The organism is Streptomyces tauricus, assembly GCF_014650955.1.
Classification (GTDB): domain Bacteria; phylum Actinomycetota; class Actinomycetes; order Streptomycetales; family Streptomycetaceae; genus Streptomyces; species Streptomyces tauricus.
The window spans coordinates 1-57671 of record NZ_BMVY01000042.1 but is presented as its reverse complement, the minus strand read 5'-3'; the positions used below and the strand labels follow the sequence as shown (position 1 = coordinate 57671).

General features: G+C 72.7%; 46 protein-coding genes and 1 tRNA gene (1 of these 47 running past the window's edge). 31 read left to right on the top strand and 16 right to left on the bottom strand.

Annotation, left to right across the window (positions count from 1 at the left end):
- From IE278_RS36890 to IE278_RS36830, 13 genes are all read left to right on the top strand, one after another.
- Positions 1-323, top strand: partial view of an ROK family transcriptional regulator gene (locus IE278_RS36890; protein ID WP_189779262.1) — the 3' end only. 892 nt of this gene lie to the left of the window's left edge; only the last 323 of its 1215 coding nucleotides appear in the window; its start codon lies beyond the left edge, outside the window; the stop codon is at positions 321-323.
- Between the two features lie 101 nt (positions 324-424).
- Complete coding sequence (locus IE278_RS36885; RefSeq protein WP_189779260.1) at positions 425-1753, top strand: ABC transporter substrate-binding protein; 1329 nt, start codon at positions 425-427, stop codon at positions 1751-1753.
- Positions 1754-1804: 51 nt separating this feature from the next.
- Positions 1805-2770, top strand: a complete 966-nt coding sequence (locus tag IE278_RS36880) for a carbohydrate ABC transporter permease (protein ID WP_189779291.1) — start codon at positions 1805-1807, stop codon at positions 2768-2770.
- A 2-nt stretch (positions 2771-2772) separates the two neighbouring features.
- Positions 2773-3702, top strand: a complete 930-nt coding sequence (locus IE278_RS36875) for a carbohydrate ABC transporter permease (RefSeq protein ID WP_189779258.1) — start codon at positions 2773-2775, stop codon at positions 3700-3702.
- Position 3703: 1 nt separating this feature from the next.
- The gene (locus IE278_RS36870) at positions 3704-4969 is read left to right on the top strand and encodes a 6-phospho-beta-glucosidase (RefSeq protein WP_189779256.1); all 1266 of its coding nucleotides are present in this window, start codon (positions 3704-3706) and stop codon (positions 4967-4969) included.
- Positions 4970-5124: 155 nt separating this feature from the next.
- The gene (locus IE278_RS36865; RefSeq protein ID WP_189779289.1) at positions 5125-6099 is read left to right on the top strand and encodes an N-acetylglucosamine kinase; all 975 of its coding nucleotides are present in this window, start codon (positions 5125-5127) and stop codon (positions 6097-6099) included.
- Between the two features lie 201 nt (positions 6100-6300).
- Entirely contained in the window at positions 6301-7758 is a 1458-nt protein-coding gene (locus IE278_RS36860) for a GlnX family signal transduction membrane protein (RefSeq protein WP_189779254.1), read from the top strand.
- 14 nt (positions 7759-7772) lie between these two features.
- On the top strand, positions 7773-8789 hold the full coding sequence (locus IE278_RS36855; protein WP_189779252.1) for a glutamate ABC transporter substrate-binding protein: 1017 nt from the start codon (positions 7773-7775) through the stop codon (positions 8787-8789).
- 116 nt (positions 8790-8905) lie between these two features.
- Positions 8906-10228: a coiled-coil domain-containing protein gene (locus tag IE278_RS36850; protein ID WP_189779250.1), complete on the top strand. Its 1323-nt coding sequence runs from the start codon at positions 8906-8908 to the stop codon at positions 10226-10228.
- Entirely contained in the window at positions 10225-12900 is a 2676-nt protein-coding gene (locus IE278_RS36845; RefSeq protein ID WP_189779248.1) for a serine/threonine-protein kinase, read from the top strand. Before IE278_RS36850 ends, IE278_RS36845 begins: the two co-directional genes overlap by 4 nt.
- A 3-nt stretch (positions 12901-12903) precedes the next feature.
- Complete coding sequence (locus IE278_RS36840) at positions 12904-14625, top strand: PP2C family protein-serine/threonine phosphatase (protein WP_189779246.1); 1722 nt, start codon at positions 12904-12906, stop codon at positions 14623-14625.
- Positions 14626-14778: 153 nt separating this feature from the next.
- Positions 14779-16125, top strand: a complete 1347-nt coding sequence (locus tag IE278_RS36835; RefSeq protein ID WP_189779245.1) for a vWA domain-containing protein — start codon at positions 14779-14781, stop codon at positions 16123-16125.
- 103 nt (positions 16126-16228) lie between these two features.
- The gene (locus IE278_RS36830; protein ID WP_189779243.1) at positions 16229-17722 is read left to right on the top strand and encodes an FHA domain-containing protein; all 1494 of its coding nucleotides are present in this window, start codon (positions 16229-16231) and stop codon (positions 17720-17722) included.
- Between the two features lie 91 nt (positions 17723-17813).
- Here the strand turns inward: IE278_RS36830 and IE278_RS36825 are convergent, their stop codons facing one another.
- Positions 17814-18815: a methyltransferase domain-containing protein gene (locus tag IE278_RS36825; protein ID WP_189779241.1), complete on the bottom strand. Its 1002-nt coding sequence runs from the start codon at positions 18813-18815 to the stop codon at positions 17814-17816.
- Between the two features lie 179 nt (positions 18816-18994).
- On the opposite strand from IE278_RS36825, the gene IE278_RS36820 reads away from it, so the two are divergent.
- The 4 genes from IE278_RS36820 (at position 18995) to IE278_RS36805 (ending at position 27220) form a co-directional block, all read left to right on the top strand.
- On the top strand, positions 18995-19408 hold the full coding sequence (locus IE278_RS36820; protein ID WP_189779239.1) for a globin: 414 nt from the start codon (positions 18995-18997) through the stop codon (positions 19406-19408).
- 226 nt (positions 19409-19634) lie between these two features.
- A complete protein-coding gene (locus tag IE278_RS36815) occupies positions 19635-23237 on the top strand; it encodes an FtsX-like permease family protein (protein ID WP_246571276.1) in 3603 nt (1200 codons plus the stop codon).
- On the top strand, positions 23230-26133 hold the full coding sequence (locus tag IE278_RS36810; protein ID WP_373312192.1) for an FtsX-like permease family protein: 2904 nt from the start codon (positions 23230-23232) through the stop codon (positions 26131-26133). The genes IE278_RS36815 and IE278_RS36810 overlap by 8 nt, the downstream gene beginning before the upstream one ends.
- 85 nt (positions 26134-26218) lie before the next feature.
- Positions 26219-27220, top strand: a complete 1002-nt coding sequence (locus tag IE278_RS36805) for an ABC transporter ATP-binding protein (protein WP_189779235.1) — start codon at positions 26219-26221, stop codon at positions 27218-27220.
- Positions 27221-27248: 28 nt separating this feature from the next.
- Here IE278_RS36805 and IE278_RS36800 read toward each other — a convergent pair whose 3' ends face one another.
- From IE278_RS36800 to ettA, 3 genes are read right to left on the bottom strand one after another with little or no spacing between them, the layout of a single operon-like run.
- Positions 27249-27992 carry a DUF8010 domain-containing protein gene (locus IE278_RS36800; protein ID WP_189779233.1) on the bottom strand — a complete coding sequence of 248 codons (744 nt, stop codon included), beginning with the start codon at positions 27990-27992 and terminating at the stop codon, positions 27249-27251.
- Entirely contained in the window at positions 27989-28414 is a 426-nt protein-coding gene (locus IE278_RS36795; RefSeq protein WP_189779231.1) for an acyl-CoA thioesterase, read from the bottom strand. The genes IE278_RS36800 and IE278_RS36795 overlap by 4 nt, the downstream gene beginning before the upstream one ends.
- 5 nt (positions 28415-28419) lie before the next feature.
- A complete protein-coding gene (gene ettA / locus IE278_RS36790; protein ID WP_189779229.1) occupies positions 28420-30084 on the bottom strand; it encodes an energy-dependent translational throttle protein EttA in 1665 nt (554 codons plus the stop codon).
- A gap of 149 nt (positions 30085-30233) precedes the next feature.
- Between ettA and IE278_RS36785 the strand changes: the two genes are divergently transcribed.
- On the top strand, positions 30234-30383 hold the full coding sequence (locus IE278_RS36785) for a hypothetical protein (RefSeq protein WP_189779295.1): 150 nt from the start codon (positions 30234-30236) through the stop codon (positions 30381-30383).
- A 270-nt stretch (positions 30384-30653) separates the two neighbouring features.
- On the opposite strand, the gene IE278_RS36780 is transcribed toward IE278_RS36785, so the two are convergent.
- The 4 genes from IE278_RS36780 to IE278_RS36765 form a co-directional block, all read right to left on the bottom strand.
- On the bottom strand, positions 30654-32069 hold the full coding sequence (locus IE278_RS36780) for a Cys-Gln thioester bond-forming surface protein (RefSeq protein WP_246571273.1): 1416 nt from the start codon (positions 32067-32069) through the stop codon (positions 30654-30656).
- Positions 32070-32406: 337 nt separating this feature from the next.
- On the bottom strand, positions 32407-32961 hold the full coding sequence (locus tag IE278_RS36775; protein WP_189779225.1) for a single-stranded DNA-binding protein: 555 nt from the start codon (positions 32959-32961) through the stop codon (positions 32407-32409).
- 250 nt (positions 32962-33211) lie between these two features.
- The gene (locus tag IE278_RS36770; protein ID WP_189779285.1) at positions 33212-35221 is read right to left on the bottom strand and encodes a YfjP family GTPase; all 2010 of its coding nucleotides are present in this window, start codon (positions 35219-35221) and stop codon (positions 33212-33214) included.
- Positions 35222-35226: 5 nt separating this feature from the next.
- Positions 35227-36834 (bottom strand): dynamin family protein, encoded by a 1608-nt coding sequence (locus IE278_RS36765; RefSeq protein WP_189779223.1) that lies wholly within the window; start codon positions 36832-36834, stop codon positions 35227-35229.
- 311 nt (positions 36835-37145) lie between these two features.
- Here IE278_RS36765 and IE278_RS36760 point away from each other — a divergent pair.
- The 4 genes from IE278_RS36760 to IE278_RS36745 all read left to right on the top strand — a co-directional run bounded on the left by IE278_RS36760 (position 37146) and on the right by IE278_RS36745 (position 40065).
- Positions 37146-37218 (top strand) — tRNA-Arg (locus IE278_RS36760).
- Between the two features lie 256 nt (positions 37219-37474).
- Positions 37475-37903, top strand: coding sequence for a VOC family protein (locus IE278_RS36755; RefSeq protein ID WP_189779221.1), 429 nt, complete (start codon positions 37475-37477; stop codon positions 37901-37903).
- A gap of 83 nt (positions 37904-37986) precedes the next feature.
- Positions 37987-39603 (top strand): serine/threonine-protein kinase, encoded by a 1617-nt coding sequence (locus tag IE278_RS36750; RefSeq protein ID WP_189779218.1) that lies wholly within the window; start codon positions 37987-37989, stop codon positions 39601-39603.
- 195 nt (positions 39604-39798) lie between these two features.
- On the top strand, positions 39799-40065 hold the full coding sequence (locus tag IE278_RS36745; RefSeq protein ID WP_189779216.1) for a chaplin: 267 nt from the start codon (positions 39799-39801) through the stop codon (positions 40063-40065).
- A 93-nt stretch (positions 40066-40158) separates the two neighbouring features.
- Here the strand turns inward: IE278_RS36745 and IE278_RS36740 are convergent, their stop codons facing one another.
- The 7 genes from IE278_RS36740 to IE278_RS36710 form a co-directional block, all read right to left on the bottom strand.
- Positions 40159-41025, bottom strand: a complete 867-nt coding sequence (locus tag IE278_RS36740; protein WP_189779214.1) for a tyrosinase family protein — start codon at positions 41023-41025, stop codon at positions 40159-40161.
- Positions 41009-41545, bottom strand: coding sequence for a tyrosinase family oxidase copper chaperone (locus IE278_RS36735; RefSeq protein ID WP_189779212.1), 537 nt, complete (start codon positions 41543-41545; stop codon positions 41009-41011). The genes IE278_RS36740 and IE278_RS36735 overlap by 17 nt, the downstream gene beginning before the upstream one ends.
- Before the next feature lie 48 nt (positions 41546-41593).
- Entirely contained in the window at positions 41594-42100 is a 507-nt protein-coding gene (locus IE278_RS36730) for a hypothetical protein (RefSeq protein WP_189779210.1), read from the bottom strand.
- Positions 42101-42299: 199 nt separating this feature from the next.
- Positions 42300-42797, bottom strand: a complete 498-nt coding sequence (locus IE278_RS36725) for a DUF5949 family protein (protein WP_189779208.1) — start codon at positions 42795-42797, stop codon at positions 42300-42302.
- A 255-nt stretch (positions 42798-43052) separates the two neighbouring features.
- Positions 43053-43349: a hypothetical protein gene (locus IE278_RS36720; RefSeq protein ID WP_189779206.1), complete on the bottom strand. Its 297-nt coding sequence runs from the start codon at positions 43347-43349 to the stop codon at positions 43053-43055.
- Between the two features lie 285 nt (positions 43350-43634).
- Positions 43635-44426, bottom strand: coding sequence for a hypothetical protein (locus IE278_RS36715; RefSeq protein WP_189779204.1), 792 nt, complete (start codon positions 44424-44426; stop codon positions 43635-43637).
- Positions 44427-44674: 248 nt separating this feature from the next.
- Positions 44675-44914: a chaplin gene (locus tag IE278_RS36710; RefSeq protein WP_107016158.1), complete on the bottom strand. Its 240-nt coding sequence runs from the start codon at positions 44912-44914 to the stop codon at positions 44675-44677.
- A gap of 388 nt (positions 44915-45302) precedes the next feature.
- On the opposite strand from IE278_RS36710, the gene IE278_RS36705 reads away from it, so the two are divergent.
- From IE278_RS36705 to IE278_RS36665, 9 genes are all read left to right on the top strand, one after another.
- The gene (locus IE278_RS36705) at positions 45303-46424 is read left to right on the top strand and encodes a DUF3344 domain-containing protein (protein WP_189779202.1); all 1122 of its coding nucleotides are present in this window, start codon (positions 45303-45305) and stop codon (positions 46422-46424) included.
- A 135-nt stretch (positions 46425-46559) separates the two neighbouring features.
- The gene (locus IE278_RS36700) at positions 46560-47759 is read left to right on the top strand and encodes a glycosyltransferase (protein WP_189779200.1); all 1200 of its coding nucleotides are present in this window, start codon (positions 46560-46562) and stop codon (positions 47757-47759) included.
- On the top strand, positions 47756-49276 hold the full coding sequence (locus tag IE278_RS36695; protein WP_189779198.1) for an exopolysaccharide biosynthesis polyprenyl glycosylphosphotransferase: 1521 nt from the start codon (positions 47756-47758) through the stop codon (positions 49274-49276). The genes IE278_RS36700 and IE278_RS36695 overlap by 4 nt, the downstream gene beginning before the upstream one ends.
- Positions 49277-49280: 4 nt before the next feature.
- Complete coding sequence (locus IE278_RS36690; RefSeq protein WP_373312189.1) at positions 49281-50633, top strand: O-antigen ligase family protein; 1353 nt, start codon at positions 49281-49283, stop codon at positions 50631-50633.
- A gap of 251 nt (positions 50634-50884) precedes the next feature.
- Positions 50885-52669: a murein biosynthesis integral membrane protein MurJ gene (murJ, locus tag IE278_RS36685; RefSeq protein ID WP_373312194.1), complete on the top strand. Its 1785-nt coding sequence runs from the start codon at positions 50885-50887 to the stop codon at positions 52667-52669.
- Positions 52670-52757: 88 nt separating this feature from the next.
- A complete protein-coding gene (locus IE278_RS36680) occupies positions 52758-53480 on the top strand; it encodes a polysaccharide deacetylase family protein (RefSeq protein ID WP_189779273.1) in 723 nt (240 codons plus the stop codon).
- Positions 53477-54658 carry a glycosyltransferase gene (locus tag IE278_RS36675; RefSeq protein ID WP_189779189.1) on the top strand — a complete coding sequence of 394 codons (1182 nt, stop codon included), beginning with the start codon at positions 53477-53479 and terminating at the stop codon, positions 54656-54658. Before IE278_RS36680 ends, IE278_RS36675 begins: the two co-directional genes overlap by 4 nt.
- Entirely contained in the window at positions 54655-55311 is a 657-nt protein-coding gene (locus IE278_RS36670) for a YveK family protein (RefSeq protein ID WP_189779187.1), read from the top strand. The genes IE278_RS36675 and IE278_RS36670 overlap by 4 nt, the downstream gene beginning before the upstream one ends.
- Positions 55308-56483 (top strand): GNAT family N-acetyltransferase, encoded by a 1176-nt coding sequence (locus IE278_RS36665; RefSeq protein ID WP_246571268.1) that lies wholly within the window; start codon positions 55308-55310, stop codon positions 56481-56483. The genes IE278_RS36670 and IE278_RS36665 overlap by 4 nt, the downstream gene beginning before the upstream one ends.
- 46 nt (positions 56484-56529) lie before the next feature.
- On the opposite strand, the gene IE278_RS36660 is transcribed toward IE278_RS36665, so the two are convergent.
- On the bottom strand, positions 56530-57671 hold a 1142-nt coding region (locus IE278_RS36660; RefSeq protein WP_189779185.1), incomplete at its 5' end, for a glycoside hydrolase family 26 protein.

The following is a 57671-nucleotide window of genomic DNA, read 5'->3' as shown; positions in this document are numbered from 1 at the left end:
CCGCCGCTCTCGTCGAGCAGGCCGCGGACATCAACGCGGGCGCCCACCGGGAGCTCCTGAAGACGTACGCGACCGGTCTCGCCACCGGTCTCGCCTCGCTCGTCTCCGTCCTCGATCCCGAACTCGTCGTCCTCAGCGGCGCCTCGCTCAGCAGGGGCGGCGAACCCCTGCGCGCGCTGGTGCAGGCCGAGCTGGAGGAGCTGGCCGCGTCCCGGCCGCGCCTCGTCGTCGGCGACGTCCATGAACAGCCCGTGCTGCGCGGCGCGTTGGAGAGCGCGCTCGCCGCCACCCGCGACGAGGTCTTCGACACCTCGGCGCACTGAGACAGCCCCCGACCGGCCCGATGAAGGGCCACTGAACACCCTCTTCCCGGCTCTGCCCTCTTTCCCCGTCCAGCCCGCCCTGCCCATAGGGAGACCCCGTCATGCCCGGAATGCCCCGTAAAGCGGTGTTCGCCGCCGCGTCGATAGCCCTCCTCGCCACCGGCTGTACCGGCCAGTCCGGCTCCGGTGCCACGGACGATCCGAACGCGAAGACCACGATCACGTTCTGGCACGGCTGGAGCGCGCCCGCCGAGGTGAAGGCGGTCCAGGAGAACATCGACCGCTTCGAGAAGGCGCACCCCAACATCAAGGTGAAGGTCGTCGGCAACATCAACGACGACAAGCTCAACCAGGCGCTGCGCGCGGGCGGTTCGAACGGGCCCGACGTCGTCTCCTCGTTCACCACGTCCAACGTCGGCAAGTTCTGCTCGTCCGGCGCCTTCGCCGACCTCAAGCCGTTCATCGAGAAGTCGAAGCTCGACCTGGACGCGATCATCCCGAAGCCGATGCTGGAGTACACCCAGTTCGAGGGCACGCGCTGCGCGCTTCCGCTGCTCGGCGACGCGTACGGCCTCTACTACAACAAGGACGCCTTCGAGGCGGCCGGCATCAAGGCGCCCCCGAAGACGTGGACCGAGTTCGCGAAGGACGCGAAGAAGCTGACCAAGGCCAAGGGCGACTCGTACGAGCAGCTCGGGTTCATGCCGAACTACCACGGCTACGAGACCGTGGTGGACCACTACATGTCGCAGTGGGACCACTCCTACTTCGACAAGAGCGGCAAGTCGAACATCGCCGAGGACCCGGCCTTCGCCGAGATGTTCACGTACCAGAAGAAGCTCGTCGACGATCTCGGCGGGTTCCGGAAGCTGGAGCGGTACCGCAACACGTTCGGCGACGAGTGGGGCGCCAAGCACCCCTTCCACACCGGGCAGGTCGCCATGCAGCTCGACGGCGAGTGGCGGCTGGGGATGGCCAAGGACGCGGGGGTGAAGTTCGAGATCGGCACCGCGCCCATGCCCGTCGCCGACGACGAGGTCGACGAGTACGGCAAGGGCTTCCTCTCCGGCACGATCATGGGCATCGCGCCGCAGAGCAAGAAGCAGAACGCGGCCTGGGAGTTGATGAAGTACATGACGACCGACACCGAGGCCGTCGTGGCGTTCGCCAACTCCATCCACAACGTGCCGTCCACGTTCGACGCGCTCAAGTCGCCCGACCTGAAGGTCGAGGACGGCTTCAAGACCTTCGTGGACATCGCCCAGCACCCGCAGTCGAACACCCCGCCGGCCTCGGTCAACGGCTCGACGTACCAGACGACCCTCCAGGACTTCGGCTTCCAGTACGAGTCCGGCAAGGCGAAGGATCTCAAGGCCGGTCTGAAGAAGACCGCCGACCAGATCGACCGTGACATCGAGCAGGCGAAGTAGCGCCCCATGTCCCCGCAACCCATGTCCCCGCAACCCATGGCCGCGCACCCCATGTCCACACGCCCGATATCCACGCGGCCCACACCCACACTGCGGGTGAAACGCAGGAAACAGGCTCTGCGCACGGCCGCCTTCATGTCGCCGTGGCTGATCGGCTTCAGCGTCTTCTTCGCGTACCCGCTGATCTCGACCGTGTACTTCTCGTTCATGAAGTACGACGGCTTCGGCGTCCCGGAGTTCCGGGGGCTGGACAACTGGAGCTATGTCTTCAACGACTACCCCATGTTCTGGCCGGCGCTGCGCAACACCCTGTGGCTGGTGCTCGTCATGGTCACCTTCCGGGTCGTCTTCGGCCTGGGCATCGGCCTGCTGATCACGAAGATCAAGACCGGTACGGGCGTCTTCCGCACGCTGTTCTATCTGCCCTACCTCGCGCCACCGGTCGCCGCCACGCTGGCCTTCGTGTTCCTGCTCAACCCGGGTACGGGGCCGGTGAACTCGGTCCTCGGCGACCTCGGTCTGCCGACGCCCGGCTGGTTCACGGACGCCGCCTGGTCCAAGCCCGCGCTCACCATGCTCGCCCTGTGGGGCGTCGGCGACCTGATGGTCATCTTCATGGCCGCGCTGCTCGACGTACCGAAGGAGCAGTACGAGGCAGCCGAGCTGGACGGGGCGTCGGCCTGGCAGCGGTTCCGGTTCGTGACGCTGCCGAACATCTCGCCGATCGTGATGTTCGCGGTCGTCACCGGGGTCATCCAGACCATGCAGTACTACACACAGCCGCTGGTCGCGGGGAAGGTCGCCTCCGGGATCATCGGCGGCTCTGGGCAGCAGTTCGAGCCGGGGTACCCCGACAAGTCGACGCTCACCCTGCCGCAGCTCGTCTACAACCTCGGCTTCCAGCGGTTCGACTACGGCTCCGCGTGTGTGGTCGCGCTCGTGCTGTTCGCGCTGTCCATGGCGTTCACCGCGTTCCTGATGCGGCGCCGCGGCGGTCTCATCCAGGCAGGTGACTGACCATGACCCAGACGACCGACACACGGTCGAGAACACGGCCACCCGCCGGGCAGCGGGAGTCGGGGGCGCCGGGAGCGCCCGTCACGCCCGCCGAGCGCACCGCCCGCCGCAAGGCGCTCCTGGAGTGGATCGCCGTGCACGCGCTCGGCGTCGCCGCCGCGCTGTTCTTCGTGCTGCCCTTCGTGTTCGTCGTGCTGACCTCGCTGATGAGCGACGACCAGACGCTCACCAGGGACCTGGTCCCGGACACCTGGGAGTGGGGCAACTACGCCAAGGTCTTCGACACCCCCGGCTTCCTCACCTGGTGGCGGAACACCCTCCTGTACGCGGGCGTGGGCACCGCGCTGACGGTCGCGTCCTCGATCCCGGTGGCGTACGCGCTCGCCAAGTTCCGCTTCCGTGGCCGGAACCTGTCGCTGATGCTGGTCATCTCGATGATGATGCTGCCGCCGCAGGTCATCATCATCCCGATGTACCTGTTCTGGGCGAAGCAGCTGGATCTGTCGGGCACGCTGTGGCCGCTGATCATCCCGATGGCGTTCGGCGACGCGTTCTCCATCTTCCTGCTGCGGCAGTTCCTGATGACGATCCCGAACGAGTATCTGGACGCGGCGAAGGTCGACGGGTGCGGGGACCTGAAGACCCTGCTGAAGGTGGTGCTGCCGATGGCGAAGCCCGGTATCGCGGCCGTCGCGCTCTTCCAGTTCTTCTACGCCTGGAACGACTACTTCGGGCCGCAGATCTACGCGTCCGAGAACCCCGGCGCCTGGACCCTGAGCTACGGCCTGGAGTCCTTCAAGGGCGCGCACCACACCGACTGGAATCTGACGATGGCCGCGACCGTCCTGGTCATGGCCCCCGTGATCCTCGTGTTCTTCTTCGCTCAGAAGGCATTCGTCGAGGGCGTCACACTGACCGGAGTGAAGGGCTGACATGAAACTCGCAGTAGTGGGCGGGGGCTCCACCTACACCCCCGAACTCATCGACGGGTTCGCGAGGCTGCGGGACACGCTGCCCGTGGAGGAGCTGGTCCTGATCGACCCCGCCTCGGACCGTCTGGAACTGGTCGGCGGGCTGGCGCGGCGCATCTTCGCCAAGCAGGGGCACCCGGGCCGGATCACCACGACCGGTGATCTCGACGCGGGCGTGGACGGCGCGGACGCGGTGCTGCTCCAGCTCCGCGTGGGCGGTCAGGCCGCCCGCAACGAGGACGAGACCTGGCCGCTGGAGTGCGGCTGCGTCGGCCAGGAGACCACCGGCGCGGGCGGCCTCGCCAAGGCGCTGCGCACGGTCCCGGTCGTGCTCGACATCGCCGAACGCGTCCGGCGGGCCAACCCGGACGCCTGGATCATCGACTTCACCAACCCCGTCGGCATCGTGACCCGCGCCCTCCTCCAGGCCGGTCACAAAGCGGTCGGACTGTGCAACGTGGCGATCGGATTCCAGCGGAAGTTCGCCGGGCTGCTCGGGGTCGAGGCCACCGATGTGCACCTGGACCATGTGGGGCTCAACCACCTCACCTGGGAAACCCATGTGCGACTCGGCGGCCCCGAGGGGGAGAACGTCCTGCCGAAGCTGCTCGCGGAGCACGGCGACGCCATCGCCGGCGACCTGCGCCTGCCGACCGGCGTCCTGGACCGCCTGGGTGTCGTCCCGTCCTACTACCTGCGCTACTTCTACGCGCACGACGAGGTCGTACGGGAGCTGGGTACGAAGCCGTCGCGGGCCGCGGAAGTGGCTCAGATGGAGCGGGAGTTGCTGGCGATGTACGGCGACCCGGCGCTCGACGAGAAGCCGGCGCTGCTGGGCAAGCGGGGCGGGGCGTACTACTCGGAGGCGGCCGTCGACCTCGCCGCGTCCCTGTTGGGCGGGGGTGGCAGCGCGTACCAGGTGGTGAACACCTACAACCGGGGGACGCTGCCGTTCCTGCCCGACGACGCCGTGATCGAGGTGCAGGCGGCGGTCGGGCACACCGGGGCCGTCCCGCTGCCCGTGGCGCCGGTGGACCCGCTGTTCGCGGGGCTGATGGCGAACGTGACCGCGTACGAGGACCTGGCGCTGGAGGCCGCGCTGCGCGGGGGGCGCGAGCGGGTGTTCCGTGCGCTGCTCGCACACCCCCTGGTCGGCCAGTACGCACTCGCCGACGGCCTCACCGACCGGCTGATCGCGCACAACCGGGAGCACCTCGCGTGGGCATGACCGCGTCCGACCCCACCGCCCACACGGGGCCCGAACACACCGACTCCGGCGCCCACATGGGCGCCGGAGACACCGACCGCGCCGCCCCCATGGGGGCCGAACACACCGCCCCCATCGCCCACACAGGGCCGGAACACACCGGCCCCGCCGTCCCCATGGGGCCCGAACACACCCTCCTCGCCGTCGACGCCGGGAACAGCAAGACCGACGTCGCGGTCGTGGCCGGCGACGGGAGCGTGCTCGCCACGGCGCGCGGCGGCGGGTTCCGGCCCCCCGTCGTCGGCGTCCGGCAGGCGGTGGACACGCTCGCCGACGCCGTCGGCCGGGCCTTCGCCGCGGCGGGCGTCACCGCCGTCGGCCATGTCTCCGCGTGCCTCGCCAACGCCGATCTGCCCGTGGAGGAGGAGCAGTTGGCCGCCGCGCTGCACGCGCGCGCGTGGGCGACGACCGTGGAGGTCCGCAACGACACCTTCGCGATACTGCGGGCGGGCGTCGAGGAGCCGCGGGGCGTCGCCGTGGTGTGCGGCGCGGGCATCAACTGCGTGGGCATGCGGCCCGACGGCCGCGTCGCCCGCTTCCCCGCGCTGGGGCGGATCTCCGGCGACTGGGGCGGCGGCTGGGGCCTGTCCGAGGAGGCGCTGTGGCACGCGGCGCGCGCCGAGGACGGCCGGGGCGCCCCGACCGACCTGGCCCGCGCCCTGCCCGCGCACTTCGGCCTGTCCACGATGTACGCGCTGATCGAGGCCCTGCATCTCGGGCACATCGAGGACGTACGGCGTCACGAGCTGGCGCCGGTCCTGTTCGCCACGGCGGCGGACGGCGACCCGGTCGCCCGCGCGCTCGTCGACCGGCTGGCGGACGAGGTGGTGAGCATGGCGGTCGTCGCCCTGACCCGCCTCGACCTGCTGGGCGAGGAGGCGCCGGTCCTGCTCGGCGGCGGTGTGCTGGCCGCCCGCCACCCTCAACTCGACGACCGCGTACGGGAGCTGCTGGCCGAGCGGGCCCCCAAGGCCGTGCCCCGGGTCGTCACCGCCCGGCCGGTCCTCGGGGCCGCGCTCCTCGGGCTGGACCACCAGGGCGCCCCGGCGGCGGCGCACGCCCGCGTGCGGGAGTTTTACGAGCGGGTCTGAGCGCGCGGGAACCGAACAGTTCGGGTTGGCGTATTCATGAACAGGGGGGTGCGGGATCTTCGCCGGACCGCAATCCGACCAAGATCGCGTCAAGGCCTGTTCGGATGTCGGTCCCGGCGGCGATACTTGCGGCCGTGCGTCTCTTCCCGTGCGCCTCGGCACCGGGCGGAGGTGACCGGCGACGACCATGGGGGAGGTCAGGTGACATACCAGCAGCAGAGCACCGCGGCGCCACCGCAGGGGCGAGCGGGCGCGTCGCCTGCGGTCCCGCCGCAGGCCCCGCCACCGGGGCCGCAGGGCCGGCCACAAGGGCCCGATGCCGGGCCGCCGCGGCGCACGGCGTGGGCGGAGGGCGTCGACCGGCTGCGGGCCGGGGCGACCACCGAGCCCGGGCGGCTGCGCATCATCGGCGCGGTCCTCGCCGTCCTGGTCGTCACGTTCGGCGCGGTCACCGCCTGGGAGATGACGGAACGTTCGGCCGCCGCGGACGACGTGCTGCACAGCAGCCAGCCGCTGAGCGCCGACGCGGCGGACATCTACCGTTCCCTCGCCGACGCCAACACGGCGGCCTCCAGCGGCTTCCTCGCGGGCGGCCAGGAACCGGCCAAGACCCGCCAGCGGTACGAGGACGACATCAGTCTGGCCGCGGACAAGCTGGTGACCGCGGCGGCCAACTCCGAACCGGGCTCCACCTCGGCGAAGACCATCACCGACCTCAACAAGATGCTTCCCGAGTACAAGGGCCTGGTCGAGCGGGCCCGCGCCAACAACCGGCAGGGCTACCCCCTCGGCGGCGCCTACCTGCGGTACGCGAACGCGAAGATGCAGATCATGCTCGACGACGCCGAGCGGCTCTACACGGTGGAGAACCAGCGGCTGCGCTCCGACTACGACGACGCGACTCCCTATCCGTGGATCGCGATCGGCGCCGGTGTCGTGGCCATCGGCGGCCTCGTGTGGGCCCAGCGGCGCAACTACCGCCGCACCAACCGCGTACTGAACCACGGCCTGGTCGCCGCCACGGCCGCCACCACGGTCGTCCTGCTCTGGCTGGTCGTCGGCCACACCGTCGCCCGCGCCGGGCTGAACGACTCGTACGACCACGGTGTGCGTTCGATGAACACGCTGAACGACGCCCGGCTCGCCTCGCTCAAGGCCCGCAGCAACGAGAACCTGACGCTGGTCTCCCGGGGCGCGGAGACCAAGGACGTGGGCACGGGCGCCGACAAGCAGACCGTGGACACGTTCGACTACGACTTCGAGCAGCAGATGAAGGCCCTCACCACGAAGCTGGCCGCCGCCGAGGACCTCGCCGACGACAGCGCGGGCGTGAAGCCGGTCGAGGCCGCGACGGGAAACATGAAGGTCTGGAAAGAACGGCACGCGGAAGCCCGCACGCAGGACACCCTGGGCAACTACCAGGGAGCGCTCGACAAGGTCATCGGCTCCAAGGCGGACAAACCGACGGGCGAGTGCTTCGACAGCGTGGAGACGAACCTCAAGGCCGCGATCACGCACGAGCGCGCCGAGTTCGAGCAGGCGGCCGGTGACGGCCGGGGCGCGATGAACGGCCTCGTGGTGGGCGCCGCGGTGCTCGCCGTGCTGGCCGCGGCCGGCGCGGTGCTGGGCATCGGGCGCAGGCTGTCGGAGTACCGGTGAGAGGGGGCATGACGATGAACGCGCGACGTCTGCGGGCCAGCCTGCGGGGCTGGGGCGGAGTGGGGGCCATGGCGGTCGTCTGCGCCCTGGCGGCGGTCTTCGCGCTGCTGCTGCCGGTGGCCCAGTCACGCGAGAACGACGACGGCGAACCGGGCGGGCAGCGCACGGCCGGCGGCTACCAGGCCAGGGCCGAGGACTGCACCGATCCCGAGAAGCAGAGCCTGTCCCCCTCCTCCGGCGACCAGGACGGGGACACGGTCCAGGCGATCAAGGATCGCGGTTTCCTGATCGTCGGTGTCGACCAGAACAGCTACCGCTTCGGCTACCGCGACCCGAACAGCGAGTCGGACGACGCCGAGCTGGAGGGCTTCGACATCGATCTCGTGCACGAGATCGCCGACAAGATCGTCGGAGAGAAGCCGAAGAACGTCCGTTTCCGGGCCATCCCCACCGATCAGCGCATACCGGCGATCCAGGACGGCAAGGTCGACATGGTGGTCCGCACCATGACGATCAACTGCACCCGGCTGGAGCAGGTCGCCTTCTCCTCGCCGTACTTCGAGACCGGCCAGCAGGTGCTCGCCCCGAAGAAGTCGGACATCACCGGGCTCGACGAGTCCCTGGCGAAGAAGCGGATCTGCACGGCGACGGGCTCGACCGCCTTCGACGCGCTGGACGCGGCCAGGACGGCCGGCACCCTCCCCGCGTCCGCCGACTTCGAGAAGCGCACCGTACCGAACCAACTCGACTGCCTGGTACGGCTGCAGCTCGGTGAGGCCGACGCCGTGGTCACCGACGGGGCGCTCGCCGCGAGCCAGGCCGCCCAGGACCCGACGGTCGGGCTCAAGGGCAAGCCGTTCACGGACGAGTTCTACGGCGTGGCGATGAAGAAGGACGCCGACGACCTGGTGCGCCGGGTCAACCAGATCCTGGTGGACTACCGCAAGGACGGCTGGCAGAAGTCGTACGACAAGTGGCTCGCCGAGAGCCTCGGCGAGTCGTCCGGGCCGCCCCCGGTCCAGTACAAATGACCACGACACTCCCGTAGTTCCGCAGGTAGTTTCACACCGGGACGACAGACGAGCGGCGCAGGACGAGCACAGCACGGCACAGACCGGCGCGGGCAACAGGAAACGAGGGGTGATCGATGGGCGTCGCGGGACCATCCGGGCCGGTACTGGACCGGGACGAGGTGGACCGTGCGCTGGCGCGGCTCGGCGCGGAGCACGAGGCCATCGAGACCTCGCTCCTCGCCCTCCAGGACCACGCGGGCCGCAGACTCCTCGAAGGCGCCGAGCTGACGGGCACGACCAAGGAGCGCTGGAGCACCGCCGAGGCGTCGATCACCCTGCTCTGGTCCTACTTCGACGCGTACGCCGACGCGCTGCGCTCCGCGCGGGAGATCCGCTCCCGCAGACGCTGGTCGAGCCGCGACGACCTCGTGGAACTGACGGAACTGCTGCGCGGCGAGAGCGTCACGGTGGCCGGCAGTGCCACCGCCACGGCCGCCGCACCCACGATGGCGGGCACGGGCAGACTGAGCGAACGCTTCACCCTCGCCGAACTCGTCGAGCGGATGAACGAGTTGTACGCGACCTCGCTGGACATGGTCGTCACCGCCGACGCCGTCTGGTCGGCGCTGCCCGCGCGGATAGATTTACTGGCCGCCGAGCTGCAGCGCACCCGCAGGCTCGCGCACTCCGTGGGCGTACGGCCCGGTGAGCATCCCGCGGGCGACGACCTGGAGCGGATCACCCGCACGCTGACGTCGCTGCGCGAACAGGTGGTGTCCGACCCGCTGGCCTTCTGGGCGCCCGCGCAGGGCAGTTCGGCGCCGGGCGGCGGCCGTCCCGACACGACGCGCTACGACCGTGAGGCGCGCGCCCTGGAAGAGGTGCGCCGCGAGATCGACGCCGTGCTCACCGTGCGGCAGGACGCGGAGGCGCGCCTGGTGCGGCTGCGGGACGTGCTGAGCCGCGCGGACCGCACGCTGGCCGAGGCGAGGAGCGCGCGCGGCGAGGTGCTGGCGAAGATCGCCGCCTCCGAGGTGCCCGCGGTGAGCGGCCCGCCGACCGCGCTGCAGGAGCAGTTGGCGATGGCCTCCGAGTACCGCAGGCACGCGCAGTGGCACCGCCTCTCGCCGCTGCTGGAGTCCCTGGAGGAGAAGGCCGAGGACGAACTGCTGCGGGCCCGCGAGCAGTTGACCGCGGTCACCGCGCCGCTCGCGGTCCGCGCGGAGCTGCGCGGCCGGCTCGACGCGTACAAGGCGAAGGTCGCCCGGCACGGCTTCGCCGAGGACCCGCTGCTGGTGGAGCGGTACGACGCGGCGCGCCGCATGCTGTGGAGCGCGCCCTGCGACCTGCGCGTGGCGGAACAGGCGGTGCTGCGCTATCAGCAGGCGGCCGCCGAAGTACTGGTGCCGAGGGTCCCCGGGGACGGCGGACCACAGGACCGGAGGGGGGAGTCATGAGTCAGCCGAACGAGAGCCGGCCGAGTCAGGAGAGTCAGCAGAAGCAGTGTCAGCGGCCCGGCTGCCCCGGGTCGTACGAGGACATGGGTGGCGGCGAGCTGTACTGCGACACCTGCGGTCTGGCGCCGGTCGTCTCGTCGACCGGCATGGTGGGTTCGCCGCCCACCGGGATCACGGCGGGCGGCCGGAACTCGCGCGGCTCCGGCAGCGGGAGTTCACGCTCCGGCTCCCGTGCGTCGGCCCGCTCGTCGTCGCGTTCCGCGCAGTCCCGGCGCTCGGTGTCGGGCCGTCTCTCGCGGGCCGTCTCGGGGCGGTCCACGGGCCGCTCGGTGTCGGTGCGCAGTTCCGGTTCGGCGGCCGGGTCCTCCAGTCGCGGTCGGCTCGGCGTCGGTCTCGTACAGGTGCCGGGCGTGCCGCGGCCCGATCCGCGCGCGATGGTGCAGGAGAACCCCGAGGTTCCGGAGCGGAAGCGATTCTGCTCGCGCTCCGACTGCGGGGCGCCGGTGGGGCGTTCGCGCGGGGAGCGGCCGGGACGCACGGAGGGTTTCTGCACCAAGTGCGGCCACCCGTATTCGTTCGTGCCGAAGCTGCGGACGGGCGACATCGTGCACGGCCAGTACGAGGTCATGGGCTGTCTCGCGCACGGCGGGCTCGGCTGGGTCTATCTGGCCGTCGACCGGGCGGTGTCCGACCGCTGGGTGGTCCTCAAGGGCCTCCTCGACACGGGCGACCAGGACGCCATGGCCGCCGCGATCTCCGAGCGCCGCTTCCTCGCCGAGATCGAACACGCGAACATCGTGCGGATCTACAACTTCGTCGAGCACCTCGACCAGCGCACCGGCTCCCTCGACGGCTACATCGTCATGGAGTACGTCGGCGGCAAGTCGCTCAAGGAGATCGCCAACGACCGCCGCACCGCCGGCGGCAAGCGTGACCCGCTGCCGGTGGAGCAGGCCTGCGCGTACGGCATCGAGGCGCTGGAGGCGCTCGGCCATCTGCACAGCCGCAACCTCCTGTACTGCGACTTCAAGGTCGACAACGCGATACAGACCGAGGACCAGCTCAAGCTGATCGACATGGGCGCGGTGCGCAGGATGGACGACGACGAGTCGGCCATCTACGGCACGGTCGGCTACCAGGCCCCGGAGGTCGCCGACGTGGGCCCGTCGGTCGCCTCCGACCTGTACACGGTCGCCCGCACGCTGGCGGTGCTGACCTTCGACTTCCAGGGCTACACGAACGTGTTCGTGGACTCCCTGCCCGACCCCGACAACATCGAGGTCTTCCGCACCTACGAGTCGTTCTACCGGCTGCTCGTCCGGGCCACCGACCCCGACCCGGCCCGCCGGTTCGCCTCCGCGCAGGAGATGGCCGAGCAGCTGACGGGTGTGCTGCGCGAGGTCGTGGCCGTCCAGACGGGCCGTCCGCGGCCCGCGCTGTCCACCCTGTTCGGACCCGAACTGAAGGTCACCGACACGGAGTTGTTCGGCAGGCTGAGCGGTGACGTGTCACGGCTGGGCGTTCGGGTGGAGCCCGTACGGGAGAAGCGGGGCAAACGGGAGCGGAAGCGCGCGCCGGCCGTGACGGCCGGGGCGAACGGCACGCCGCGGGCGGTGGCCGGGACGAACGGTGCGCCGCAGCTGACGGCGGGGACGGGGACCAACGGCTCCCCGCCCCTGGCGCCCGCCCCGGCCTCCCTCGTCAAACCGCTGAACACCTCGGCCGCCTCGCTCGCGCTCCCGGTCCCCCATGTCGACCCCGGCGATCCGAACGCCGGCTTCCTGGCCGGCCTCATGACGTCCGCGCCCGGGGAGCTGCTCAGCGCCCTGAGGTCGGCGCCCGCCGGCTCCCCCGAGCTGCGGCTGCGCGAGCTGCGGGCCCGTCTGGAGATGGGCGAGCTCGACCACGCGACCGGGGCGCTCGAAACGCTGGAGACGGACCACCCCGACGACTGGCGGGTCGTCTGGTACCGGGGCGTGGCGGCGCTCGCGGCCGGCGACCACGAGATGGCGGCGGTGTCCTTCGACGCGATCTACGACGCGTTCCCGGGTGAGCCCGCGCCCAAGCTGGCCCTCGGCCTGTGCGCGGAGGTCCTCGGGCAGCTGGACAACGCCGCCGAGTACTACCGGCTGGTGTGGACGACCGACCCGAGCTATGTCAGCGCCGCGTTCGGCCTGGCCCGCGTCCAGCTCGCCGCGGGCGACCGCTCGGGCGCCGTACGGACGCTGGAGTCGGTGCCGGAGTCCTCGATCCACTACACGGCGGCGCGGGTGGCCGCGGTCCGGGCGCGCCTGAGGCAGCGCCTGGCCGAGACCGCTCCGCGCGCACCCGTTCCCGGGGCCCCCGGGACGCCGTTCCTGGACGACCTGACCTCGGCCGCGGCCCAGGTCGAGGCGCTGGACGGGTACGGCCTGGACGCGGTGCGCCGCGAGCAGTTGTCCACAGAGGTCCTTGGCTGCGCCCTGGACTGGGTACTCTCCGGTATCCAGGGTTCCGCCCCGTCGAACACGGGTGCGCGGACCGTACTGCTCGGCAGTGACCTGGACGAGCGGGGCCTGCGCTTCGGACTGGAGCGTTCGTACCGGACACTGGCCCGGCTCGCCCAGGGTGGCGAGGAGAGGATCGATCTGGTGGAGCGCGCCAACCGCTACCGCCCCCGGACGTGGGTGTAATTCATGTCGCAGATGCCCCAACTGGCCGCCTGCCCCAGCTGTGAGGAACCGCTGGAGTCGGGAGACCGCTTCTGCGGTGCGTGCGGCTACGACCTGTCGGCCGTACCGGCACCGCCGGACGACCACCCCACGATCACCATGAACGGCTCGGCGCCACGGCCTCCTTCGGCCGCTCCGGCCGTAGCCGGAGCGGCCCCTGTGCCCCCGGTGACCGCCGTGGACTGGCCTGTCGCGCCCGAGGCGGACAGCTCGGGCACACCGGCGGCCGTGGTCCTGCCGGCGGACATCGAGGGCCGGGAGTCGGGCGGCTCCGACAGCCCCGGCGTACGGTTCGACCGGCCCGCGGGGTCGCCGGCTCCGCCGCACACGCAGTCGTCCGCCCTGCCACCGGAGCGGTCACAGCCCCCGTCGCCCGCCCAGCCCCATGCGCGACCGCAGGGGCAGGCGCAGGGGCAGCCGCAGGGGCATGTCCAGCCGCCGGCTCATACGACGGCCCCCGGACCGGCCCCGGCATCGGCTCACGGGTCGGCTTCCGGATCGGCCCCGGCATCGGCTCACAGGTCGGGTCCCGGCTCGGACCGGGCATCGGCCCACGGGTCGGCTTCCGGACCGGCCCAGGCCTCGGCCCACGCGCCGGGCCACGCCCCGGCCCCGGCGGCCCACGCCGCGGCGGAGCCGGACGAGTACCCGCTCGCCGCCCCGCTGCCTCCCGAGATCCCGGCGGACGAGCTGCCCACGGTCGAGGTGCCCACGCTCGACGCGCCGCTCGCCGACCCGCGGACGGCCGACCTCGCGACGCCCGCCGCGGGATTGAAGGTCTGCGTGGCGTGCCGCGCGGGCCAGGTCGACCGGGACGGCTACTGCGAGAACTGCGGCCACGCGCAGCCGCGCGAGCGCGACCACATGGAGCAGGAGCTGGACGCGGTCGCCGCGGTCAGCGACCGCGGTCTGCGCCACCACCGCAACGAGGACGCGTTCACGGTGTCCGCGACCGCGCTGCCCGACGGTTCGCCCGCGGTCGTCGCGATCGTCTGCGACGGGGTCTCCTCGGCGACCCGTCCCGACGAGGCCTCCCTGGCGGCCTCCCGCGCGGCGGGCGAGTCGCTGCTCGCGGCCCTGCCCTGCGGCACGCACCCGCAGCAGGCCATGCACGACGCGATCCTCGCCGCCGCCGAGGCGGTCAACTCCCTCGCGGACCCAGCCGCCTCGGCCCACGAGCACCAGCCGCATGTGAACGCCCCCGCCTGCACGCTCGTCGGCGCCGTCGTCACCCCCACCCTGCTGGTCGTCGGCTGGGTCGGCGACAGCCGCGTCTACTGGGTGCCCGTGGACCGGTCCGCGCCGCCGGCCCGGCTCACCGAGGACGACTCCTGGGCGGCCCAGATGGTCGCCGCGGGCCTGATGAACGAGGCCGAGGCGTACGCGGACGAGCGCGCCCACGCCATCACGGGCTGGCTCGGGGCGGACGCGTACGAACTGGAGCCGCACACCGCTTCCTTCAAGCCGGACCGGCCGGGTGTGGTCGTGGTGTGCACCGACGGGCTGTGGAACTACGCCGAGGGCGCCGAGGAGATGGCCGAGGTCGTCCCGCCCGACGCCGCGGACCGGCCGTTGCACAGCGCCCAGGTCCTAGTGGGCCACGCCCTGGACGGCGGGGGCCACGACAACGTAACAGTGGCCGTCCTTCCGTTCCCTGCGCCGCAACAAGGGGCAGGATCGGCCTAAGAGGCCCAAGCGGTACGAAACGGTAGAGACGGCAGTGACGGTAGGGACGACAGGGACGGCGAGGGCCTCGGCCCGGCCGGGGCCGGAGGGGACCGGCCCTCCTACCGACATCACCCACGACCTGTGGGAGTCCTGAGGGGGAGCAGAGAACGCATGGCCAATTTCTCGAAGTCGAACGTGCCGCAGTTCTCGGTGGAGGTCTACCAGAACGAGTACCTGCCGGAGGGCGGTCGCGAGGTCAACGCGATCGTGACGGTGACCTCCACCGGCGGCGGCACGGTCGGGAGTGCCGTCGCGGCACCCCATCTGTACACACCGGGGCAGAGCCCGGACGCGGCCGTGGCGATCATGGTCGACTGTTCCGGGTCCATGGACTACCCGCCGACGAAGATGCGTGGCGCCAGGGACGCGACGGCCGCCGCGATCGACGCCCTGCGGGACGGCGTGCACTTCGCGGTGATCGGCGGGACGCATGTGGCCAAGGAGGTCTACCCGGGCAACGGTGAACTGGCCATGGCCGACGCGCGGACCCGTGAGCAGGCGAAGCAGTCGCTGCGCAAGCTCAGCGCGGGCGGCGGCACCGCGATCGGCACCTGGCTGAAGCTGGCCGACCGGCTGCTGTCCTCGGTGGACGTCACCATCCGGCACGGCATCGTGCTGACCGACGGCCGCAACGAACACGAGTCGCCCGAGGACCTGAAGGCCGCCCTGGACGCCTCCGCGGGCCGCTTCACCGCCGACGCCCGGGGTGTCGGCACGGACTGGGAAGTGAAAGAAGTCACCGCCATCGCGTCCGCGCTGCTCGGCACCGCCGACATCGTGGCCGATCCGGCGGGCCTGTCCGCCGACTTCACGCAGATGATGGAGACGGCCATGGGCAAGGAGGTCGCGGACGTCGCGCTGCGGCTGTGGACCCCGGTCGACACCTCCATCAAGTTCGTCAAGCAGGTCGCGCCGACGGTCGAGCCGCTGACCGACCGCCGTACCGAGGCGGGCCCGCGCGCCGGGGACTACCCCACGGGCTCCTGGGGTGACGAGTCCCGCGACTACCACGTGTGCGTGGAGGTGCCCGAGGCCGGCATCGGGCAGGAGATGCTCGCCGCCCGGGTCTCCCTGGTGATCCCGCAGGGCGACGGCACCGCCCAGGCACTGGGCGCGCAGGGTCTCGTACGGGCCGTGTGGACCGACGACATGACGGCGTCCACGTCGATCAATCCGCAGGTCGCGCACTACACGGGGCAGGCGGAACTGGCGCAAGTCATCCAACAGGGCCTGGATGCACGCAAAGCGGGAGATGCCGACGGGGCAACGGCCAAACTGGGCCGCGCGGTTCAGCTCGCCAGTGCCTCCGGAAACGCGGATACGGCGAAACTGCTTGCGAAGGTGGTGGACGTGGTCGATGCCGCGGCGGGTACTGTGCGATTGAAGGCGAAGGTCGCGGAGGCCGACGAGATGACTCTCGAAACACGGTCCACAAAGACTGTTCGTGTAAAGAAGTAGAGCAGTACGCACACACTACGTAGCGGTACGCGAGCATCACGCACGCGGTTTTGCACAACTCACGGTCCCCGGTGGGCCGCTCAGGAGAGGGGGAAGCGCCGACATGCCGACCTGCCCGAACGGACACCAGTCGGGTTCCGACGACTGGTGCGAGGTCTGCGGTCACCGCATGGCCGGTGCCGTGCCCCCGCCACCTCCGCCGCCGCCCCCGGCGGCCGGTTACGGCTATCCGCCGCCCGGTGCGCAGCCGCCGCCCGGTCAGGGCGGCCGTCCGCACCTGTCCGCGGTGCCCGACCCGGCGCCCGAGCCGGAGCTGTGCCCTCAGTGCCGTACCCCGCGCGAGGGCGGGGCGCCGTTCTGCGAGGAGTGCCGGTGGAACTTCCTGACGAACACCGCGACCTCGTACACCCCGGCCGCGCCGCGTCCCACGGGTTCCGGCGGTCCCGGCGGCCCCGGTGGGCCTGGTCCCGGTGGCCCGGGTGGGGCTCCCGGCGGGCCGAACCCGGCGCTCCGCTTCCAGCAGCCGCCTCCCGGGCAGTCCGGCCCGACCCACGGCGGCTTCGACTACCAGGGCTCCCGGCCCTCGCAGATGAACCGGCCCGCGGAGCCGATCCCGCCCTACGGCGAGGACCCCTCGGGCTTCCCGGGTGATCCGTCACGACCGGTACCGCCACCGCCGGGTCCCGGCGGCACCAGCCCCGGAGGCCCCGGTGGCCCTGGCGGGTACGGCGGTCCCGGTGGACCTTCGTCCGGTCCCGGCGGGCCCGGCGGCCAGGGCGGGTACGGGGGTCCGAGCGGCCCCAACGGCCCCGGTGGCCCCGGCGGTCCGAATGGACTCGGTGGTCCGAACGGTCCTGGCGGCCAGGGCGGTCCCGGTGCTCCCCAGGGGTTCCAGCAGCCCGGACAGTCCGGTCCCCCCGGTTCTCCGGGCCAGTCGGGTCAGTCCGGTCCTCCCGCGTATCAGCAGGACACCACGTATCCGCAGGAGACCGGGCGTCCGCAGGCGCCTGGCGGTCCGTCCTTCGGGGGCGGCGCGGACGACTGGGTGATCTCACCGCCGTCGCCCGGCAGCCCCGGTGGCCCGCCCGCACCCGGTGGCCCGGCCGGACCCGGCGGCGGCTACGGCTACCCGCAGCCCGGCTCGACGCAGGCGCCCGCCGGGTACCAGCAGCCCCAACAGCCGCAGCAGTCGTTGTCGTGGAGCATCACCATCGGGCCCGACCGTGAGTACTTCATGGCGATGATGCAGCGCTCGGGACCGGAGGCCGCGGGGCTGAACCTGCCCGCGTACTCGCCGGAACAGCAGCGTCCGCTCAGCGGCAACCAGATCACGATCGGCCGTCGCCGCCACTCCACGGGCGACACCCCGGACATCGATCTGTCGGTGCCGCCGGAGGACCCGGGCGTCTCGCACCAGCACGCGGTGCTCGTGCAGCAGCCGGACAGCAGCTGGGCGGTCGTCGACCAGAACTCCACCAACGGCACCACGGTCAACGGTGCCGAGGACCCCATCCAGCCGTTCGTCCCCGTCCCGCTCCAGGACGGCGACCGGGTGCACGTGGGCGCCTGGACGACGATCACGATCCGCCGGGGCTGACACTCCCGCAGACACCCGGCACCCGGCACCCGGCACCCGGCACCGCGCATCCGGTGCCTGGCGCCAGGCATCCGGCATCCGACGCCAGTCGTCAGGTACCGGGCAGCGGCCAGGTGTACGGCCCCTCGGGGTCGTCCAGCCACGCCCACGCGCGGTCGCCGGCGACCGTGATGCCGTACCGCTCGCGCGCCGGCCAGGCCTCGTCCTCCCACAGCGCGTGCGCCTGGTCCGAGGTGAGGCCGTCCGCCGTCAGGGTCAGCAGGAAGCGGAACAGCTCGTGCCCCCTGGCCCGGGACGGCAGGCCGGCGAGGCGGACGTCCGCGGCCTCGCGCTCGGTCCGGGTGCCGCCGCGCAGGGGCACGAAGTACGCGGACGTGTGCAGGAAGCGGCCCTCGGCGTGCCCGGCGTCCCGTACCCGCAGGGCGATCAGACCCGTGGCGAACGGCGCGATGATCCGGGCGCCGGGGCGGCACTGGGCGAGCCAGGAGCGCGGGACCGCGTTCAGCGCGCAGGTGGCGACGACACGGTCGAAGGGGGCCCGGTCGGGGCAGCCGCGCGCCCCGTCACCGGTGACGACGGCCGGGTGGTGGCCCGCGGCGGCCAGATGCCGCCGGGCGGACTCCGTGATCTCCGGGTCCAGGTCGACCGTGGTGACCAGCTCGTCGCCCAGCCGGTACGAGAGCAGCGCCGCGTTGTAGCCGGTGCCCGCGCCGATCTCCAGGACCGCGTCCCCGTCCCGTACCTCCAGTTCGGCCAGCATCTTCGCCATCAGGGAGGGCTGGCTGCTGGACGACAGCAGCTCGCCGTCGCGCAGGCGCGTGGCCAGCGGGGTGTCCGCGTACGCCCCGCGCACCCACTCCTCGCGTCGGCGCGGGCTGGGGTCCTCGCCCCATCTGCGCTCGTAACCGCCCTGCGGGCCCCCGGCGGCCACGTAGTAGTACGGCACGAAGAGATGGCGGGGGACGCTCTCGAAGGCGGCCCGCCAGACCGGGTCGGCGTCCCAGGCGCCGCTCTCGTCGATCTCGCGCACCAGCGCCGCCCGTGCCGTGGCGGCGAGGTCGTCGAGCCCGTGGTCGACCGCGTACGCGCTCATACCTCCACTGTGCTGCGGGACGGGCCGGGAGGCGAGCGCCGGGGCGGCCCGATCCGGAAGCGGCCCCTTCGATTCGGAACCGCCCTCTTCAATTCGGAACCGGCCCCTTGGATTCGGAACCAACCCCTCCAGTTCGAGTGGTCCTAAGCCTTGAGTCCTCGGTCGGCCCGTCTGAGACCATGGACGGTGTGAAAGAGATTCGGCGCGGCACGCTTCAGGAGCAGACCTTCTACGAGCAGGTCGGCGGCGAGGAGACCTTCCGGCGACTGGTGCACCGGTTCTACGAGGGCGTCGCCGAGGACCCGCTGCTGCGGCCCATGTATCCCGAGGAGGACCTGGGCCCGGCCGAGGAGCGCTTCACGCTGTTCCTGATCCAGTACTGGGGCGGTCCGACCACGTACAGCGAGAACCGCGGTCATCCCCGGCTGCGGATGCGGCACGCGCCCTTCGCGGTCGACCGGGCGGCTCACGACGCCTGGCTGAAGCACATGCGGGTCGCCGTCGACGAGCTCGGCCTCTCCGAGGAGCACGAGCACACGCTGTGGAACTACCTGACGTACGCGGCGGCTTCGATGGTGAACACCGAGGGCTGAACGGCGCCCTCCGCCGAAGGGCGGCCGACGGCATCCCCCGTGCGGCGAACAGAATCGACTGACGCGCGGATTCCGGTCACGCGTCACCGAATTCCGATCACGATCCGGTCAAACCCGGTACTCAAGCGCTTACCCGCGTCCCCTCGCCTCTGACAACATCATCGGAAGATCCGGGGTGTCCGGCGATACGGCGGGGGGCCGGGTGACGGGGTTCGTCCTACTGCGTGTGCGAGCGCATCGTCTGCTGCTGGCCGCCGCGCTGCTCACCGTCCTGCTGACGACGGCCGTCCTGGCGACCCTGACCGCGTACTCGGGCGCGATCGGCGACGCGGCACTGCGGCACTCACTGCTCGACACGTCGGCGACCGCGGCGACCGCGGCGGGTACGACGGACACGGTCGGCAAGACCGGCACGGCCGACGCGACGGACTCGACCGGTAAGAGCGGTAAGGCCGGTAAGACCGGCACGACCGGCAAGGGGGACACCCAGAGCGCCGCCGCCACGACCCTGGTCGTCAAGGCCGATGTCCCCGCCGAGGAGCGCGAGGCCGCCGACCAGGCCGTACGGGACGGCGCCCGGCGTACCTTCGACGGGCTGCCCGTGACCCTGCGGACGTTGTCCCGGTCGGGGCCCTACGCCCTGCCGAGGTCCCTCCAGGAGCCCGCCGCCCGCACGAAGGACCCGGACCTCACCCACTTCGCGGCGCTTGACCCCTCCCAGGTGCGGACGGTCGAGGGACGCACGCCCCGGGCCCCGGGCGACCTCGCCGACGGCCGCGAGATCGAGGTGGCCCTCCCCGAGACCGCCGCCCGCCGGCTGGCGGTCGAACCGGGCACGCGGCTGACGCTCGTCGACCGGTTCGACGGCCCGAAGGTACGGGTCCTGGTGACCGGCCTCTACCGGCCCGTGCGCGTCACCTCGCCCTACTGGCAGCTGGACGACCTGCACGGACGCGGGGTCACCAAGGTCGACTTCACGACGTACGGGCCGCTGCTGGCGGACCCGGCGGTGCTCGCGGGCAGCGGATCCGGGCGGCTGGTCAGCTCCGGGCCGACCGCCTGGCTGGCGTCCGCCGACTTCTCCGCGCTGACGACCGGGCGGATCGGCGCCCTGCGGGAGGCGGCGACCGCCGGGCCCCGCACCCTGCTCAAGTCGCCCGCGCTGCACGGCACCACGGCCGTCACGACCTCGCTGCCGGAGGAACTGGAGCGGGTGGAGCGGTCGTTGCTGGTGTCCCGCTCGACGCTGCTGATCGTCGCGCTCCAGCTCGCCCTGCTCGCCGGCTACGCGCTGCTGCTCGTGGCCCGGCTGCTGAGCGTCGAACGAGCAGGTGAGACACGGCTGTTGCGGGCGCGTGGCGCCTCGCGCGGACGCGTGGCCGCGCTCGCCGCGCTGGAGGCCTCGTTCCTCGCCCTGCCGGCCGCCGTCTGCGCGCCCCTGCTCGCCGGGCCGTTGACGCGGCTGCTGGCAGGCCAGGGGGCGCTGTCGCGGATCGGGCTGCGCCTGGACACCTCTGCGGCGGCCGGCGCGGTGTGGGCGACGGCCGCCGCGGTCGCCCTGGGATGCGCGCTGGCGGTGACCGTACCCGCGCTGACCGCGCGGGAGGAGGGCGCGGCGGGCGGCGGCCGTGCCCGCTCGCTCCCGGCGCCGGTACGGGCGGGCGCCGACATCGGCCTGCTGGTCATCGCGGCCGTCGCGTACTGGCGGTTGAGCCGGCAGACCTCCGGCGCCGTCACCTCCACCGGCCCCGGTCGGTCGGCGGCGACGCCCACGGACACGCTCGGCATCGATCCCCTGCTGGTCGCCGCCCCCGCGCTGGCCCTGCTGGCCGGGACGGTCCTCACCCTGCGCCTCATGCCGCCCGTGGCCCGTCTCGCCGAGCGGCGCGCGGCGGGTGGCCGTGGGCTCCCGACGGCTCTCGCGGGCTGGCAGTTCAGCCGCCGTCCGATGCGCGGCGCAGGACCGGTCCTGCTGCTGGTCCTCGCCGTCGCCATGGGCATGCTCGCGATCGGCCAGGGCGCGTCGTGGAACCGCTCGCAGGACGACCAGGCGGACTTCCTGGCCGGCGCGCCCGTACGGGTCCTGGCGGGCGGCGAGGACGGCTTGTCCCGGGCCGGGCTCTACGCGGACCTGGACGGCGTGAGCGGGGCGGCCCCCGCCATGCGTACGACGCTGCCGCTGTCCGGCAACCGGACGGCTGCGGTGCTGGCACTGGACACGGAGGGCGCCGGGGCGGACTCCGGCGAGGGTTCCCGTGACAGTTCCGGTGACCACTCCGACGGCGGTTCCGACGGCGGCTCAGACGGCGGTTCCGGGAGCGGGGACGCCGACGCGTTGCTGCTGCGCGGGGACCTGGCGGACGAACCCGCCGGGCGGCTGCTGGCCGGACTCGGCCCCGGCCGGGCCGGTTCGGTGGGCGCGACCCTGCCGAAGGACAGCACGCGGCTGGAACTGGAACTGCGCATCCGGGCGAGCGCGCAGCCCCCGGACTCGGGCTCGGACCCGGACCCGGACTCGGCTCCGTACCGCTCCAAGATGACGGCGGACGTCACCCTGACGCTGGAGGACCGCTACGGCACCCCGTACCGCATGTCCGCCGGCGAACTCCCCGCCGACGGCAAGGCGCACCGCCTCACCGTGCGGCTGGCGCAGGCCGAGCGGGCACCGTCCGACCGGGCCGCCGAACCGCTCTCGCTGACCGGGGCGCAGCTGGACATGTCCCAGCCGACCGGGCGCGCGGAGGAACACCGCCTGTCCGTCGAGCAGTTGACGGCCACGACGTCCGACGGGACGCGGCGGCGGCTGACGGCTCCCCCGTCCTGGCTGGTGACGTCCCATAACAACCAGACCACCGCGGACCCCAAGGCGGGCAACACCCCGACGGGCCCGGACGTGGAGTCCGAGCGCCCGCTGACCGTGACCTACGGAACCGGTTACATCCCCCGGGAGACCCCCTGGGAGACCTCGTCGGTGACGATCCGGCTGCAGGCGGAACGGCCCGCCGCACCCGAGGTCGAGGCGGTCGCGACCGACGACTTCCTGAAGGCCGCGGGCGCGCGCGAGGGAGAACGGCTCGACGTCCCCTTCGGCGGCTCGGCCGTACCGGTCCGGATCGTGGAGAGCGTCCGCGCGCTGCCGACCACGGAGGGCTCGGACGCCACACGGAGTTCCGGCGGGGCGCTGCTGGTGGATCTGCGCTCCGTGAACCGGGTCCTGGAGGAGCGGTACGGGGAGAGCGTCGCGCCCACCGAGTGGTGGCTGCGGACCGAGCCGGGCGCCGCGGCGCGCGTGGCGGCCCAGTTGCGCGAACGGCCCGACGTCGAACCGTCGCAGGTCGTCGTGCGCGACGAGATCGCGGAACGCCTGCGGGACGATCCGTTCGGGGCGGGACCCGAGGCGGCGTTCGCCGCGGCCTCCGTGGTCGCCGCCGCGCTGGCCGCGGTCGGCTTCGCGGTGAGCACGGCGGGCTCGCTGCGGGAGCGGGGCGCCGAGTTCGCGCTGCTGCGCGCGCTGGGGGCGCCCCGCCGCCAACTGGCCCGGCTGGTCGCGGCCGAGCAGGGGGTACTGGTGGCGCTGGCCCTGGTGGTCGGGGTGGCGCTGGGAGCGGTACTGACCCGGGCGGTCGTCCCGTTGATCGTGCTGACGTCCCGGGCCACCCGGCCGGTCCCGGAGGTACTGGTGGAACTGCCCCTCGGCCGCGTCGCGTTCCTGCTGGCGGGCCTGGTGGTCGCGCCGCTGATCGTCACCGTTGTGCTGGTGCTGCGGCGGGGCGACTCGGCCTCGTCGCTCCGGTCGTTGCGTTCGCTGCACGAGCAGGGGGGTGAGTGAGGTGGGCCGCCGGTGGACCTTCACGCGTCGGGATACCGAACCCCCCGTCGCCCCGTGGATCCGCACCCGGCTGCGCGCCGCGCCCGGTGCCGCCGTCGCCCTCGCCCTGCTGGTGCTGGCGACCGTCTGCCTGGCCGCGTCCTTCCCGCGTGCCGTCGACCGCTACGAGGACGCGGGCCTGCGCCGGGCGGTCACCGACGCCACGGCCCTGCGGACCTCCGTACAGATGTCGGCCCCGCCGCCCTCCCTCGGCGCCACGCAGGGGGAACGCGAGTCGGTCCTGCGCCCGGCCGCGGTGCGCGAGCGGTACGAGCGCATCCTGAAGGTGATCGAGCGGCCGCTGGTCGCCGAGCCCGGACAGTCCGCGTACGGGGTGCGCACCACGAAAACCCTCGAAGCGGCGGAGAAGTGGCTGCCGAGGCCGACCGGGCTGCCCGCGCACATGACCCTCGCCGCGCAGAACGGCCTCGCCGAACACGCCCGGCTGCGCGCGGGCCGTCTCCCGCGCGCCGACGGCCCGGTCACCGCCACGACCGCGGAACTGGAGGCCGCGGTCACCACGGAGACCGCCGAACGCCTGCACATCGAGGTGGGTTCGGTGATCCACGTTCCCGCCGTCGAACGCGCCCCGCTCGCCGTACGCGTCACCGGCATCGTCGCCCCGCGCGACCGGGAGGGCGCGTACTGGGCGACCCAGCCCATCCTGCGCACCCCGTCGCTCGTGCGGCTCCCCGCCCAGGGCGCCGAACCGAGCACGTACTGGGTCGGCACGCTCCTGCTGGCCCCGGACGCGGCACCCGCGCTCCTCGGCACGCCCGGTGCCCCCGCCCGCTACTGGCAGCTGGCCCCGGCCCCCTCCGCCCTGACCGCGCGCGAACTGCCCCGCCTGGCGAGCGCGATCGCCGCGCTGGAGTCGGGCCCCGGTCTGCTGAAGGTGCGCGCGCTCACGGACCCGGAGGCCGACGCGAGCACCGACCTCGACGACGTCCTCGCCTCGTACGCCGAACTGCGCTCCGGCATCCGCCCGCTGATCGCCGTCGCCGCGTTCGGCAGCGCCACGGTCGCGGCCGTGGTCCTGCTCATGGCCGGCGGTCTCGCCGCCGACCGCCGCCGCGGCGAACTCACCCTGCTGCGCGCCCGGGGCGTCTCCCTGCGCGGTCTGACGGCCCGGCTGTTCGCCGAGACGGCGGTGGTCGCGGTACCGGCCGCCGCGCTCGGCCTCGCGGCCGCCCTGCTCGCCGTCCCGTACGGCCGCCTGTCGTACGCCGTCTGGACCGCCGCCGCGGTCGCGCTCCTCGCCTGCGCCATGCTGCCCGTACGCGCCTGGCTCACCCACCGTGCCGTACGCGTCCACGGCGCCCGCGAGGACCTCGCGGACGTACGCCCCTCGCGCCGCCGTACCGTCGCCGAACTCACCCTGCTGGTACTGGCGTCGGCGGCGGTGTACGCGCTGCGGAGCCGGGGGACCTCGGGCGGCTCCGGCTCCGCCTCGGGCTCCGGTGACGCGGCGGACCTGGACGCCGCCGGTTCCGGCTCCGGTGACCAACTCGTCGCGCTGGCACCGGTGCTGATCGGTGTGATCGCCGCGCTCGTGCTGGTCCGGCTCCATCCGCTGCCGCTGCGCTGGCTGGCCCGCCCCGCAGGACGGCTGCGCGGTGCGGTCGGGCATCTCTCACTGGCCCGCGCCGGCCGTACCTCCGTCTCCGCGGTGCTGCCCCTGCTCGCCCTGCTGACGGCCCTCACCACGGCCGCGTTCGGCGGGTCGGTCCTGGCGGGCGTCGCGGACGCACGGGACCGGGCGGCCCTGCTGAACCTCGGGGCCGACGCCCGCGTCGAGGTGATGGGCGCGCTGCCCGCCGGCCTCCCGCAACAGCTGCGCTCGGCATCCGGCGTACGCGAGGTCACCCCTCTGAGCATCGGCTACCAGGCCAGGCCCGGGACCGGCGTGGAGACGGTACCCCTCGCCGGCGTGGACCCCGAGGGATACGCCCGGCTGGCACGCGGCACGCACCTCGGGGCCTTCGCGGCGGACGAGTTGAAGGCGGCGGGCGGGTCGAAGGCTTCCGGCGCGTCGAAGACTGCCGGCGGGTCGAAGGCGACGGGTGGGTCGAAGGCGGCGGGTGGGTCCGGGGCCCCGCTGCCCGCCCTCGCCTCCCCCACGGTCGCCGACCGCTACGGCACGGGGCCCGTCCCGGTACGCCTGGAGGACGGCAGCGAGATCACCGTCCGCATCACCGTCGTACGCGAGCTGACCCCGGCCGTGTCGGGCACCGAGTTCCTCGTCGTGGACCGCGCCGGCCTGGGCGCCGTCCCCGCCCGTCCGACGGCGCTCCTGCTGACCGGCGACCACCTCGACAAGGGCGCCCTGCGCAAGGCCGCGGGCCCCGCCGCGGACGTACGCCTGCGGGCCGACGAACGCGCGCGTTACGTAGACTCCCCTCTCCAGTCCGGCGCCGAACGCGTCTACGCGGTCGCGGTGGCCGCCGGCTCCGGATACGCCGTACTCGCCCTGCTGCTCGCCCTCGTACGCGCCGCACCCGAACGCTCGGCCCTGCTGGCCCGGCTGCGCACCATGGGCCTCACCCGCAGCCAGGGCCGCCGGCTGCTCGTGCTGGAAGCGCTGCCGCAGGCCCTGCTCGCCGCGGTGGGCGGGGCGCTGACGGGCTGGGCAGCGGTCCGTCTGCTGGCGCCAGGCGTCGACCTGACCGCCGTGGCCCTCGCCACCCCCGGTGACACCCCTCCCCCCGGCACCGCCGCGCTGCACACCGACCCGGCGTCCCTGCTCCTGCCCGCGCTCGCCGTGCTCCTCGTCGCCACGGGGGTCGCCGCGGCCCAGGCGTGGTGGACCGGGCGACGGGGTTCGGTCAGGGAGCTACGGGCGGGGGACGCCCGATGAGACCTGCCGCAACCATGGGAAGCCGCCCGTTGACGACCATCACCAGCCGGAGCCACCGGATGACGACCACGACCGGAGACGCCCGATGACGACCACCGACTCCGTCGGCCCCGCCGGCCCCGGTCCGACCGGTCCGGCAGGTCCCTCCTTCGCCGACCTCGCCCAGCGTGCCGCCGACCGCCGCGACCGCCCCGCCTACGGCCATGACGCCCTGATCACCTGTGACCGGCTGGTGCGGATCTTCTCCACGGACGGCGTGGAGGTCCAGGCGCTCCAGGGCCTCGATCTCCTCGTGCGCGAGGGCGAGTTGATGGCGCTGGTCGGCGCGTCCGGCAGTGGCAAGTCGACCCTGATGAACATCCTGGCCGGTCTGGACACCCCCACCGCGGGCGCCGCCCGGGTCGCGGGGCACGACCTGCTGACCATGGGGGCGAAGGACCGGCTCGGCTACCGGCGCGAAACCGTCGGCTTCGTCTGGCAGCAGACGGCCCGCAATCTCCTGCCCTATCTGACGGCCGCCCAGAACGTCACCCTGCCGATGCAGCTCGGCGGCTCCCGCAAGGGCCGTCGCGCGCAGGCCCAACGCGCCCTGGAGTTGCTGGAGTTGCTGGAGGTCGCGGAGTGCCGGGGCCGGCGCCCGTTCCAGATGTCCGGCGGTCAGCAGCAGCGCGTCGCCATCGCCGTGGCGCTGGCCAACGACCCCGCCGTCCTCCTCGCCGACGAACCGACCGGTGAACTCGACTCGCACACCGCCGAGCAGATCTTCGCCGCCTTCCGCACGGCGAACGAACGCCTGGGCACGACCATCGTGATCGTCACGCACGACCAGGCGGTCGCCGGTGAGGTCCGCCGGACGGTCGCGATCAGGGACGGCCGTACGTCCACGGAGGTCCTGCGCCGCACCGAGGTGGACGCCACGACCGGCCACGAGACGGTGGTGGCCCGTGAGTACGCGATGCTCGACCGGGCCGGCCGGCTCCAGCTGCCCGCCGAGTACACCGAGGCCCTCGGGATGCGCGACCGCGTCGCCCTGGAACTCGAACCGGACCACATCGGCGTATGGCCGGACGACAGCGAACACCACTGACGCGGAGGCCGAGTTGGCGTCGGGACGCTCAGCGGACGCTGACGTCCAGCGCCCCGAGTCCCGCCTTGCGTACGGCGATCGTCCCGTACGGCGTCCGCAGCCTGAGCCACGCGCCGGAGGACAGCAGCCGCAGTGCGGCCTCACCGGAACCGGCGGAGGTGCCCTGTGCGGAGGATGCGCCGGGCGCGGCGGAGGTGCCGGGCGCGGCGGTACGGGCGGGCCTGAGGAATCCCAGCGACTGGGCCGCGTGGGCGGCCCGTACCGGGAGTTCGGTGTCCCCGACCGGCCGGGACCAGATCTCCCGCCCGATGTCGTCGAGCGCGGACCGCGTACGGGCCTCGGGCGCCAACTCGTCGATCCGTGACCGGAATTCGGCGACGGCCGCGGCCACCATCGTGCGTACGGCGTCGAGCGCGGGCAGCCCCGGCTCCGGCCGCCAGCCGCCGCGCGGCGGCAGTACTCCGGCCCAGGGCGGCCCGGTGACGGCGGCGGGCACGGCAGCCGTGGCCGCCGCCTCGTCGAGGGACTCCAGGAGTTCACCGGCCGAGACCGTCACGTCGAGGGTGACGTCGAGACCGTTCTCGTACGGCTTGGCGAGCCGTGCCGTGCGGATGGCAAGCACCTCGAACGACGGCGGCCGGCCGAACACCGCGAGCGTCGTCCCCGACGCCTGCAGCCGCACGGCGGCGGCCCGGTCGTAGTGGATCAGCCGGGCCAGGAAGGCGGCGAGATCCGCCGCCTCCCCCTCGTCGACGAGGTGCAGGGCCGTCATGCGGCGACGGCCTCCGCGCCCGCGGAACCGGCCTGGTCGTCCGTGTACTCCTGAAGGAACTCGCGCTCCTCCGCGGTGATGCGACGCGGCCGCTGCGCCTCGAAGTCGAACGGCACTATCACCGTCTGGGCCCGGACATACACCTGGTCCGGGTCCTTGACCTCGTAGGCGATGGTGAAGGACGCCGCCCTGATCTGCGTGACCCACAGCTCGATGTCCACCGGTGTGTGGCGGTGCACCAACTGCTGCTTGTAGTCGATCTCATGGCGTGCCACCACGGACCCCTGCTGGAAATCCTTGTCCGGGCGGAACAGGAAGTCGATACGCGCCTCCTCCAGATAGCGGAGGAAGACCACGTTGTTGATGTGGCCGTACGCGTCCATGTCCGCCCAGCGCAGCGGGCAGCGGTAGATGTGCCGCAAGGAGATCAGCCCCGGGTCAGCTTCTTGTAGGTGGCGCGGTGCGGGCGCGCGGCGTCCGCTCCGAGCCGCTCGACCTTGTTCTTCTCGTACGACTCGAAGTTGCCCTCGAACCAGTACCACTTCGACTCACCCTCGTAGGCGAGGATGTGCGTCGCGACCCGGTCCAGGAACCACCGGTCGTGGGAGATGACCACGGCCGCGCCGGGGAACTCGAGCAGCGCGTTCTCCAGCGACGAGAGGGTCTCCACGTCGAGGTCGTTGGTGGGCTCGTCGAGGAGCAGCAGGTTGCCGCCCTCCTTGAGCGTCAGCGCGAGGTTCAGCCGGTTGCGCTCACCACCGGAGAGGACACCGGCCGGCTTCTGCTGGTCCGGGCCCTTGAAGCCGAAGGCGGAGACGTACGCCCGCGACGGCATCTCGACCTGGCCGACGTTGATGTAGTCCAGTTCGTCGGAGACGACGGCCCACAGCGACTTCTTGGGGTCGATGTTGGCGCGACTCTGGTCGACGTAGCTGATCTTGACGGTGTCGCCGACCTTGATGGCGCCGGAGTCCGGGGTCTCCAGGCCCTGGATCATCTTGAACAGCGTGGTCTTGCCGGCGCCGTTGGGGCCGATGACCCCGACGATCCCGTTACGCGGCAGCGTGAAGCTCAGGTCATCGATCAGAACCTTGTCGCCGAAGGCCTTGGAGAGGTTGTTGACCTCGACGACGATGGAGCCGAGCCGCGGGCCCGGCGGGATCTGGATCTCCTCGAAGTCCAGCTTCCGCATCTTGTCGGCCTCGGCCGCCATCTCCTCGTACCGGGCGAGGCGAGCCTTGGACTTGGTCTGGCGGCCCTTGGCGTTGGACCGGACCCACTCCAGCTCTTCCTTGAGCCGCTTCTGGCGCTTCTCGTCCTTGCGGCCCTCGACCTTGAGGCGGGTGGACTTCTTGTCGAGGTACGTGGAGTAGTTGCCCTCGTAGGGGATCGCGCGGCCGCGGTCCAGTTCGAGGATCCACTCGGCGACGTTGTTCAGGAAGTACCGGTCGTGAGTGACGGCGACGACGGCGCCCGAGTACTTCTGCAGGTGCTGCTCCAGCCAGTTCACCGACTCGGCGTCGAGATGGTTGGTGGGCTCGTCGAGGAGCAGCAGGTCGGGCGCCTCGATGAGGAGCTTGCAGAGCGCGACGCGGCGCTTCTCACCACCGGAGAGGGTGGTGACGGGCCAGTCGCCGGGCGGGCAGCCCAGCGCGTCCATGGCCTGCTCCAGCTGCGCGTCGAGGTCCCAGGCGTTGGAGTGGTCCAGGTCGTCCTGGAGCTTGCCCATCTCCTCCATGAGCGCGTCCGAGTAGTCGGTCGCCATCAGCTCGGCGACCTCGTTGAAGCGCTTGAGCTTGCCCATGAGCTCGACGGCGCCGTCCTGGACGTTCTCCAGGACGGTCTTGCTCTCGTCCAGCTCCGGCTCCTGCATGAGGATGCCGACGCTGTATCCGGGTGACAGGAACGCGTCACCGTTCGACGGCTGCTCAAGGCCCGCCATGATCTTCAGCACGGTCGACTTACCGGCACCGTTCGGCCCGACGACGCCGATCTTCGCCCCCGGCAGGAAGTTCAGGGTGACGTCATCAAGAATCACCTTGTCGCCGTGCGCTTTGCGCGTCTTGCGCATGGTGTAAATGAACTCAGCCAAGAGAAACCGTCCGGACGCTTGAAATCGGCAGTGGGCAGATACACCCCATCTTGCCGCACGGCTACCCCCCGGGGGAAACGCGTTCGGTTGCGAGCACCTGACCTGGCGTTTCACTGCCGACCGCACATGTTCCCGGTGCGCTCGGCGGTATGACGGCTGTCGCGCCGCATGCCGGGTATCCGCCACGCATGCTCGCCATCGTGTACTCGTCCTACGACACCGCGACGACCGTCTGGGCGTTCGTGATCGCATTCCTGATCATCCTGACCGTGACCTGGTACGCCCGACGCCGCAGATAGCCGCGCCCCCGCCGTCAGGCCCCCCGGCGATACTCGGTGGATTCGGCCGGGCGGGCGCCGCCCACCGGTCGGAGTGGGGCCGGCTGCCTCTGGGGCCCTACGTCTTCCCGCGTCCGGCCTATGACAAGGCACTGGCCGCGCTTGTCCCCCTCACCGAGGACCCCCTCGCCCCGCTGCTGGGCGAAGGGCAGCCGTGAGCGCCGGCCGCGCCGGTCCCGGTCGCACCCTTGAGCGGCTCGGGCCGGCGGCGGTGCTCAGCCCCTCCGGCGCTCAGTCCTGCGTAGGTGTCTTCTTCTTGCGGATGAAGAGGATCGCCGCGCCGCCGATCAGGACCAGGCCGATCGCGATTCCGGCTATCACCGGGGTGGCGCTCGACGCGCCGGTCTCGGCGAGGTCGGCGGTCGTGGCGGACGTGCCGCCGACCGTGGCGGGGCTGGGCTCGTTCAGCGTCTGGACAGTCTCGTCGGCGGCGGCGCCGCTCTGCGTCCGGCAGTCGAGCACGCCCTGGAACCGCTTCTCGTAGCCACCCGGCCCCTCGACCGTGAAGTCGTACGCCTGGTCCTCCCGCAGCGGAACCGTCACGGTCTGCGACGAGCCCGCCTCGACGGTGTGCTCGGTGCCCATCAGCTCGAAGGTGAACGCCTCGTCGCCCTCGTTCACCGCAGTGACGTCGAGGCCGCCCTCCGCGCAGTTCTTCTCCGCCGACAGCGCGGGTATCGCGCCCGCGGCGGCCCAGTTCGCGGTCGCCGCCGCGGAGACCGTCGACTCGCTGGAACCGGCCAGGATCTGCGTCTGGCTCCTGGTCTCCGAGGCGAAGGCCCGACCGACCGGCACGGTGGTCGAGGCCTGCACCGTCAGCGCGGCCGAACCGTCCGCGGCGTCCTCGGCCACGTCGAAGAACAGCTCGCTGCCGTCGGTCGCGGACGTGATCTCCTTGCCGTCCCGGCCGACGACCTTCACTCCGCTCGTGGCGTCGGCGAGCGGCGTCACGGTCACCCCGGCCGCGTTGGTGCGCACGGTGACCGGGCCGAGCAGCTCACCCGGGCGGCCGGAGACCGCGGGCGGATCCAGCTCCAGGGAGGCGGCGGGCTCCGCCAGGTCGCGTGCGCTGCGCTGCAGATAGTCGGCGAGCTTCTCTGCCCGCGGGTCCACGGCGTCCACGTCGGCGCCGTCCGAGTACCGCCAGATCGCCACCTGTGTGCCGACCGCCGCGTCCTGCTGCGTGAGGCCCTTCGCGCCCGCCTTCGCGGCCAGCGCGGCGAGGTCGTTGACCTGCGGGTAGGAGTTCTGCAGGATCCAGCGGATCCGGCCCGCGTCGGGGTTCCCGTTCAGCGACGTGCCGCTCCAGGGGGTCTCCTGGTACTTGGCGTCCTTCTGCGTCGGGCTGTAGATGTCGACGCAGTAGGTCTGCAGGGTGCCGCCGTTGTCGACGGACATCTCGAAGAGTCCGGCGGAGACCTGCTTGTCCCCGCCCTCCTCGTGGATGACCGCGGGCCCGGAGGTCTTGAGGCCGCCTATCGTGGCGGTCGCGCCACCCTGGCTCAGGGGGAGTTCGTCCGCGACGGCCGCACCGGCGGTAGTCACGGCGCTCACGGCGACGAGGCCGGACACGAGCACCACCGCGGCCAGGCGGGCGGCGGCGGCACCTCGCCCGTGCACGGACGGCGCAGAGAACGAAGAAAGCACAGAATTCCCTTTCGAGCGGGACCCGTTGAACTGGAGGGTTACGGTCCCACCAGCGGAATCAGCAGCCCCGAGAGCTATGCCCGGCATCCTAAGGACGGGGCGCAGCTGTCTCCCCGGTCATGTCATCCGATCAGTGATCCGAATCGGAATCGTTATCGCCAGAGCCGGTTGCGGGCCGGACTTGTCGACAAATCCACGGGACCGTTCGCAACGCAGTCCCCGATAAGCCGCACTTCGGTCAGACCGAGGCCGCGTCACTCACAGTCACCGCAGCCACACAGTCGCCGCAGTTCCACCGCTGGCATCGCAGTCACCGCTGGCACCGCGGTCACCGCGTTCACATCGCCAAGGCCGGTTCCTGCCCCTGCAGAGCCGCCTCATGGGCCTGCCCGGCCTCAGCGGCTTCACCGGCCTCAGCGGTCGGCGCGGCCGGCTCCGTCTCCCAGTTCGGCTCCGGACGGGCCAGCGCGCCCGACGACCGGCCGGACACCTGATCCGCTGTCCGGTCCGCTGTCCGGTCCGTTGCCTGATCGCCCCTGAGCGTCCTGCGGAACGCCGCGGTACCGCGCGCCAGATCGTGCCCGATCGCCGTGGCCTCGATCTCCGCGCCCGTCCACGACTGCCCGTCGCGCTGCTCGGAGCGGACCTTCAGCCTGCCTCGCACCATCAGCGGCTCCCCGAGCGACACGGACGCCTGAACGTTCGCCGCCAGCGCCCGATTGGCCCACACCGTGAAGAAGTTGGTGTGCCCGTCCCGCCACGCGTTCTTCTCGCGGTCCCAGAACCGCTGCGTGACCGCGAGCCGGAACCTCGCCGACGGGCCCGCCGCCGTCTCCCGGAACACGGGCTGCGTCGCCACGTTCCCCACCACACACACCGTCGTCTCGTTCATCGCGGAAAGCCTCCCTGCCCACACGTACGGGACCGTCCCGTACGGCTGCGTCTGTTCGTCGCGGCGGCCACGACATCGCGATCACGTCGTGTTCGCCGCGAACCTCAGACTGCCTCCGTCGGCCCGAACGCGCTGAGCCCTGTGGGCCGGCCCCCGGTTGTGGACAACTCGCCCACCCGAACGAGACCTTCCACCCCGCCCCTGGCCCCGGCCGCAGCCTCGGTCCCGACCTCGGTCCCGGTCCCGGCCCTCACCCGGCCGAGGCCCCGACCCCCGTGACCCCCGAGACCCCGGTGACCCCCGCGATCCCCGACACCCGCAGGAACTGCTCCCGCACCTCCCGGTACCGCAGCAACTCCGCCGCCACCGGATCGAGAACCCGGGCCCGCCCGCATCCCGACGCCGCCTCCCGCAGTCTCCGTTCCGCCTCGGACCCGTACCGCCGCGCGGGCCCGTTCGCCGCGAGTCTGCAGGCCCACTCGACAGCCGGGCCGCCCACGATGCCGATGACCATCAGCAGCGCCGGCACCCCGAGGTTCGGCGACATGAAGCCGATGACCTGGCCCAACAGCCACAGTCCCCCGACGACCTGAAGGACGGTCATGGACGCCTGCGCGAGTACGGCGGCCGGCCACCAGCCCGGACGCGGGGGCCGGCCCATCGGTGTCCCGGCCCGTACCGCCAGTTCGTCCAGGGCCTCGCACAGCCCCTGCGACCCCCGTACGGCCGCCTCACGGACCGCCTGGGCCCAGGGCGCGGGCAGTCCGTCGGTCGCCTGCTCGGCCACCGTGCGCACCGCCTGCTCGACGCGTTGCCGCGCCGTGGCCTCCTCGTCGTCGTACGCCCGCACGGACAGCCGCCCCGTCGCGGGCTCGCGCCGGTCCTGGTACCAGCGCCACAGCCGCAGCCAGGGCGTGCCGCACGCGCGGTTGGCGTTGCGGCGCCACGCGCGCTCGGCGGCCTCGCCCGCCGCCGTGGCACCGACCGCGTCGGCGAGCCGGTCGGCGAACTCGTCGCGTGCCTCCTCGCTGAGCCCGGCCTGCCGCCGGTTGGCGTAGACGGGCCACAGACGCACCGCGGCCGCGTCCACGTCGGCCGAGATCCGGCGGGCCGCGGCGCCCCGCTCGGCCACGAAGTGACCGAGTACCTCGCGCAGTTCCCCGATGCCCTCACCGGTGAGCGCGGACAGCGCGAGAACGGTCGCGCCCGGCTCGCCGTACTCGCCGAGCGCGATCCCGTCGTCGTCGAGCAGCCGCCGCAGGTCGTCGAGCACCTGGTCGGCGGCCTCTCCGGGTAGCCGGTCGACCTGATTGAGGACCACGAAGGTGACTTCCGCGTGGCCCGCCATGGGCCGCAGATAGCGCTCATGAAGTACCGCGTCGGCGTACTTCTCCGGGTCGACGACCCAGATGACGGCGTCCACGAGGGCGAGGATCCGGTCCACGTGCTCCCGGTGCTGGACGGCCGCCGAGTCGTGGTCGGGCAGGTCCACCAGGACGAGCCCGCGCAGCTGCGCCTCGGCCTCGGCGCTCTGCAGCGGCCTGCGGCGCAACCGTCCGGGGATGCCGAGCCGGTCGATGAGGCCCGCCGCGCCGTCGCTCCAACTGCACGCGATGGGGGCGGCGGTGGTCGGCCTGCGGACCCCGGTCTCCGAGATGGCCACTCCGGCGAGCGCGTTGAAGAGCTGCGACTTCCCGCTTCCGGTGGCGCCCGCGATCGCGACGACCGTGTGCTGCCCCGAGAGCCTGCGCCGCGCCGCGGCCTCGTCCAGGACCTGTCCCGCCTCGGCGAGGGTCCGGCTGTCCAGCCGCGTCCTGGAGAGCCCCACCAGTTCGCGCAGCGCGTCGAGACGGGACCGCAACGGCCCGTCGTACGCGAGGGGTGCCACCGCGGGCGGCCTGTGGTCCACGACGACCTCCTGTACGGGCCTGGCATGGCCCTCGGCCGTGGCGGACACGCGCCGCGCGATCAGCCCGTCGTCCCAGCCACCCGCCGCGTCCGCGGAGACCGCGTCCCCGGCTCCGTCGACGCCCTCGGCGACTCCTCCGCCCGCCACGGCGGTGCCCTCCGCACGACCGGAGCCGGCGCCCGCCTCGGTGGACCCGCGCCCCCGCCCACGGGCGGAATCACCCTTCTCCTTGCGCACGATGTCCCTGCCGGGCCTCTCCTTGCGCACGATGTCCCCGTCAGCGCCCTTCTTGCGGGCGTCGTCGTCTCCCGGCTGGTCGGCGTGATCCGTGTGGTCCGTGACGGCGGTCACCGCGGTCACCTCTCCTTCTGCAGTACCGACAGCGCGGCGATGAGTTCGGCCTGGGGTTCCGGATGTACGTCGAGTGCGTCGAGCGGCGCGAGCCGCCGCTCCCGTTCGTTGTGCAGCGCCTTGTCGAGGTACTCGGTGAGCAGCCGCCCGCCCTTGTCGCGCAGCCGCAGCGCCCCGTGCGCGCCGATCCGCTCGGCGAGCCCCTCGCCCGCGGAACGTGCCCGCCTGCCGCCCAGGAGCGCGGTGGCGACCAGCGCGGCCACCACCTCGGGATCCGGCGCGACGCTCTTCTCCAGTGCGCGTACTTCTTCCTCCGCGTACTCCTCCAGGACGCGGCGCCAGCGTCGTGCCGCCATCCCGATACGGTGCTCGGCGCTCTCCAGCGTCGGATCGCGGTCCGTCAGCCCCGGCGCGCCCGCGGCGGGTTCGCGCCGCCACGCCTCGTCGATGCGCTCGTCGGCCGCGGTGACGGCGCACAGCAGGAGTGCGGCCAGGCTCTCGACGAGCGCGTCCAGCAGTTCACCGGCGCTGGAGTCCAGCGGGTAACTTCGCCACCGTTTGAGCGCACCCCCGGCGAGGACCGCCCCGGCCTGCAGTCGGCCCCGCAGACGGGTGTACTCGCTGTCGTACGCCCCGTCGACGGCCGCGGTGAGCCGCAGCGCGGCGGCGTACTGGGCCGCGGCGGCGGAGGCCAGCTCGGGCATCCGCGACTTGAGCGAGTTCAGCGCCCCGTACGCGGTGCGTGCCATCGACTGATGGCGGGCGGCCGGATCCTGCGCCTGCTGGGCCAGCCAGGCGCGCAGGGGCGCCACGGCGGTGGCCGGAAGCAGTCCCCCGCCCCAGGCCGACTCGGGCAGCTCGGGCACGGTGAAGCGGGGCACGTCGCCCAGTCCCGCCTTGGCGAGGAGCGCGCCGAACTGCCGCGAGACCTCGGACACCACCTGGTGGGGCACCCGGTCGAGCACGGTGACGAGGGTGGCGTCATGGTCCTTCGCGGTACGCAGCAGATGCCAGGGCACCGCGTCGGCGTACCGTGCCGCCGTGGTGACCATCACCCAGATGTCCGCCGCGCACATGAGTTCCGCGGCGAGCACCCGGTTTCCGGCCACCAGGGAGTCGATGTCGGGCGCGTCGAGGAGCGCGAGCCCCCGGGGCAGGGTGTCGGCGGTCTCGATGCGCAGGACACGCATGTCCTCCTCTCCGGGCAGCAGCGGATCGTCGTCGACGTCCTGTTGCGGCATCCACACACGCGTGAGGTCGGGCAGTACGCGCATCCCGCTGAACCAGTGATGGTCCTCGGGGTGGCACACGAGCACCGGAGTACGCGTCGTGGGCCGGAGCACCCCGGCCTCACTGACCCGCCGCCCCACAAGGGAGTTGACCAGCGTCGACTTGCCCGCCCCCGTCGATCCTCCGATCACGGCGAGCAGGGGTGCTTCGGGTTCTCTCAACCGGGGCACGAGATAGTCGTCGAGTTGCGCGAGCAGTTCGTCGCGGTTGGCACGCGCGCGTGGAGCCCCCGCCAGGGGCAGCGGGAAGCGTGAGGCGGCGACACGGTCGCGCAGGGCGGAGAGTGCGTCGAGCAGCTGGGGCCGTACGTCCAAGGTCACCACATGCGAAGAATGCCCAATTTTGCAGGCTTTCTAAAGCATATGGGCATGTCTGCGCGCCGATTGGACACACGGGGCCTAAGGGACGACTGGGGCGCAGGCATAACGAGTGCACAACACCCGGGGCGTGAGACGCCAAAAGCGATGCACGATTCGTACCTGCCTGCGATTATCAGGACCGCTTCACTGAACCTCCACATCGAGCCACGGAGGTGAAGCGCGAAGCGCAGGGACCCAGGAGCTCTATCCTTGTCCCCGGCAAGGTCACAGCCCCGCCCATACCCGGGCACCAGCACCACAGGCCACCACACCCGGCCCCCGTAGCTCAGTGGATAGAGCAGGCGCCTTCTAAGCGCTTGGCCGCAGGTTCGAGTCCTGCCGGGGGCGCGCACAGCTCCTTACAGGCAGCCTCTTACGGGGCTGCACCGTGTCAGGGCAGGGCAGCCGACGGCTTGATTCCGACAGCCGTCGCCGACCCCGGCACTCACTCTTTCAGGGAGCGGGTGAACGAGCCGGGCGACTGCTGCCCCGCGGCTCTGCTTTCCGTCCTCCCAGATGGGCCGTACGGTTGTCCGGGTCGCTTCTTGATCGTCTTCAGGACATGTTCGTGACATGGGGCGACACGCGCCCCTACGGTGACCGGATGACGTCGGCCAAGAAGTTCCAAGTCACCTTCGACTGCGCGGAACCCGAGCGCCTCGCCCGTTTCTGGTGCGAGGTGCTGGGATACGTCGTACCGCCGCCGCCGGAGGGGTTCGCCACTTGGGACGAGTACAAGGGCTCGCAGCCACCCGAGCAGCGGGACGCGTGGTTCGCCTGCGTCGATCCCTCCGGTGTCGGTCCGCGTCTGTACTTCCAGCGCGTCCCCGAAGGGAAGGCCGCCAAGAACCGGCTGCATCTCGACGTACGGGTCGGCACCGGACTCGTGGGTGAGGAGCGCCTCGCCGCCCTGGAGGCCGAACGCGCGCGACTGGTCCCGCTCGGCGCGGTGCACGTGCGGACGCTGTACGACGGCACCGACGCGTGCATCCCCATGCGGGACATCGAGGGCAACGAGTTCTGCATCGACTGAGGATCCCTCCCCGCCCGCACGCCCCGCGCCGCTGCCCGCCCGCTCCGTCGGCGCCGCTGCCCGCCCCCACTAATCTGTCCGCCATGAACGCACCGGGGGACATGATCGACGGTCGCTTCGAGCTGGTCGCGCGGCTCGGCAGCGGCGGTATGGGCACCGTCTGGCGGGCACGGGACAACGTGCTGCACCGGGAGGTCGCCCTCAAGGCCGTACGGCACGACGCTGCGGCCTCCGAAGCCGTCCGCGCGCGGGTGCTGCGCGAGGCGCGGGCGCTGGCCCGGGTCAGCCACCCGAACGTGGTGATGATCCATCACATCGTGGACGACGACCCGCACCCCTGGCTCGTGATGGAACTGGTCGAAGGCGTCTCGCTCCAGGAGCGGCTCGCCGACGGCCCCTTGCCGCCCACGGAGGCCGCCCGGCTGGGCCGCCAGGTGCTCGGCGCCCTGCGCGCCGCCGACGCGGCCGGGGTCCAGCACCGGGACGTCAAACCCGCCAACATCCTGCTGCGCACCGACGGCTCCGCCGTCCTCACCGACTTCGGCATCGCGGCACTCCAGGGGTCCACCGCGCTGACGGCGACCGGCGAACTCATCGGCTCACCCGAGTACATCGCCCCCGAGCGGATCCGCGGCAACGACGACGACCCGGCGTCCGACCTCTGGTCCCTGGGGCTCGTCCTGTACGTGTGCGTCGAGGGCGTCAGTCCGCTGCGCCGCGGGACGACCCTGGCCACCCTGGCCGCCGTACTCGACGAGGCCGTGCCCCCGCCGGTGCGCTCCGGCCCGCTGGCACCCGTACTCCAGACCCTGCTCGTACGGGATCCGGCGGCCAGGCCCGACGCGGCGCGGCTGGACGCGATGCTGGCGCAGGTCGAGACGGGCACGACGCCGGACTGGGCGCTGCCGACGACGACCGCCCCGCTGCCGCCCGGACCCACCACGCCCCCGACCCGCGCCCTCGGCGTCCCGTCCGCGCCCGCCGGCCCCACGCCCACGCCCGCGCCCGCCGAAGCACCCACCGAAGCGCCGGGCAGAGCATCGGGCGCCACACCGGGTGAGGAGCCGACGCGCGTCGGGGACGACCGCCCCTCCGGGCGCGGCGGGCGTGCGGCGCTCGTCGCCACCGTCGCCGTCGTCGTGGTCGCCCTCGCTACGGCCGCGACCGCCCTGGTCCTCACCCTGGGCGACCAGGGTGGCAGCGGCGGCAAGGAGGACGGTGCCAAGAGCGGCGCCGACCCCGCCGCCTCGTCGTCCTCGTCGAACTCGACGCCCTCACCGTCCGCGCCGTCCTCGAAGCGGTCGTCGGCTCCGACACCCACGTCGAAGCCCACGGCCGAGCCGTCCGCCCCCGGCTCCTCCCCCGCCGCGGGAGGCCAGTGGATCGCCCAGCTCTTCTCCGAACCGGTCGGCTCCGGCACCGCCGCCCGGGACCGGCGGCTCGCCGCCGTCCGGAAGTCCGTCCCCGAGGCCGTCTACCTCCGCAGCGACGACTACGCGTCCCTGCGCCCGGGCTACTGGGTCGTCTACGCGCCGGGGCCCTTCACCGACGGCCGCGACGCCCTGGCCTTCTGCGAGGATCGCGGCAGGACCACGCCGACCGACTGTGTCGGCCGGTACGCGAGCACGAGCGCGGACGACTACAACCTCCAGTGCCGTCCCCCGGCCGCCAACCCGACAGGCCGCTGCACACGCCCCTGAACCGCTCCCGCCCCTGAATCGCACGCGCGCGTGGGCCTCACCGAACCAGGCAGCTCATATGATCTATGACCCGGTATGACACGACTTGGTGAATGTGTCACGTTGCGTGCCGTTACCCACCGTGAGTCCTGGCGTTGAACGGGCAGTGCGGTCGCGTTCATGCCTCCGCGCTCACCGATTCGAAGGAGAAACGTGATGTCTCGCATCGCGAAGGCAGCCGGTGTCGCTCTCGGCACGGGTGCCGTTGTGCTCAGTGGTGCCGGTCTGGCCATGGCGGACGCGGACGCCGCGGGCACGGCCGTCGGCTCGCCCGGCGTGGCGTCGGGCAACGTCGTCCAGGTTCCGATCCACATCCCGGTCAACCTCTGCGGCAACACCGTCAACGTCATCGCCCTGCTGAACCCGGCGTTCGGCAACCAGTGCGCCAACATCGACGACAAGCACGAGGGTTACGGCCACTGAGCCGCCGCCCCACCGAAGCGAAAGCCCCCGGCGGTACCACCGCCGGGGGCTTCTCCGTACCTCGCGACCTCACGCATCCCGCGCGCGGGTGCCTCACACGTACCGGTAGATCCGGCTGTGGTCCTCCAACTGGTCCGGCGTCACGCCCCACGGCGGCATCTCCTCGTGCCGTGCGACGATCCGCCCGTACTGCCGCTCCCCGAGTTGCGGCGGCGACTCGGGCAGATACCGCGCGCCCCGGTGCCGCTTCTGCCAGCGCGTCCAGAGCAGGTCCACGAAGGAGTGGTGCAGCCAGAAGACGGGGTCGTTGACGGAGGCCCCGCCCAGCATGTGCCCGCCGACCCAGCGGTGGACGCGGTTGTGGTTGCGCCAGGCGTCGTTGCCCCGACCGGTCCCCCAGCCCTCCAGCCTGTTGCGGAAACCGCGGCCGGAGGTGGAGTCCCAGGGGTGCGCGTCGTACACGGGATCGTCGAGGGCCTTGGCGAGCTCCCCCGCGGTGGGCAGGTCCAGCGGATCGCGGGGCCTGCCGAAGTCACGCGTGAGGTAGTCACCGTCGGTCATCGACTCCTTGACGACCCACTTCTTGTGCCGGCGGGCGAACGGGCCGGTCATCACCTGGTGGTCGGAGCGGCGTCCGTTGCCCCCGAGGAGGTCCTCCTGCCACAGGGAGGCGGCGGGAGTGCGGTCCTTCGTCCAGTCCCAGTACGGCACGGACACCCCGGAGTCCACCCTGCGCAGCGCCCGCTCCAGGTCCAGCAGGAACCGCCGGTGCCAGGGCAGGAAGGAGGGGGTCATATGGGCCGTACGCAGCCCGTCCTCACCGTCCGACACATAGTGGTCGATGTGCACGCGGACGAATTCGTCGTACTCGCCGGTGCGTTTGATCTCCAGGAACGCGCCGACGAGCCTGCGCTTCTCCGAACGCGTCAGCGCGCTCACGTTCTTACGCGTGTACGCCATGCCCGTGCCCCTCCCGCCGCTCCGGAACCTGCTCAAGGTCCCGTTCCGGAACCCGCTCCGGCTCCGCCTCCCCGGCGGCGGCGCGCAGCCGCAGGGTGCCACCCAGTTCGTCCACGGCGGCGCGGGCGGCGGCCAGCGGAGTCGGGTACGACCGGTAGTGGTCGACCATCGTCAGATAGCCGCCGTCGGCCCGCCGCATGAGGTGCAGCGGGCGGTCGTCCACGGTCACCCGCCAGGACCCGGCGGGAGCCGTACGCGCGTCCCCGGCCGGACGTACGCCGGCCGCCGCCTCCTTGCATCCACGGATCCGGCACCCGCCGTACATCTCGTCGAACCCGGCGGCGAACCGCGCCTCGAACTCGGCCAGTTCGCCGGACGGCCCACCGGCAGGGCCGCCCGGCACGTACGGCCGCGCGCGCGTCGGTGCCGACGCCGCGACGAACGGGGCCACCGCGACCGCCACGGCCGCGGCGAGCACCCCTCTCAGGACGTCACGCCGCGTGCCGTTCCCCACTCTCATCCGCACTCCCCACCCCCCTTGGATACGTCCTGTCCGCGCTCTCGGTGCCTACAGGCCCGGAGCGAGGCCCAGGGTCGCCCCCGGCGCCGCTTGCAGGACCGGGGCCAGCAGGGCCACCTGGGGCAGCTTCACGGCGGGGAGGCCGAGCATGTCCGCACGCGGCGCGGTCAGCGGGGCGTCCAGCGAGGCGCCGGGCGTCAGGGCGCGCAGGTCGGAGTCGGGCGTGCTGGCGGCGAGGTGGTCGAAGGTGTCCCCGAGCACGCGCGGCAGCGGCGTACGCAGGTCGAGCGAGGGCAGGTCGCTGGTGACCGGCAGCTGCGGGAGGGCCCGCTCCGGCAGCAGCCGGCCCTCGACGTACCGCGGCCCTTCGGGGCTGCCCGGCGTGATCAGCGGCACGGTGCCGCTGATCCTGGGCATCTCCATGTTCAGGGAGTGCTCCACACCTTCCAGGGGCACGGCGACCGGAACCCCGTCGGCCGCGACAGCGGGCGTCGCGACGGCGGCCGCCACACAGGTGACGACGGCGGCAAGGGTTCCTCGGGTGGTCGACTTCATCTCAGGCACGGGCCTTTCGGGATTCGGGAGGGTGCGTCCGAAACGGGTAACGACCCGGCGCACGGGATCCGGTCAAAATTCCCCCGGTCGGTGCAATCTTCAGTTCGTCCATAAGTCCCACCGCGGCGTCGGAGCGAGCCTCTCGATACGCGACGCGAACCTCTCGATACGCCGCACCCCGATGACGCGGCGCGTGGGGTCAGGCGCGCAGGCTGCGTGCCGGGACGAGGGCGTGCGCCGCGCTGTTCAAGGTGTCCTCGTCACCGGCGAAGGCGGCCAGGGCCTCCGGCTCGACGGGCTTGCCCGGCTCGGCCTCGGGCCACGGGCGGGTGGTGAACAGGAAGTAGGCGTAGCCGCGTTCGCCGACCGCGGCCAGCCACTCCGGCGGTACGGGGCACTGGGCGTTGAGCTGGGTCATGCTGACGACGGCCTGACCCGACTCGACGAGGAGGCGGACCGGGAAGCTCGGCTGCCGGGTGGCGTCCACGACCTCGTCGCCGAGGGACAGTCCGTTGGCCTTCAGCAACTGCTCGACGGCGGCCGCGGAGCCCTCGGGGCCGCCCGCGCCGTCGCCGAGGGAGTAGGCCAGGAGATAGGGCATGTCGCCGTCGGGCTGTTCACCGCTCCACGCCATGACGACGAGGGTGCCGAGGTCCGCGGTGGGGAAAGGACGCGTTTCGCTGGAGATTGAGGTCACCGCGGAACCGTATCGGCGTGTCGGAATGCGTCCGCTCCCTTTCTCACCCGCCCGGGGGATTTCCATGAAGGTCTCCACACGAACGGGGGACGGGGTCGAACGGACGGGAAGAGGGAAACAGCCCGAACACGGAAAAGGAACAGCCCGAACACGGCGAATGGGCGGCACCGACGCGAAGGGCCGGTCCGCGCTGATGCGCAACCGGCCCCGCGTCGCTTCCGGACAGACCCCGCGTCGCCTTCGTACGGCCCCGCGTCACTTCTGGAGGGGAAGACCGCCCAGGAGGGCCGTGGCCCCGCCCGCCGAGTTCAGGGCGTCCGTCGCGTCGCTGATGGTGCTGAGCGCGGAGTCCTGGTTCTCCGTGTCGAGCGCCCTCGACTGCGACTGCAGGGGCATCGCGTCCACCGGCTGGGTGGTGAGCTGGGTGAGGGCCGAGTCGAGGCCGCCGTTGAGGCTGGAGGGGGGCGTCAGGTCGGCGCCAAAGGCGGGCGCGGCGACACCAGCGACGACCATGGAACCGGCAACGACAGCGGCGGCCTTCAGGGACTTCATCGTGTTCCTTTCATCGGTGACTCGCGTCACCAGAGGGAATTCTCGGTGTTCAGGCACCGTGCATGCCTGCTCTCGCACGGCTTCCTGCCCAACGACCCCTCGTCCGGACGGAAACCCCGAACACTCAAAATTCCTGGAACCCACCCGATTGAAGGCTGTCTTTCATCACCAAATGGGATCCCTCATATGAGAACCCAGAAATATTGTGCAAACAGGGGGGAAACAGCCGTCGGGCCGGCCCGGGTGACGGGCCGGCCCGACGGCCGGGACGGTGGCTGCTTCGCCTCAGCCACCGCTCCCCGACTGTGCGGGCACGTCCGAGGGCTGCTCGGGCAGTCCCGGCAGGTTCGGTGCGGGCAGGGCGCCGCCCACCGCCACCGCGGCGACGAAGTCGACCAGGCCGGTCACGACCTGTTTCGCGGCCGTCCCCAGAGCGGTGGCGTCACCGGCGACCGCCGCCCCGACGAGGGACTCGACCGAGCCCTGCAGGGCCTTGAGCGCGTCGGCCCTGAGGTCGGGCGCGGCCACACGGCCGGCCGCGGCCGGCGCGGGGAGCGCGGGGGCACCGGGAAGCGCCGGGAGGATCGACGGCGGATCGGCCGGGATCTTCGGCTCGGCCGGTGAGTTCACCTCCGCCGGCGCCTTCGGCTCGGTCGGGGCCTTCGCCGGCGGGGTCTGCGGAGCGGCAGGCGTCTGCGGAGCGGCCGGAGCCGACGCGGTCGCCTTGGTGATGGCCTCCTTCACCGCGTCGCCGAGCTTCGTGGCGTCGGCGGCGGGCAGCTTCCCGCTGTCGGCCTTGAGCGCGGCGGTGAGGAGGTCGGTGACCGGCTTCAGCACTCCGGCGACATCGGCGAGGGCCGCGGTCTGAGCCAGCAGGGCGTCGGCCTCGGGCACCGGCGCCTGGACCGCCGCGGCAGGAACAGCTGCCGCAGGCACAACCGCAGCAGGGACAGCCGCGGCGCGGGCGCCGGGTGCCGGGTCGTGGTCGGCGGCCACGGCGACGGGTGCGGCGATCCCCAGCAGGAACGTGGCGCAGAGTGCGGAGGTCGCGATACGCCGCGCGGGCAGAGCACGCATGGAGGGTCCTTTCGGTGGTGCGTTCGGTGCGTCAGGTCCTGTGCCCACCGTGGAATCGGTGACCGCCGCCTGCAACCGATCGCCCGCGCACCGCGGCGGCCCGCGTCCACCGCCGTGACCGTTCTCCCTGATGAGCCGCCATGCCCGGGCCCGCCGACGGCACTTGTCGCCCCTCCCTCCATTCGGGGCAACGCGGATCGGCCGCCCTCCCTGGGGGAGGACGGCCGATCAGGGGCCGGGCTTCGACGTCAGTCGTTGGCGCACTCGTTGCCGAACGCCGGGTTCAGCAGCGCGATGACGTTCACGGTGTTGCCGCACAGGTTGATCGGCACGTGGACGGGGACCTGCACCAGGTTGCCCGACAGGACACCCGGGGAGTTGGCGGCTGCGCCGTGCGCGTCACTGTCGGCGGCGGCGATGCCGGCGGTGCCCGCCATGGCGGCTGCGGCAACGGAGGTAAAGACCAGGCCCTTCGCGATACGCGACATGGAGAGGTGCTCCTTGGGATTGAAACAACAACCGGGCGGGATGCCCGGCTCTGGAATCAACGCGCGGCACGGACGCGGGTTGTGCCTCCAAAAGAGTGACGCTCCGAGCCGTTACCAGAAGCGCGTCAGGGGGTTATCCGGAGGCATGCACACGATTCCGACACACTTGATGGGTTTCACCGATAAATACGGATAGCGGCTACAGTTGCGTTCCTCCTCAGATCATCACAGACCGCCCCAGATCACCTCTGATCGTTTGAAACAGACGGAGAGTCATGTCGGCACTCGTGTGATGTCCACGTCCCGTCCGCCGATGTCCTCGTCTCGTCCGCCCGCAAGGGCCAGAACCTCTGCCGCCGAAATTCCCCCCGAAAGGGCGACGCCGGTCATGCGCAATTCCCTGGGTCTTCTGCTGCGCCGTGGGATGGTGGGTGCTTTTTCCCTCGCCTCGCTGTGGGTGCCGGGCGGGCCGGCGGCGGCCGCCCCTGTCCCGCCGGACGCCACGGCCGCGCAACCCGCCGCCGAGGCGGAGAGCGTGGCCTTCACCCAGCGGTACCGTGCGCTCGGGCACGGCGGGATCGTCCGGGCCGCCAACGCGTCGATCACCTGCCGTACGCCTGTCGCGCCGACAGCGGTGTCGTGCCCCGCCGCCCGCGCGGGCCGGGCGGTCGCGAACGACGGCTTCGACATGTTCTACACGGACATCGACAAGGACCCGAACACCTACAACTCCAGCAGCGCCGAGGTCCGTCTGCCGTCGGGCGCCCGCGTCTCGTACGCGCGGCTGTACTGGGGCGGCAATCTGCGGGTCGGCGAGCAGAAGCCGCCGAAGGACAACGGCCGGGTGCTGGTCTCCGAGCCCGGCGGCCAGTACAAGGAGGTGCTCGCGGACACCCTCGTGGGGCACCGGGTCGCCCGTGGCGCGGACGCCTTCCAGGCCTCGGCGGACGTCACGCGGCTGGTGCGGTCGAGCGGCGCGGGCGCGTACACCGTGGCGCAGGTCAATGTGGCGATGGGGCACTCGGCGGCCGGCGCGTGGGGCGGCTGGACGCTGATGGTGGCGTACGAGAAGGAGTCGGAGCCGCTGCGGCATCTGGCGATCTGGGACGGCTTCGGCCCGTTGGGGCCGGATGACGACCAGGTGGTCCGGGTGGACGACATGCCGTTCCCCGAGGGGGCCACCGGTCGCGTGGGGCTCGTCGCCTACAACGGCGACCGCGGGCGGACCGGCGACTCGCTCACCGTGTCGGACGGGTGGGGCGCGGCGGTCCCCCTCGGCGACAGCGCCAACCCCCGGGACGACGTACTGAATTCGACGATCGGCGAGTCCGGCGGGACGGCTGCCCCGCGGACGCCCGCGTATCCGAACACGCTCGGGTACGACTCCGACGTCCTCGATCTCCGCGAGGGGCTGCGGCGCGGCGGGGACCGGCTGGACTTCCGGCTGGAGTCGCTGCGGGACGCCGCCTGGGCCGGGGCGCTGTTCGTCGCCGTCGACGCGAAGCGCTGATGCCCTTCCCTTCTTCTCCCGACCTCTCGACCGACCTCTCCTCCGACCTCTCCTCCGACGTCTCCCCCGGCCTCTCGCCGGACCCCTCTCCGGGACCTTCTCCCGATCCGTCCCCCGTGAGTGAGGAAAGCCCGCATGCGACTGTCACCGACCGGCCCAGGACCGCGGCCACGGGTCCTGCACGTCTCCCAGCCCGTCGACGGCGGGGTGGGCCGCGTGGTCACCGACCTGGTGCGCGCACAACTGGCCACCGGCGCCGAGGTCACCGTCGCCTGCCCGCCGGACGGCGGCCTCGCCAGGACGGCCGAACTCCTGGGCGCGGACGTACGGCACTGGCACGCGACCCGCTCACCGGGTCCGTGGCTCGCCCAGGAGGTACGGAGTCTGCGTCAGGTCGTACGGGAGGTGCGGCCCGACGTCGTGCACGCGCACAGCGCCAAGGCCGGGCTCGCGGCACGGCTCGCCGTACGCGGGCGGGTGCCGACCGTGTTCCAGCCGCACGCCTGGTCCTTCGAGGCGGTCGGCGGGCCCACCGGTCTCCTCGCCCTCAACTGGGAGCGGCTGGGTGCCCGTTGGGCGTCGCGGGTGGTGTGCGTCAGCGAGGCCGAGCGGCTCACCGGGCAGCGGTCGGGGATCAGGGGCCGGTGGAGCGTCATCCCCAACGGCATCGACACCGAGAGCTTCCACCCGGCGCCGGTGGACACCGTACGGGCCGGGATTCCGCTGCTCGAAGGCGTCGACGCGGCGGCACCCCTCGTGGTGTGCGTCGGGCGGCTGTGCCGGCAGAAGGGGCAGGACGTCCTTCTGGAGGCATGGCACGAGGTGACCCGGCGGGTGCCGGCCGCACGGCTCGTACTGGTCGGCGACGGGCCCGACGCGCAGGCGCTGCGGGCCTCGGCTCCCCCGTCCGTGCTGTTCGCCGGGGCCGTCACCGACGCCACGCCCTGGTACCAGGCCGCCGATCTGGTCGTCCTGCCGTCCCGTTGGGAGGGCATGGCACTGGCACCGCTGGAGGCCATGGCCTGCGGGCGGCCCGTCGTGATCACCGATGTGGACGGGGCGCGCGAGAGCCTGCCGCCGGGCCAGGGGCCGCGCTGCCTGGTGCCGTCCGAGCGGCCGGACGCGCTGGCCGGGGCCGTCGCCGAGCTACTTCTCGACCCGCTGGTGCGCGAGTCGCTCGGTCATCAGGGACGCCGGTACGTAACGACCACGCACGACGTGCGGCGCACGGCCGCGGCCGTCGCCGACGTGTACCGCGACCTGGTCGGCACCTGGCCGACCGGGCGGAACACGGGCGTGGACCACACCGAGTACAGGGAGTCCATCCACACGTGACTGCGGAAAGTACCGTTCCCTCCCCCGGCGGCCGGCCGCGGGCGGCGGACCATGGATTCACGCCCGTCTCATCCGTCTCATCGGCCTCGTCGGGCTCGCCCGTCTCGGTCATGCCGCCGCGCGAGGCCGTCGGCGGCTTCGCGTTCCCCAGCGGCAGACGGCCCTTCGTGCACCGCGTACGTGCCGTACACCGGGTACGGCACGTACGGCGGCCCTCACGGCTGCCCCTGCCCGCCGTGGACATCGGCGCGGCGCTGGCCGGCGGTGCCCTGGCACTGCCCTGGCCGCATCCGCTCCCGCTCGCCGTGCTGGTGCTCGCGGTGCTCCGGCTGAACGCGCACGCGTCGCTGTACCGCGGCACGTCCACACCCGCCGTACCGGCCGCACTGGACGAACTGCCCGCCGTCTGCGCCCGGATCGCGGTGGGCTGGTGCGCGCTCGCGGCCCTGCTCGCCGCGTACTCCCCGGAGCACGCGTTGTCCGCCCGCGCCCTGGTCCTCGGGTGCGCGGTGCAGTCGCTGGTGAGCTGCGTGGGCCGGGGTGTCGTGCACGGGCACCGGCGCCGGGCGCTCCTGCGGCGCCCGCGGGCGGCCCTGGTGGTCGGCCGTACCGTCGACGCGCAGCGGGTGGCGGCCGCCTTCCTGCGGCACCCGGGCTGCGGGGTGCGGCCGGTGGGCGTCGTCGCCGACGAGGCGGGCGACGGCGAGGGACTGCCGGTGCTGACCACCGGCGAGGAGGTCCAGCGGGCCCTCATCCAGAACGGCGTGCAGGACGTGCTCGCCGTGAGCCCGTCCGGATGGTCCGAACAGGCTTCGCTGCTGAGGGCGTTGGGCGAGTCGGGCTGCGCCGTGTGGGAGGTGCGCGCGGACTCCTCGGCGTACGGGCGGGCCGACCGGCTCGCCGGGTTCGCCTGCCGTCGGCTGCCCATGGGACGGCGGTACGGGAGCGCCGGGAAGCGGCTGCTCGACGTGCTGGTCTCCGGGGTGCTGCTCCTGCTGGTCAGTCCGGTGCTGCTGCTGTGCGCGGTCGTGCTGCGGATCGTCGACGGGCCCGGGGTGGTGTTCCGGCAGGAGCGCATCGGCAAGGACGGGCGGCCGTTCACCCTGCTCAAGTTCCGTACGCACCGGCCGGTCGACGCGCACGAGGCCGCGACCCGCTGGAGCGTGGCGAACGACCACGAGATGGTCTGGTTCTGCCGCTTCCTGCGCCGGACGTCGCTGGACGAACTGCTCCAGCTGTGGAACGTCTTCTGGGGCGACATGAGCCTGGTCGGACCCCGCCCCGAACGGCCCTTCTTCGTGGGCCAGTTCAGCCAGACGTACCCCGGTTACGCGGCCCGCCACCGGATGCGCACCGGGATCACCGGACTCGCGCAGATCCACGGACTGCGCGGCGACACCTCGATCGAGGACCGCTGCCGCTTCGACAACGCGTACATCGACAACTGGTCGCTCTGGCAGGACATCTGCATCCTGGCGCGCACCGCGGTCTCGCTCGTGCGCCCGACAGGGAGCTGAACCGGTGACCCAGGTCCTGCCCGCCCCGCCCCTGGTCGCCGTCGTGGCCGCGGCGCCCCGCCGCTTCCTCCCCGTGCTGCCCGTGATCGCGCTGGTCCTGACGCTCGCGCTGCCGGTCTCCGGGGACGGCGGCGGCACCCTCGCCGACGCGGTGTCCGGGCTGGTCGTGGTCGGCTGCGCACTGCGTCTCGTACGCGGCCGCCGGCGCCCCCTGTCCCGTACCGCCGCCGTCGTGCTCGGGCTGCCCGTCGTAGGGGTCGCGGTCGCGACGGCCGGCGCGGCCTCGGCCGGGGTGGGGGCCGAAGGGCTCGTGCGCTATCTGCAGGTCTTCGTTCTGGTACCCGCGGCGGTGATGCTGCTGGTACGCGACCGCCGTGACGCCCGCCTGGTCGCCTGGTCCCTCGTCGGGCTGGCGCTGTGGCAAGGAGCGCTCGGGGTCCACCAGTTCGTGACCGGGACCGGGGCCTCGTACCAGGGCGAGATGATCCGGGCGGTGGGCACCTTCGGAGCGACGGACATCATGGGCATGGCGGCCGTGGTGGCGTTCGGGCTGGTGTGCGCGCTCGGTCTCGCGCTCGGGTCGGGGCCCGCGCGGCAGCGGACCGCGGCGGCGGTGTGCGCGCTGGCCCTGCTGCTGCCGCTCGCGCTGTCGTTCAGCCGGGGCGCGTGGATCGCGACCGCCGTGACGTGCGGGGCGCAGCTCGTGCTCGCGGGGATGCGGCGGGCCGTGCAGGTCTTCGCGGCGGTGGCGGCGGCCGCGGTGGTCCTGGTGGGCGGGCTCGGGGTGGGCTCCGCGATGCTCCAGGAGCGGATCAGCAGCATCACGCAGGTCGCGGACGCGCCGGACCAGTCGGTGACCGACCGGTACACGATGTGGACGGCCGCCGTCGACATGTGGCGCGATCAGCCGCTGACCGGGGTGGGGCTGAAGGGCTTCCCCGACCACCGCGACGGGCACGCCTCGCTCGCGCTGTCCTCGGGCAGTGACACGGACGGGGCGGGCGCCGGTTTCCAGCGCCAGCCGCTGTTGTCACCGCACAACATGTATCTGCTGATCCTCAGCGAGCAGGGGCTGCTGGGGCTGCTCGCGCTGGCCGGCAGCTGGCTGGCCCTGCTGGTCCTCGCACTGCGGCGGCTCATCCGCGCACGGCGTTCCGCGAGCGGCCTCGACTGCGCGCTCGTCGCCTGCGGACTGCTGGTCTGGCAGCTGGTCGACTTCGTGTACGCCGACATCGGCGGCCCCTCGACCGTGCTGACCGCGCTGGTCATCGGCTTCGCCGCCTGGTGGGCACTGGCCGACGAGGGCGGCGACGAAACCGCCCACGAAGGTGCCCACGAGAGGGCTGGGGAACGATGACGGTGACGCCCTCCCGGGCCGAGGACGAGGGAACGGTGGGAGGAACGACGGAGGGAGTGGCGGAGGGAACGGCGGCGCGAAAGGGTCGCCGCCGCCGGACCGGAGCCGTGACCGCCACCGGGACCGAAGCCGGCATCGGCACCGGCACACGAGGCGGGACCGGCACCGGGACAGCGGGCGAGAAGCACGGCACGGCCGCCGGGACCGCGACGCACGGCGACACCGCGACCGGGTGCGCGGACGACGTCCAGTTGCCCGGCGCCCGTGTGGCGACGGCCGACGCCGCACCAGGCGGGGCCGCCCCCACCGGCACCGGGGCCGCGCCCGCCGAAGTCACCCCGCCCACCCGTGGGTTCCTCGCCAAGGCCACGCTCGTCACCGCCGTCCTCTCCATCGCGGGCGCGCTGCTCGGCCTCGGCCGGGACCAGGCGCTCGCGCATCTCTTCGGGGCCGGGACCGAGACGGACGCCTTCCTGGTCGCGTGGACCGTGCCGGAGGTCGCGGCGACGCTGCTGATCGAGGACGGGATGGCCTTCGTGCTGGTCCCGGCGTTCAGCCTGGCCGTGGCACGCCGGGCCCGCGGAACCGGCGGCGACCCCGTCCGGGCGCTGGTCGCCTCCACCCTGCCCCGGATCACGCTGGTCCTCGTGGGGGTCTCCGCGCTGCTGATCGCCGGGGCGCCCTACCTGGTCGCGGGGCTCGCGCCGGGACTGCCCGACCCCGGGCTCGCGGTCGACTGCACGCGGCTGACGGCGACCTGCGTCCTGAGTTTCGGACTCGCCGGCTACTGCAGCGCGGCGCTGCGCGCGCACCGCCGCTTCCTGGCTCCGGCCGCCATCTACGTCGCCTACAACACCGGCATCATCACCGCGATGTTCGTCCTCGGCGGCCACTGGGGCGTGCGGTCGGCGGCCATCGGCGTCGCGCTGGGCGGCTGCCTGATGGTGGCGGCGCAGCTTCCCGCCCTCGTACGACAGCTCTTCGGCCGCCACCGGACCGAGACCACGACCTCGACCTCGACCTCGACCTCGACCTCGACCTCGACGGCGGCGACGGTCTCAACCGCGGCCGGTGCCGAAAGCCCCGTGGCCGGGCAGCCCGGGGAGCGATCGGGGACGCACCCGCAGACGCACCCGGTGGCACACCCTGTGACGCACTCGGTGAATCTCGCCCTCGTCACCCCCGTCCTGCTCTTCGCCCTCTGCCGTCAGTCCCAGGTCCTCATCGAGCGCTATCTCGCCTCGCACCTCCCCTCCGGAGCCATCTCGCACCTGAACTACGCGCAGAAGGTGGCCCAGATCCCGATGACCCTCTCGCTGATGCTGTGCACGGTCACCTTCCCGGTGCTGGCGCAGGCGCTCGCCGAGGGCGACACCGAGCGGGCCCGCCACCGGGTCGAGCACGACGTCTCGGTCGCCGCGTGCATAGTCCTGCTGGGCGCGGCGGCGGTCTTCGCGTGCGCGCCGCAGATCATCGAACTCCTCTTCCAGCGCGGCGCGTTCACCGCGCGGGACACGGCGGCGACGGCGACCGTCATGCGGGTCTACTCGGTGGGGCTGCTCGGCCACACCCTCGTGGGCGCGCTCGTACGGACGTACTTCTCGGCCGGCCGCCCCACCTGGTACCCGCTCGCTGCGATGGCCGCGGGCATCGTGGCCACCTCGTGGATCGGCGCCGCGACCGTCGGCGCCTGGGGGGTGTCCGGGATCGCCGCCGCGAACGCGGTGGGGATCACCCTCACCGCGGCGCTGCTGCTGTCCGGCATGAACGAGCGGCGCAGCGTGCCGATCCGTACCCGCCGGGTCGTCCACGAACTCAGCAAGCCGCTGCGCGCGGCCGTGTGCGCGGCGGTCGCGGGGGCCCTGGTCGCCAGTCGCTTCGACTCGTCCGCGCCCGCCCTGTTCGCCGGGGGTCTGACCGTCACCCTCGTCTACGTCCTGCTGCTCCGGTTGCTCGGCGTCCAGGCCGTCGCACCCGCCTTCCGAACCGCCCTCCGCTCCGTCACCCGAAGGCTCCCCCATGCCCGTTGCCGCTGACCCGACCGACCCGACCGACTCCACCGACCCGGCCCCGCGTACAGATACGCCCCCGGTCGTCCCCCGCGTCGCGCCCCTGTGGGTGGCGATGTACCACTCGGTGGGCGACTGCTCCGACGACCCGTACCGCATCACGGTCTCGCCCGACCGCCTCGACCGGCAGCTGGGCTGGCTGCACCGCCGGGGCCTGCACGGGGTGGGCATGGCGGACCTCCTCGCGGCCCACGCCCGGGGCGAGGGAAAGGGCCTGGTCGGCCTCACCTTCGACGACGGCTACGCGGACTTCGCCGACCACGCCCTGCCCGTACTCCAACGCTGGGGCTTCGGCGCCACCGTGTTCGTCCTGCCGGGCAGGCTCGGCGGCACGAACGAGTGGGACCCGCTCGGCCCCCGCAAACCCCTCCTGAGCGCCGACGGCATCCGCCGGCTCGCGGACACCGAGGGCCTGGAGATCGCCTCGCACGGCCTCACCCATGTCGACCTCACCCTGGCGGACGACGCGCTGCTGGGCGCCGAGGTCGGTGGCAGCCGGGCTCTGCTCTCCGAGCTGACGGGCCGTGAGGTGGCGGGCCTGTGCTACCCGTACGGGACCGTCGACCAGCGGGTCGCCGACGCCGTGCGGGCCGCCGGGTACGGCTACGCGTGCGCGATCGACCCCGGTCCGCTCACCGGTGTCTTCGCCCTGCCCCGGGTGCACATCGGGGAGAACGACACCTTCTGGCGGCTGCGGCTGAAGTACGGGCTCAACCGGCTGCGCAGGCGCCCGGTGCCCCTGGCGGCGGCCGACGCGGTGACGGAGGAGGCCCGGTGAGGGCCCTGCACGTCATCACCGGGCTCGGCGTCGGCGGGGCCGAGCAGCAACTGCGGCTGCTGGTGCGGAACCTGCCCGTCGACTGCGACGTGGTGACCCTCACCAACCCGGGCGCGGTCGCGGAGGGCCTCGTCGCGGACGGCGTGCGCGTCACCCACCTCGGCATACAGGGCAACCGTGACCTCGCGGCGCTCCCGCGCCTGGCCCGGCTGATCCGCCGCGGCCGCTACGACGTCGTCCACACCCACCTCTACCGGGCCTGTGTGTACGGCAGGGCCGCCGCGCGGCTCGCCGGGGTGAGGGCCGTCGTGGCCACCGAACACTCGCTCGGCGACTCGCAGATGGAGGGCCGCAGGCTCACCCCCGGCGTTCGCGCGCTGTACCTGGCCAGCGAACGGCTCGGCCGCTCCACCGTCGCGGTCTCGCCCACGGTCGCCGAACGGCTGCGCCGCTGGGGCGTGCCGGGACCGCGCATCGAGGTCGTACCGAACGGCATCGACGTGGACCGCTTCCGCTTCGACGCGGCCCGCCGCGAGAGCACCCGGCGGCGGCTGGGGCTGCCGCAGGGGGCGTACGTCGTCGGGGGTGTCGGGCGGCTGACGGCCGGCAAGCGGTTCGAGGTGCTGGTGCGGGCACTGGCCGAACTCCCCGACGACGTCTGGCTGCTGCTGGTCGGCGGGGGCCCGGAGGAGAGCGTGCTGCGGCGGGCGGCGCAGCGCACGGGGGTCGCCGACCGGGTGCTGTTCACGGGCGAGCGCCCGAACGGACCAGCACCGCAGACGGCCGCACCGCACGGACCCGCACCGCTGGGACCGGCACAGCGCGGCGTCGCGGACGGTCTCGATCTGCCGGCCCTCACCGACGCCATGGACCTCCTCGCCTCGCCGTCCGCCGAGGAGGCCTTCGGGCTCGCCGTCGTGGAGGCCCTGGCGGCCGGCCTGCCCGTGCTCTACGTCTCCTGCCCGGCCGTCGACGACCTGCCCCGGGACGCGGCCCCGTTCGCCCGCCGGGTGCAGGGCGGCGCGGACTCCTTCGTACGGGCCGTGCGGCAGGCCCGTGCGCAGGGCCCCGGGCCGCGCTCCGCGCCACAGGCCGCCCATCACTACAGCATCGCCCGCAGTGCCGACCGGCTCATGGACATCTACACGGCCGCAACTCTGGGAGTGAGTTCCACATGACCGACAACCCCATCCGTATCACCGGGCGGCCGGGAACGGCCCTCGCGCGGGCCAGGGCGCTGCCGCCGTGGTCCCTGCTCGCCGCGGGCGCCCTCCTCGGCGGGGTGCTCGGCGGCGCGTACGGCAGCCTGAAGACTCCGCAGTACACCGCCACGAGTTACGTCATCGCCGTCCCCACCGAGCAGTCGGACCCGGCGGCGGCGCTCGGCTTCGCGCAGGCGTACGGGCGGGTCGCCACCCAGCTCGCGGTGCTCGGGGACGCCCAGGTGTGGGCGGGCGTACCGGTGTCGACCCTGCGCGAGAGCGTGCGGACGGCGACCTCGCCGGACGCGCCGATGGTCGCCGTGACCGCCACCTCCACGCAGCCGGACCTCGCCGCGGACATCGCCAACGCCGTGTCCCGCTCGCTGACCCGGCACGCGAACGACGCCGAGAACAGCACGCATGTGGAGCTGCTGCAGTTCTCGCGGGCGATCCGGCCCACCGAGGCGTCCTCGGCGTCCGCGTCGGTGACCGCTCTCGTCGGCGCGAGCGCCGGCGGACTGCTCGGCGGACTCGCGCTGCTGGTCCGCCCGCGCCGCGCCCCGGGGGCCGCGCCCACGGCCTCGGTGCCGGGCCCCGCCACCGCCGCCGACGTCCACGGACAGCTGTGAGAGCCGCCGCGCTGCGGACCCAGCCGCGCACCGAACTGCGTACGGAACTGTGCACGGACGAGCGGGAGTTCGGCCGGCTGGCCGAGGAGTGGGGAAGGCTGTACCGGAACTGCGGCACGGCCACCCCGTTCCAGAGCCACGCGTGGCTGCACTCGTGGTGGCTCTCGTACGGCACGCCCGGCTGGCTCCGGCTCGTGCTCGTGCGCGACGGCGCCGACCTGGTGGCCGCCGCGCCGCTGATGCTCGTACGGCAGCCGTGGCCGGCCCTCGTACCGCTGGGCGGGTCGATCTCCGACTTCGGGGACGTGCTGATCGAGGACGGCGAGCGCGCCGACCGTGCGGCCTCCGCCCTGGCCGACGGGCTGGCCGCGGCCGCGCGCACCGCGCTGATCGACTTCCGTGAGGTACGGCCCGGCGGCGCGGTGGAGCGGGTGTACGCGAGCTGGCGCGGGCCCCGGCGGCAGGTGCCCGACTCGCTGTGCCTGGAGCTGCCCGCCCTGCCGATGGACGACCTGATCGGACGGCTGGCGACGGCCAAGGCCCAGCAGCGGGTCCGCGCCAAGCTGCGCAAGCTGTCCGCGCTGGGGGTCGAACGGCGGGCCGTACGCCCCGACGAGGTCGACACGGCCCTGCGCAGACTGCTGGAGCTGCACCGGCTGCAGTGGCAGGGCCGGAAGGTGACCACCGAGCATCTGCAGGATCGCTTCGCCGAACATCTGATCCGTTCGGTGGGGCCGATGGTCCGCGCCGGGGACGCGGTGGTGACCGAGTTCCGGGTGGACGGCACCGTGGTGGCGGTCGACCTGACGCTCCTGTCGGAGCGGCTGGCGGGCGGCTACCTGTACGGCGCGCATCCCGAGCTGCGGGAGCGCAAGGCGGACGTGGCGACGATGCTGCTGAACTCCTGCGCCCAGCACACCGGCACGGACACGGGCACCGGCACGAGCGGTGGAGCGGGCGGGCGCCGGGTGCTCAGCCTGCTGCGCGGCAACGAGCCCTACAAGCACCACTGGCGCCCGCAGCCCGTGGTCAACCAGCGTTTCCTGCTGGCCCGGCGGCGGACGGCGCCGCTGATGTCCGCCGCCGTCTGTGACGTGGCCGCCCGCAGCCGGGGCAAGAAGCTGCTCGACCGGTTCCTCGGCTGGAAGGCACGCGGTGGCGGCAGGCCGTGACCGACCCGCCGCCACCTCCGTCTCCGTCGCCGTTCCCGTCTCCGGGTCAGCGGTTGCGCGACCACCAGTCGAAGCGCAGACAGAGCTTCCCGCCGAGCCAGTACTCCACCCAGTCGCCCAGGGCCACCGGCGAACAGTTCGGCGGCTGCACCGGTGTCGGGTCGGTGGGCTTCGGCGGATCGGTCGGCTTCGGGGTCGGGTCCGTCGGCTTCGGAGTCGGATCGGTGGGCTTCGGGGTCGGATCCTTGCGGCCGAAGAGCACGGACCGGTAGATCTCCGAGGCCTCGGGGTTGTCGTCGCACTGCCACACACCGTGCGGGCAGTAGTCGGTGAGCGTGTTGTACAGCGGCTTGTGCTCGTCCAGCCAGGCGAGCATGCGCTTCATGTAGGTCGCGTTGTCGCCGTTTCGGAAGAGCCCCCATTCAGGATAGGAAATCGGCTTTCCGTGCGCTTTCGCGAAGTCGACGTGCGCCTGAAGCCCGTAGGGCTCCGAAACCGCCTCGTCGAATGACTGTCCGTGCGGCTGGTCGTACGAATCCATGCCGATGATGTCGACCGTCTCGTCGCCCGGATAGCACTGGGTCCAGGGAATGGCGTCCCGGCCGCGGTTCGGAGTGAAGTCGAAGCGGAATTTCTGCCCCGGCACCGCTCTCATGGCGGTGACGATCCTGTCCCAGTACTTCTTCCAGGCCTCCGGGTCCGGCCCGCAGCGATGGGTGTACGTGATGCCGTTCATCTCCCAGCCGAGCACGATGACGGTGTCGGGCACCTCCAGCTCGACGAGCCGCTCGGCCAGCTTGCGGAAGTGGTGGTCGTACTCCCCGGCCGCGCCGCGCCGCAGCAGAGCCCGGACCTCCCGGTCGGAGACGCCCTCCTCGTTGCGCTCCAGCATGGGCACGTTGAGGACGAAGAGCCGGTCGGCCTCCGCCCGCCGCCAGTGGGCCCAGGCGTCGAGGAAGCCGGGCAGGCCCTCGATGTTGCTCCAGCGGTCGCCCGGCAGATACGTGTGCGCCACGCGCAGCTCGGCCCCGCCCAGCCAGCGGCTCAGCTCGGCGATCCGGGCCACCCCGCGGGGCCCGTAGTCCAGGTAGGCGCCGTAGGCCGGGCTCTCGGGGTCCTTCGGCGGCGCGGGCCGCGGGGTCGCCCCTGCGGGGGCGGCCGGCGCGGGGACGGCCGGCGCGGCGACCG

Bases quoted from the DNA above. Each gene is read 5' to 3' on its own strand.
- IE278_RS36880 (WP_189779291.1), top strand. From the start codon at position 1,805: ATGTCCACACGCCCGATATCCACGCGGCCCACACCCACACTGCGGGTG.
- IE278_RS36885 (WP_189779260.1), top strand. From the start codon at position 425: ATGCCCGGAATGCCCCGTAAAGCGGTGTTCGCCGCCGCGTCGATAGCC.
- IE278_RS36670 (WP_189779187.1), top strand. From the start codon at position 54,655: ATGACCGACAACCCCATCCGTATCACCGGGCGGCCGGGAACGGCCCTC.
- IE278_RS36805 (WP_189779235.1), top strand. From the start codon at position 26,219: ATGACGACCACCGACTCCGTCGGCCCCGCCGGCCCCGGTCCGACCGGT.
- IE278_RS36845 (WP_189779248.1), top strand. From the start codon at position 10,225: ATGAGTCAGCCGAACGAGAGCCGGCCGAGTCAGGAGAGTCAGCAGAAG.
- IE278_RS36800 (WP_189779233.1), bottom strand. From the start codon at position 27,992: ATGACGGCCCTGCACCTCGTCGACGAGGGGGAGGCGGCGGATCTCGCC.
- IE278_RS36745 (WP_189779216.1), top strand. From the start codon at position 39,799: ATGTCTCGCATCGCGAAGGCAGCCGGTGTCGCTCTCGGCACGGGTGCC.
- IE278_RS36840 (WP_189779246.1), top strand. From the start codon at position 12,904: ATGTCGCAGATGCCCCAACTGGCCGCCTGCCCCAGCTGTGAGGAACCG.
- IE278_RS36785 (WP_189779295.1), top strand. From the start codon at position 30,234: ATGACGGCTGTCGCGCCGCATGCCGGGTATCCGCCACGCATGCTCGCC.
- IE278_RS36680 (WP_189779273.1), top strand. From the start codon at position 52,758: ATGTACCACTCGGTGGGCGACTGCTCCGACGACCCGTACCGCATCACG.
- IE278_RS36825 (WP_189779241.1), bottom strand. From the start codon at position 18,815: ATGAGCGCGTACGCGGTCGACCACGGGCTCGACGACCTCGCCGCCACG.
- IE278_RS36830 (WP_189779243.1), top strand. From the start codon at position 16,229: ATGCCGACCTGCCCGAACGGACACCAGTCGGGTTCCGACGACTGGTGC.
- IE278_RS36820 (WP_189779239.1), top strand. From the start codon at position 18,995: ATGGACGGTGTGAAAGAGATTCGGCGCGGCACGCTTCAGGAGCAGACC.
- IE278_RS36870 (WP_189779256.1), top strand. From the start codon at position 3,704: ATGAAACTCGCAGTAGTGGGCGGGGGCTCCACCTACACCCCCGAACTC.
- IE278_RS36730 (WP_189779210.1), bottom strand. From the start codon at position 42,100: ATGAAGTCGACCACCCGAGGAACCCTTGCCGCCGTCGTCACCTGTGTG.
- IE278_RS36740 (WP_189779214.1), bottom strand. From the start codon at position 41,025: ATGGCGTACACGCGTAAGAACGTGAGCGCGCTGACGCGTTCGGAGAAG.
- IE278_RS36755 (WP_189779221.1), top strand. From the start codon at position 37,475: ATGACGTCGGCCAAGAAGTTCCAAGTCACCTTCGACTGCGCGGAACCC.
- IE278_RS36875 (WP_189779258.1), top strand. From the start codon at position 2,773: ATGACCCAGACGACCGACACACGGTCGAGAACACGGCCACCCGCCGGG.
- IE278_RS36705 (WP_189779202.1), top strand. From the start codon at position 45,303: ATGCGCAATTCCCTGGGTCTTCTGCTGCGCCGTGGGATGGTGGGTGCT.
- IE278_RS36720 (WP_189779206.1), bottom strand. From the start codon at position 43,349: ATGAAGTCCCTGAAGGCCGCCGCTGTCGTTGCCGGTTCCATGGTCGTC.
- IE278_RS36855 (WP_189779252.1), top strand. From the start codon at position 7,773: ATGAACGCGCGACGTCTGCGGGCCAGCCTGCGGGGCTGGGGCGGAGTG.
- IE278_RS36850 (WP_189779250.1), top strand. From the start codon at position 8,906: ATGGGCGTCGCGGGACCATCCGGGCCGGTACTGGACCGGGACGAGGTG.
- IE278_RS36735 (WP_189779212.1), bottom strand. From the start codon at position 41,545: ATGAGAGTGGGGAACGGCACGCGGCGTGACGTCCTGAGAGGGGTGCTC.
- IE278_RS36715 (WP_189779204.1), bottom strand. From the start codon at position 44,426: ATGCGTGCTCTGCCCGCGCGGCGTATCGCGACCTCCGCACTCTGCGCC.
- IE278_RS36835 (WP_189779245.1), top strand. From the start codon at position 14,779: ATGGCCAATTTCTCGAAGTCGAACGTGCCGCAGTTCTCGGTGGAGGTC.
- IE278_RS36710 (WP_107016158.1), bottom strand. From the start codon at position 44,914: ATGTCGCGTATCGCGAAGGGCCTGGTCTTTACCTCCGTTGCCGCAGCC.
- IE278_RS36865 (WP_189779289.1), top strand. From the start codon at position 5,125: ATGGGGCCCGAACACACCCTCCTCGCCGTCGACGCCGGGAACAGCAAG.
- IE278_RS36750 (WP_189779218.1), top strand. From the start codon at position 37,987: ATGAACGCACCGGGGGACATGATCGACGGTCGCTTCGAGCTGGTCGCG.
- IE278_RS36775 (WP_189779225.1), bottom strand. From the start codon at position 32,961: ATGAACGAGACGACGGTGTGTGTGGTGGGGAACGTGGCGACGCAGCCC.
- IE278_RS36700 (WP_189779200.1), top strand. From the start codon at position 46,560: ATGCGACTGTCACCGACCGGCCCAGGACCGCGGCCACGGGTCCTGCAC.